Below are 56,585 nucleotides of genomic sequence, written 5' to 3'. Positions count from 1 at the left end.
TCCCAGCGGATCGTGACCGCGCCGGCCGCCGATCAGTCCGGCTACCCGGCGGCCCCGGGGACGTGGACCAGCCGCGTCCTCGACCACTCGGTGATCCCGGCCGGCATGAGCATCGGGAGCCGGCTCCGCGTCGAGGCCGGCACCCCCGTGCTGCGGGTGGCCCGGCAGCGGCTGGTCAACGACGAGCCGATGGCGCTGGAGACCATCCACGTCCTCAGCGAGCTGGTGCCCGGCGCCACCGCGGACGACGTCGAGAGCGGCTCCTTCTACTCCCTGCTGCGCGAGCGCTACGGCATCGAGCCCTCCGCGGCCGAGCAGATCCACGAGGCGCTGTCCGCCGACACCGTGCAGGCGTCGCTGCTCGGCATCAGCGCCGGAGCGGCGGTGCTGTCCTCCGAGCGCGTCACCCGCGACCAGCACGGCCGGCTCTTCGAGTACACGCACGCCATCTACCGCGGCGACCGCTACCGGCTGGTCTCCCAGCTGGCCCTCAGCGGTCCGCCGGACGCCGCGAGTCCCCAGGTCACGCCCACCGTCTGACCGCGCGCGCCACCGTGCTCCGGCCGGGGCCGTGTGGCAGCATCGGCCGCATGCTGCTGCGGTCCGCCACGCGCGCGGCCGCCGCCGCGCTCCTGATGTGCCTCGTCGTGCTCCTCACCGGCTGCTCCTCGGACACCGGGACGCGCACCGGGACGACGGGTACCGGGACCGCGACGCGCTCCCCGGCGTCCCCGGGCAGCGGCTACGGCCCCACCGCCTCCGTTCCCGGCTGGGCCTCGGGACGGGCGACGGTCGCGGCCGGCCGGCTGCCCGCCGAGGCGCGGAACACACTGGCGCTGATCGACCGGGGCGGCCCGTACCCGTACGCGAAGGACGGGGCGGTGTTCAGCAACTTCGAGAGGGAACTGCCCCGCGAGAAGTCCGGCTACTACCACGAGTACACCGTCACGACCCCGGGCTCACGCGACCGCGGGGCCCGCCGGGTCATCACCGGCGAGGGCGGGGAGTTCTACTACACCGACGACCACTACCAGACCTTCAAGGCGGTGCTGCGGTGACGGCCACCGTGCTCGACCTCGCCGGTGTCACCACCCGGCACGAGTTCATGGACCGCTGCGCCCGGTCGCTGTCCCTGCCGGAGTACTTCGGCCGCAACTGGGACGCCCTGGCGGACTGCCTCACCGACCTGTCCTGGTGCCCGGCCGCCACCCGGCGCCGGCTGCGGGTCACGGGCTGGCAGGAGTACGCCGCCGTCTCGCCCCGCGAATGGCGCATCGTCACACAGATCCTCCGGGACGCCTCCGACTTCTGGCAGCACACCGACACCCCCCTTCACGTGATCGTGGAGGAAGCCACAAACGAGGTCTGAGCCCCCTGGTGGAAGGCACAGAACGGGGGGCGCCGGTTCGCCAGAACTTGGTCGCATCGGCGATGATGGCGTAGGAGCCGCAGCCTGGACGGCGCTGGTTCGGTGCTGACTCCCCACCCGCCCCAGACGTATAACCGCAGGTGAGGCAGCCAGTATGAAATTCCTCAATGACGTGAAGCCCCCTTACGACCTGACCTACGACGATGTCTTCATGGTGCCCAGCCGCTCCGCGGTCGGGTCCCGGCAGGCGGTGGACCTCGCGTCCCCCGACGGCACCGGCACCACCATCCCGCTGGTCGTCGCGAACATGACCGCCATCGCCGGCCGCCGGATGGCCGAGACGGTCGCCCGCCGTGGTGGCCTCGTCGTGATCCCCCAGGACATCCCGATCGACGTGGTCGCGGACGTCGTGGCGTACGTCAAGAGCTGCCACCTGGTGCTCGACACCCCGATCACGCTGGCTCCGCACCAGACCGTCGCCGACGCGCTGTCGCTGCTGCCCAAGCGGGCGCACGGCGCGGGCGTCGTCGTAGAGGACGGCCGCCCGGTCGGCGTCGTCACCGACCACGACCTCACCGGCGTGGACCGCTTCACCCAGCTGTCCGAGGTGATGACGCGCGACCTGCTGCTCGTGGACGCCGGCATCGACCCGCGCGAGGCCTTCAACCGCCTCGACGCCGCCAACCGCAAGCTCGCCCCGGCCGTGGACGCGGACGGCCGGCTGGTCGGCATCCTGACCCGCAAGGCCGCGCTGCGCGCCACCCTGTACACGCCCGCCACCGACGCCAACGGCAAGCTGCGCATCGCCGCCGCCGTCGGCATCAACGGCGATGTCGCGGTCAAGGCCAAGCAGCTGCTCGACGCGGGCGTCGACACACTCGTCGTCGACACCGCGCACGGCCACCAGGAGTCGATGCTCACCGCGGTCAGGGCGGTCCGCGCCCTCGACCCGCAGGTGCCGATCGTGGCGGGCAACATCGTCGCCGCCGAGGGGGTGCGCGACCTCATCGAGGCCGGCGCGGACATCATCAAGGTCGGTGTGGGCCCCGGCGCCATGTGCACCACCCGCATGATGACCGGCGTGGGCCGCCCGCAGTTCTCCGCGGTCCTGGAGTGCGCCGCCGAGGCGAAGAAGTACGGCAAGCACGTCTGGGCCGACGGCGGCGTCCGGCACCCGCGCGATGTCGCGATGGCGCTGGCCGCGGGCGCGTCCAACGTGATGGTCGGCTCCTGGTTCGCCGGCACCTACGAGTCCCCGGGCGACCTCCAGCAGAGCGCCGAAGGGCGGCTGTACAAGGAGAGCTTCGGCATGGCCTCGGCTCGCGCGGTGCGCAACCGAACGAGCGAGGAGTCCGCGTACGACCGGGCCCGCAAGGCGCTCTTCGAGGAGGGCATCTCCACCTCGCGGATGTTCCTCGACCCGACGCGTCCGGGCGTCGAGGACCTGATCGACTCGATCATCGCGGGGGTGCGCAGCTCGTGCACCTACGCGGGCGCGGGCTCGCTCGCCGAGTTCGAGGAGAAGGCCATCGTCGGCATCCAGAGCGCCGCCGGCTACGCCGAGGGCAAGGCCCTGCACGCCAGCTGGAGCTGATGACGCAGCACGCCGAGCGCCGGACGGGCTGGGACTCCAGCCCGGTCCGGCGCTCTCGCGTTCGCCCCCACAAAGCGGACAACGCAACGACCTGCCGCAGCGATGGCAATGATTCGGCGCACTCCGGCGGTTTCGCGCAACGATCATCCGCAGATGCGCAATAGACCCGCATTACAGGCACTCGTCATACCTCGTAAGGTCATGCCCTGTACGTGGAGCGGTGGCGACCCCAAGCTCGGCGGTTCCCACCGGTAGTGCGCCGGGACGCGCACTCCCGTACGGTGCCGCCGCGACCTCGCCGCCGCCGTCCGAACCGGCACGACCAAGGAGCTCCCGCAGTGGCACGAACTGGCGCAGCGCCGTCCACCCGCGACCGGACCGGGGCGGATCCCGCCCCGGGCGGCCCCACCCCCGGCGGCGGCTTCGGAGGCAGGCTGATGCGGCGCAAGCCCGTCGACCGGCTCGTCGCCGAGGGCGGCCACGGTGACGGCGGGGAGCTGAAGCGCTCCCTCGGCATGTGGCAGCTGACGATGATCAGCATCGGGGCGACCCTCGGCACCGGCATCTTCGTGGTGCTGGGCGAGGCCGTCCCCAAGGCCGGCCCCGCGGTCGTGATCTCCTTCGTCATCGCCGGGTTCACCGCGCTCTTCTCGGCGCTCTCCTACGCCGAACTGGCGGGCAGCATCCCGGTCTCGGGGTCCTCGTACTCCTACACCTACGCCACGATGGGCGAGTTCATCGCCTGGCTCTGCGGCTGGTGCCTGATCCTGGAGTACGGGGTGTCGGTCGCCGCGGTCGCGGTCGGCTGGGGCCAGTACCTCAACGAGCTGCTGCACGGCACGATCGGGGTCACCATCCCCGACGCGTTCGCCAACCCGCCGGGCGCGGGCGGCGTCGTGAACATCCCCGCACTCCTGGTCGTGCTGCTCTCCATGGCGTTCCTGCTGCGGGGTGCCCGGGAGAGCGCCCGCGTCAACACCGTCATGGTCGTCGTGAAGATCGCCTCGCTGGTGCTGTTCTGCGCGGTCGCCTTCACCGGCATCCGGGCCGGCAACTTCCACCCGCTGATGCCGCTCGGCATGGCGGGCGTCAGCGCCGCGGGCGCCACGCTGTTCTTCTCCTACATCGGCTTCGACGCCGCCTCCACCGCAGGCGAGGAGGCCAAGAACCCCAAGCGCGACATGCCGCGCGCGATCATCCTGTCGCTGCTCATCGTCACGGTGCTGTACTGCCTGGTGGCGCTGGTCGCCGTCGGCGCCATGCCGTGGCAGCAGTTCAGCGACGCCCACGCCGCCCTCGCGCAGATCCTCCGCCAGGTCACCGGCCAGAGCTTCTGGGCGGTGCTGCTCGCCGCGGGCGCCGTCATCGCGATCGCCAGCGTGGTGCTGACCGTGCTGTACGGACAGACCCGCATCCTGTTCTCGATGTCCCGCGACGGCCTGGTGCCCAAGATCTTCTCGAAGGTCGACCCGAAGAGCGGCACCCCGCGCGCCAACACCGTGATCGTCTCGCTCTTCTGCGGCATCCTGGCGGCCCTGGTGCCGCTCGGCGAGCTCGCCAACGCCACCAGCATCGGTACGCTCTTCGCCTTCGCCCTGGTCAACGTCGCGGTGATCATCCTGCGCCGCACCCGGCCGGACCTGCCGCGCACCTTCCGCGTCGCGTTCTCCCCGGTCACCCCCGCCATCGGGTTCCTGCTGTGCCTGTGGATGATGACCAGCCTCGGCGCCCAGACCTGGAAGTGGTTCGGAATCTGGATGGCCGGCGGACTCGTGCTGTACTTCACGTACGGCATGCGCCGGTCCCAGCTCGCCCGAGAAGAAGTGTGAACCACCCGCTGTGCGCCTGAATGATCTCGACGAACGCATCGTCCATGCCCTTGCCGAGGACGCCCGCCGCTCCTACGCCGACATCGGCACCCAGGTCGGGCTCTCCGCCCCCGCCGTCAAACGCCGGGTGGACCGGCTGCTGGCCTCCGGCGCCATCACCGGCTTCACCGTACGGGTGGACCCGGCGGCGCTCGGCTGGGAGACCGAGGCGTTCGTCGAGATCTACTGCCGGCGCAACACCGGCCCCGGCGACATCCTGCGCGGCCTCGCCCGCTACTCCGAGGTCGCGACCGTCTCGACCGTCACCGGCGAGGCGGACGCCCTCGTCCAGGTCTTCGCCTCCGACGTGCGGCACTTCGAGCGGGTGCTGGAACGGATCGCCGGGGAGCCGTTCGTCGAGCGGACCAAGTCCGTCCTGGTGCTGTCGCCGCTGCTGCGCCGCTACACCTCGGGCTCGCCGGCCTAGGCCGTGCCGTCCCAGGCTGTGGCCTGAACCACATACGCAACAGATCGCCGCCGGCCGGCTCCGAGACGCAACGGATCGCTGGTAGGTGCGCAAGATTCACATCTTGTTGCGTAGGTGGCCGGAAACGTACCTTCTAAGAGACCCCGAACAGACCATCGAGCGACGAAGAGGATCCATGCCGCCGCTGCGCATCGCGCTGTACCAAGGCCCCGGCGGCGTTCCGGATTCCACCGGCGCCGCCCTGGCCGCGCTGGACGGCGCCGCCCGGCGGGCGGCGGCCTCCGGCGCCCGGCTGCTCGCCAGCTCCGAGATGTACCTGACCGGGTACGCGCTCGGCGACCGGATACCCGGGCTGGCCGAGCCCGCCGACGGTCCGGGCGCGCTGCGCGTCGCGGAGATCGCCGCCGAGCACGGCATCGCGATCGTGTACGGCTATCCCGAGCGGGCGGGCGCCGCGGTCTTCAACTCCGCGCAGCTCATCGGCCCGGACGGCACCGCGCTGGCGAACTACCGCAAGACCCATCTGTTCGGCGGCTTCGAGCGCGAGCACTTCACCCCCGGCGACACCACCGTGGTCCAGGCGGACCTCGACGGCACCCGGATCGGGCTGCTGATCTGCTACGACGTCGAATTCCCGGAGAACGTCCGGGCCCATGCCCTCGCGGGCACCGACCTGCTCGTCGTTCCCACGGCGCTGATGCGCCCGTACGAGTTCGTCGCACAGACCCTCGTCCCGGCCCGCGCGTACGAAAGCCAGCTGCATCTGGCCTACGCCAACCGCTGCGGCGCCGAGGGCGAGTTCCACTTCACCGGGCTCAGCTGTCTGGCAGGGCCCGACGGAACGGTCCGCGCCCGGGCCGGCACCGGTGAGGAGCTGGTGATCGCCGACGCCGACCCGGAGCTGCTGCGGGCCGCGCGGGACGAGACCCCGTACCTGCCCGACCGGCGGCCCGAGTTGTACGGCACGCTCGTCTGACGTTCGTCTGACCCCTTTTTCGCGAGGAGACACCCCCGATGACGTCCGTGCCCACCGCGGTCCATGACGAGCAGCATGTCCAGGCGCAGGCCGAGCCCCCGATCACGATGTTCGGGCCGGACTTCCCGTACGCCTACGACGACTACCTGGCGAGCCCGGCCGGGCTCGGTGCCGTACCGGCGACCGAGCACGGCACCGAGGTCGCGGTCATCGGCGGCGGGCTCTCCGGCATCATCGCGGCCTACGAGCTGATGAAGATGGGCCTCAAGCCCGTCGTCTACGAGGCGGACCGGATCGGCGGCCGGCTGCGCACCGTCGGCTTCGAGGGCTGCGACGCCGACCTGACCGCGGAGATGGGCGCGATGCGCTTCCCGCCGTCGTCCACCGCCTTCCAGTACTACGTGGACCTGGTGGGCCTGCAGACCCGGCCGTTCCCCAACCCGCTGTCGCCCGGCACCCCCTCGACCGTCGTCGACCTCAAGGGCGAGTCGCACTACGCCACGTCCGTCGACGACCTGCCCGAGGTCTACCACCAGGTCATGCACGCCTGGAACGCGTGCCTGGAGGACGGCGCGGACTTCTCCGCGATGCAGCGCGCCCTGCGCGAGCGTGACGTCCCCGTCATCCGCGAGATCTGGTCCGCGCTGGTCGAGAAGCTCGACAACCAGACGTTCTACGGGTTCCTCTGCGACTCCCCGGCCTTCAAGTCCTTCCGGCACCGGGAGATATTCGGCCAGGTCGGCTTCGGCACCGGCGGCTGGGACACCGACTTCCCCAACTCCATCCTGGAGATCCTGCGGGTCGTCTACACCGGCGCCGACGACGACCACCACGGCATCGTCGGCGGCAGCCAGCAACTGCCGCTGCGGCTGTGGGACCGCGAGCCGGACAAGCTCACGCACTGGGAGCGGGGCACGTCGCTGTCGTCGCTGCACGGCGGCACGCCGCGCCCGGCGGTCACCCGGCTGCACCGCACCGCGGGCAACCGCATCACGGTCACCGACGCGGCGGGCGACATCAGGACGTATCCGGCGGCGGTCTTCACCGCGCAGTCCTGGATGCTGCTCTCCAAGATCGCCTGCGACGACTCGCTCTTCCCGATCGACCACTGGACGGCGATCGAGCGCACCCACTACATGGAGTCGTCCAAGCTCTTCGTGCCGGTCGACCGGCCGTTCTGGCTGGACAAGGACGAGCAGACCGGCCGCGACGTGATGAGCATGACGCTCACCGACCGGATGACCCGCGGCACGTACCTGCTCGACGACGGCCCGGACAAGCCGGCGACCATCTGCCTGTCGTACACCTGGTGCGACGACAGCCTCAAGTGGCTGCCGCTGAGCGCCAACGAGCGCATGGAGGTCATGCTGACCTCGCTCGGTGAGATCTACCCCAAGGTCGACATCCGCTCGCACATCATCGGCAACCCGGTGACCGTGTCGTGGGAGAACGAGCCCTACTTCATGGGCGCCTTCAAGGCCAACCTGCCCGGCCACTACCGCTACCAGCGGCGGCTGTTCACCCACTTCATGCAGGACACGCTGCCCGAGGACAAGCGCGGCATCTTCCTCGCGGGCGACGACATCTCCTGGACGGCGGGCTGGGCCGAGGGCGCGGTCCAGACGGCACTCAACGCGGTGTGGGGCGTCATGCACCACTTCGGCGGCGGGACCGACGCGACCAACCCCGGTCCTGGCGACGTCTACGAGGACATCGCGCCGGTCTTCCTCGACGAGGACTGAGCGCCGCCGGGCATCCGTGCGGCCGGCCGGGTTGACGTCGTAACGTGACCGGGGCTTAAGGAGGCGTATAGCGGGACGCCAGCCGCTCGCGGTGCAATCCTCCGAGTAAGCGGCCCGCCCCACGCGGGCCGCCGGATCCCGGAGGTAGCGCATGAGCCGTCGCCTGCCCGTAGTCCTGGCCCTTCCGGCCGCCGCCCTGATCGCCGTCGCCGGCGCCGCAGTTCCGGCGTCGGCGGCACCCGCCGACAAACCCCAGGTCCTGTCCAGCTGGACCCAGACCAGCGCCTCCAGTTACAACGCCTTCATCTCGGCACGCAACAACCAGGGTGCCTGGTCCGCCTACGGCTTCGACTGGTCCACGGACTACTGCTCGTCGTCGCCCGACAACCCGCTGGGCTTCCCGTTCAACCTGGGGTGTGCCCACCACGACTTCGGCTACCGCAACTACAAGGCGGCCGGACAGTTCAGCGCCAACAAGCCCCGGCTGGACAGCATGCTGTACGAGGACCTCAAGCGGGTGTGCGGTTCGCACGGCTACAACGTCGTGACGAAGGCCGCCTGCAACAGCCTCGCCTGGACGTACTACCAGGCGGTCAAGCAGTTCGGCTGACCTCCGGTCCGCCCCGGCCCCGCGTCACCGGCCGGCCAGCGGAGTGAGCAGGAACCGGCCGACGAGCCCCACGCCCGCGTCGAGCCGGTCAACGCACTCCCGGTACATCGCACCGGTGTGCCGCAAGGACCAGAGCAGGCGGGACGCGGCCCAGGCCGCGTCCCGCGCCCGTTCCAGGCTCCAGGAACCGACCAGATGGGTCAGCGGGTCGGCGACGTCCAGCAGGTCGGGCCCCGGCATGAGGTCCTCGCGCACCCGCTCCTCGATGGCCACCAGCACATCGCCGATCCGCTCGAAGTCCCCCTCCATCGCGGCGGGTTCACGGTCCAGCGCCCGGCAGGTGTCGACCAGCGCGAGCGCCAGGTCATGGCCGATGTGCGCGTTGATCCCGGCGAGTGCGAACTGCAGCGGCCGAACCCCGCGGTGCCCGCGCAGCTGCAGCAGCGGACGCCAGCAGGCGGGGGCCCGGCGCCGGGAGGACTCCGTGCCGACCGCCGCCAGGTAGCGGCCGGCGAACCGTACGTCCAACTCGGCCGCCGCGTGCGGATCGTCGAAGACCCCCGCGGACATCAGCCGCCGCATCTCCTCGGTGACGGAGAGATAGACCCGGTTGAACACCGCGACGCCGTCGTGCGGCGGGAGCGCGGCGTCCAGCGCGCGCATCCGCGCCACCACTTCGTCCACGTCACCGGGGACCGTCCGCCACACCGTCGTCATGTGCCCAGCGTCCCAGCCGGCGGGCACGGGGCACGGCCGCGCGCCGGTGCGTCCCTGAAACGGGTGATGCCGGACCGCCGGTCACAGCGCGCCCGCGTCCCACGCGGTCCACACCGAGGGGTAACGGGGGCTGAACCCCAGCTCGTCGCGGATGCGGGCGGTCGACACCACGCCCTCCCACGGGTCGTCCAGCGGCCGGCCCGCCATGCCTGCGGGCAGCTCCACCCCGTTGAGCTGGTGCAGCTCGACCGCGGACACCGGGGCGTCATCGGCGATGTTGTAGACCCGCCCCGCCGCTCCCGGTGCGCGCAGCAGCCGCAGCAGACCCTGGGCGACATCGGCGTGGTGCACCATCGTCAGCCGCTGGTGCCCGGCCCAGCCGCCCGCCCACCGCAGGGACTGCGCCAGATGCGGGTCACCCTCCCCGTAGACGAAGGCGAGCCGGCCGATCCGCACATCGAGACCGTGCTCGCGGTGCAGCGCCAGCAGACCCTGCTCCGCCGCGGACTTCGAGGCCGGGTAGGCGCCCCACATCGGGGAGCCGGGCAGCGGCTCGTCGTCCTCCACCGCCGGGCGCCCGCGCCCCGCGCCGTACACCAGGTTCGTGCTGACCTGGACGAAGCGGCCGGCGCCCGCCTCGACGGCGCCCCGGCCCAGCTCCAGGGCGGCGTCGCGGTTGACCGCCCAGGCCTCCTCGTCCGGCACGCCGCGGAAGGCCGCCGCGATGTTCAGCACCGTGTCCACCCCGGCCAGCGCCTTGCGCACCGCCTCCGGGTCACGCAGCTCGCCGACCGTGACCTGCGCCCCGAGCGTGGCGGCGGGGGCGCCCCGCTCCTCGTCCCGCACCAGCACCCGGACGGCGTCGCCGGGCGCCGTCCGCGCCAGCAGCCGGGGGACGAACCGCCGTCCGACCTCGCCCGTCGCACCCGTCACCAAAGTCAGCATGTCCCGCTCCTCGTATCCGCCGTGTGAGCCCTGCCGGCGGATCGTGCCCGCCGTGCCCCAGCGTGCGGCGGAAGGACGGGCGGCGGGAGAGACCCGTCGATCCGGGGATCAGCAGTCCCTGGATACCGTCCGGCCGCGGCCGCATGCTGGAGGAGTGGACAGAACCGAACTCGCCGACTTCCTGCGCCGCAGCCGCGCGCGCCTCAGCCCCGCGGACGTGGGCCTCACCGGGGGAGCCCGCCGCCGCACCCCGGGGCTGCGCCGCGAGGAGGTCGCGCAGCTGGCGGGGATGTCCGCCGACTACTACGCACGCCTGGAGCAGGCCCGCGGCCCGCGGCCGTCCCGGCAGATGCTGGCCGCGCTGGCCCGGGCGCTGCGGCTGACGGAGGACGAGCGCGACCATCTGTTCCATCTGGCGGGGGAGGAGCCGTCGCCCGCCCACCGGCGGGGCGACCCGGCGTACGACCGCGAAGGCGCCGCCCATGTCAGGCCCGCGCTGCTGCTGGTCCTGGACCGGTTGCACGACACCCCGGCGCAGGTGATGAGCGACTTCGGCGACGTACTGGCACAGAACGCGCTGGCCGCCGCGCTGGTCGGCGACGTGTTCTCCGGCCCGCCGGGGCAGCGCAACATCGTCCGCCGGATGTTCACCGACCCGGCGGCGCGCGAGCTGTTCCCGGTCGAGGACCGGGACGGGCTCGCGCGCGGTCAGGTGGCGAATCTGCGGGCGGTGCTCGCGGCCCGGCCCGACGATCCCCGGCCGGCCGCCCTGGTGGCGGAACTGCGCGCCTCCAGCGCTGAGTTCGCGCGGCTGTGGGAGGCCCACGAGGTGGCCGTCCGGCGCTCCTCGTCCAAGCGGTTCCAGCATCCGGTGGTGGGGTTGCTGGAGCTGGACTGCGAGGTCCTGCTGAGCACCGAGCACGACCAGCGGCTGATCGTCTACTCGGCGCGGCCGGGCACCGACTCCTACGAGCGGCTGCGGCTGCTGCGCGTGGTGGGGCTGCAGGACCTCACGCCGAGCGGCCTCGGCTGACCGCGGCGGCGCTCCGCCTCACCGGGACAGCCGATTGCGGACCTTGCGCCTGACCATTCCGGCGAGGCCGCGCCAGTTGGTGACGATCAGTTCCGCCCGGCTCTCCGGGTCACGGGAGAGCCAGACGAGCATCGGGCGGAGGCCGGAGCGGAGCCTGCGGCGGCCGGCCGCGCCCGCCGGGAGCTTCGTTCCGGGAAAGCGCACCGGGACGTCCTCGAACTGCTCGCCGTACGACAGCCGCAGCAGCATTCTCCACGCTCCGGGCCTGCGGACCTCGGTGCCGAGATGGCGTACGTCGAAGACGGTCCTGAAGGTCAGCGCCGGCTCGACGCCGCCCGGATCCGTGGTGGGCACCACGACCTCGTGCCCGTCGCCCACCCGCTGGAGCACGAAATGGTGTTCCAGTTTCCCGGGGCGGCTGGTGGCCCGCAGCCGGGTGCGCAGGGTGGCGGTGAACCGCAGGTTGTCGGGCAGCCAGGCCATTTCGGTGATGTCCGCCCAGTCGGACTGTTCGAACCGGGCGAGAGCGATCAGTTCATCCAGCTGACCGCGGCGGAGCAATTGCCCGCGGGTCTGGTCGAGGGGGGAGAGCGGGGCGAGGACCTCCTCGGGGATGAAGTCCTCGAGGAGTTCCGCGGCCAGCCGCACATAGGCCTTCTGCTGGTCCGCCGGCCAGCGCGGGAAACTGCGGCCGAACTTGCCGAGAATCTCCACCTGACCCCAGCGCAGGAGCAGGCTGTTGCGCCGGGGGCCGGGTTCGGTGTTCTCGACCACCGTCTGCAGGACCTTGCGGATGCCCGCGTAGAAGTGCTCGGGATCGGGACCCTGTTGGGTGAGGTGGGCGAATCCCTCCCGCTTCATGAGGTAGTAGCAGTCGTAGTCCGCGACCACCGAGATCGCCCGGGCGGCGAAATAGGCGGGCACGATGAAGATCTGCTCCTCGGCCAGCCGGACACCCTCCGCGAAGCGCAGTCCGTGCTCGGCCACCAGCGAGCGGCGGAACAGCTTGTGCGCGGTCAGGCTCCATACCGCCTTGGTGCTGTAGATGTCGCCCCGCGCGACGTTCTGCCGGAACGGTCCTGCGGCCGCGGACCTGCCGACCCCGCGGATCCGTCCGAGGACCACATCGGAATCGTCGCGGCGGGCCGCCCCGACCATGCGCTCGAAAGCCTCGGTGCCCAGGTAGTCGTCGGGGTCGGCGAAGAAGAGGAACTCTCCGGTGGCCACGTCGATGGCACGGTTGCGCGGGCCCCCGGGAGCGCCGGAATTCGCCTGGTGGAGCACCCGGATCTCCGGATGCCGTACCGCCCAGCTGTCGAGCAACTCGGCGCTGCCGTCCGTCGATCCGTCGTTGACGACCACGACCTCGATACGGTCGATTCCGATCGTCTGATGAACCACGGATTCCAGGCATTCATCCAGATAATCAACGGCGTTGTAGACCGGAATGATGACGCTGACCCATTTCTCGGGCACGGTCGCGGTCGCCTCCTTGGTATAGCCGCAGCAAAGAGAGGGGAAGTCATGATCCGGTCGGCGAGGCGGGGATCCCGCTGCCGAGAATGGGCAATCTAGCGTAAAGCGGGGGTTGCGGGGTTTCCGTTCATTGATTGGTACCTGCCCGGCGGGCGGTCGCGGGAACCGGCGCCGAGCGGGGCATTTCGCCCCCCGTCGGTCACATCCATGAATCCTGTGCCAGGCGTTGTCAGGCCGAAGCGGCTGCCCTACGCTCACACGATCGTCAGTGTGAACACCATTCATGTATGTGATGGGAGTCTTTGATGAGCGGAAGACGTAGGGGCCGTGGAGCGCTGCTCGCCACCGTGGCCGGGCTCGCCGCCCTGCTCGCGCCCATGGCATCGCCCGCGTCCGCGGCGCCCGCGCACGTACCGGCACACACCAGCGCCGCGGCGAAGGTGCCGCGGACCGTCGTGCTGGACGGCGAGCAGCTGCGGCAGACGAAGGGGCGGCTGGCGAAGGGCGACCCAGCGCTGCGGCGGGCCGTCGCCGACCTGCGGACACAGGCCGACGGCTGGCTGGGCCAGGGCCCGTGGACCGTCACCGACAAGGACCGCACGCCGCCCGGCGGCGACAAGCACGACTACCTCAGCCAGGCCCCGTACTGGTGGGCGAGCCAGCCGAAGACCGCGGACAACCCGATGGGATGCCCGTACCTCCAGAAGGACGGGCAGCGGAATCCCGAAGTTGACGAACTCACCGACCACGACGAGCGCGGCGAGGTGTTCGCGTCCGCCTACACCCTCAGCCTCGCCTGGTACTACACCGGCGATCCGGCCTACTCGCGGCACGCCGCCGAGATCCTGCGTACCTGGTTCACCGATCCGGCCACCCGGATGAACCCGAACCTGGACCACGCGCAGATCATCCCCTGCAAGTACGACGGCCGGGCGATCGGCATCATCGACTTCTCCCAGGGCTTCACCAGCGTCCTCGACGCGACCGCGATCCTCGACACCGGAGCCCCCGGCTGGACCAAGGGCGACCGTGGTGGGATGCGTACCTGGTACGAGGGCTTCCGCAACTGGCTCGGCGGCGCCTTCGGCAAGGAGGAGGCGGCGGCGGCCAACAACCACGGCACCTTCTTCGACATGCAGCTGGCCGCGCTCCAGCTCGCCACCGGTCACGACGGCCTCGCCCGGCAGACGGTGCTGAAGGCCAGGGCCGGGCGGATCGATCCGCAGATCGCCGCCGACGGCAGCCAGCCGGGCGAGATCTCCCGCACCCGCAGCTGGCACTACTCCACCTTCAACCTGGTGGCGTTCACCCGGCTCGCGGCGATCGGCCGGCACGTCGGTGTGAACCTGTGGTCCTACCGGGGTCCGGCCGGGCAGCGGCTCTCCGCCGCGGTCGACTACCTGCTGCCCGCCGCGACCGGCAAGGTGCCCTGGCCGCACCCGGAACTGGACTTCCGGGCCTACGCGGCGAGCGACATCGTGCATGCCGCCGCCGACGCCGGGGACCCGAAGGCCCGCGCGGCGGTGCCCGCGCTCCAGGCCCCGCCGGGCGGCGACCTGTGGGCGCTGCGGCCCGCGGCCGAGCAGCTGGACTCGATCACCGGCTGAGCCCTCGCTCACCCGCCGGACGGGGCGGAAACAGCCCGTCCGGCGGCCGGGCGCAGCACTCCCGCGCCCACCACGAGTCCCGCCGCGAGCAGCGTCACGAGGCCGAACGACGCCGTCAGGGAACTGGCGTTGGCGATGACCCCGATGGCGGCCGGGGCCACCAGTCCCGAGGTGTACGTCACGGTCGCGACTCCGGCGATGGCCTGGCTGGGCACCGGGCCGGCGTGCCCGGCCGCGGCGAAGCAGAGCGGCACGACGACCGCGATGCCCACCCCGAGCAGCGCGAAGCCGGTGATGGCCAGCGGCTGTGCGTCGGCCGCGACCACCAACAGCCCGCCCACGACGGCGAGCAGGCCGCCGGCCCGCACCGTCCGCACCGGGCCGAGCCGCCGGACCACCGCGTCCCCGGCGAGCCGGGTCGCGGCCATGGTGCAGGCGAAGGCCGTGTAACTGGCCGCGGCGACACCGGCCGAGGCGCCGGTGACATCGCGGAGGTAGACCGCGCACCAGTCCATGCTCGCGCCCTCCGCGAAGACCGCGCAGAAGCCGATCGCCCCGATGACCAGAGCGGAGCGCGGCGGCAGGGCGAACCGCGGCGGCGCCTCCGCCTCCAGTTCCGGGTGGATGTCGGGAGCGCCCGCGCAGGCGAGGTAGCCGAGCGGCACCAGTACCGCGGCCGCGACCGCCAGATGCAGCCGGGCGTCGACGCCGCCGTGCGCGGCGGCCACGCCGATCGCCGAGCCCGCCAGAGTGCCGGCGCTCCACATGCCGTGCAGCCCCGACATGATCGACTTTCCCTTGCGCTGTTCGACGTCGACGCCCAGCGCGTTCATCGCCACGTCGGCCATGCCGGACGTGGCGCCGTACACGAAGAGCAGACCGCACAGCCAGACCAGGCCGGGCGCGGCGGCGGGCAGCGCCAGTGCCGCGCACCACAGGGCCAGCAGTCCGCGCAGCGCGGCCCGGGAGCCGAACCGGTGCATGATCCGGCCGGCCAGCGGCATCGCCAGTGACGCGCCGATCGCCGGGAAGACCAGCGCCAGGCCGAGCTGGCCGGCGCTGAGGTCCAGTTGGTCCTTGATCCAGGGGATCCGGGTGGCGAAGTTGCCGGTGACCGAGCCGTGCACGGCGAACACCGTCGCGATGGCTATGTGGGCCCGGCGGAGCCCCGGTTCGGCCTTCCGCGTCACTGCACTTGTCATGGCGCGTAAACTATCAGGGAGCCTACCTGATAGAAATGGCTTTTCGGATGCCTGTTCCACGGCCCGTGTCTGGAAGGATCCCGGCATGACCGCCACCCGCGCGCACAACGACACCGCGCTCCCCGGCCCCACCGCCTCGCCGCGCACGGCGCGTGTCATCAACGACCGGCTGGCGCTGGGGTTGCTGCAGAGCGAGGGGCCGCTGACCGCCGCCCAGCTGAAGAACCTCACCGGGCTGTCCCGGCCCAGCGTCGCGGACCTGGTCGAGCGGCTGCAGGACGCCGGGCTGATCGAGGTCGTCGGCACGTCGGGGGACGACCGCCGCGGTCCCAACGCCCGGCTCTACGCGATCGTCGCCGACCTCGCGTACATCGCCGGAGTGGACATCCGCACCTACAGCATCGGCATCACCGTCGCCGATCTGCTCGGCCGCACCGTCGCCACCGCGGCCATGCCCGTCGGCCCGTCCGACGACCCGGAAGAGGTGACGCGGCGCGGGACGGCACTGCTGGAGCGCACCGCCCGCGAGGCGGGCGCGGGAGCGCTGCACACCGTCGCCTTCGGGGCGCCGGGCCTCGTCGACCCCGCCACCGGCCAGCTCCGCGCCACCGGCGCGCTGCCCGCCTGGCACGGCGACCTGGTCACCGAGGTACGCGGCCGGCTCGGCATCCCGGTCCTGCTGGAGAACGAGTGCAACCTGGCCGCGATAGCGGAACAGCGCGTCGGCGCGGCCCTCGGCCAGCACACCTTCGTCCTGCTGTGGCTCGGCGCGGGTGTCGGGGCGGCCGTCGTCCTCGACGGCCGGCTGCGGCGCGGCGCCTCGGGCGGTACGGGCGAGATCGGCTTCCTGCCGGTGCCCGGCACCTCGCGGCTGCCGTCCGTCACCGACTGCGAGGGCGGCTTCCACTCCCTGGCCGGCTCCGCCGCGGTCTGCGCGCTCGCGCGCCGGCACGGCTTCCCTGACCCGGGCGACGGCGTCGACACGGCCGAGGCCGCCGTCCGCTGGGCCCGCGGATCCGGGCCGGGGGAGCGGAACGCAGCGTTCCTGGACGAGCTCGCCGACCGGATCTCCATCGGCACCGCGGCGGTCTGCGCGGTGCTCGACCCCGGCTGCGTGGTGCTGGCCGGAGAGATCGGCCGGGCCGGCGGCGAGGCGCTGGCCGGCAGGGTCGCGGAGCGGCTCCCGCTCATGTCGCCGCTGAGCACCGACGTACGGGCCGGCACGGTCACCGGCAGCGCGGTCCTGCGCGGCGCCGTGCTGTCCGCCATGGACGCCGCCCAGGAGGACCTGTTCGTCCCCGCGCCGTGACCCGCACCCCTGGTCGTCCCCGTGGAAGCCCTCCCGGACCGTATTCCGGCCCCTCTCGTGAGCCAGAGCACAGTCGCCTCTCTACCGGTGCTGTGATCGGACGTGGCAGACTGAGGGATGTATCAGTGACGTTTGCGCACTCCGGGGTCGGTGTAATTCCGAACCGGCGGTTACAGTCCGCGACCCGTCCGCAGCCAGCGGGCGGTTGACCAGGTGAAATTCCTGGACCGACGGTGAAAGTCCGGATGGGAGGCAGTGCGCGGCGGGCAATCACCGGTGCGCCGCTGCTGTCGGCTCGTCCTTCGGGCGAACCGTTTTCCGGCCTCGGCGTCTCTTGGTGCATCGTCCGCTTCCTGTCCTTCGTGACAGCCCCGGAGTCCGTGCCCTATGAGGCAGGAGGACCCGGTGGCCCCCGTTCCGGCCCACATCGCGGCAATGCGCCGAGCCATCGAGCTCGCCGCCCGCGGGCTCGGCTCCACCAGCCCCAACCCCGTCGTCGGCTGCGTCGTCCTGGACGCCGCGGGCCGCACCGTCGGTGAGGGCTGGCACCAGCGGGCCGGCGGCCCGCACGCCGAGGTCCACGCGCTGCGCGCGGCGGGGGAGTCGGCCCGCGGCGGCACCGCGCTGGTCACCCTCGAACCCTGCAACCACACCGGCCGGACCGGCCCCTGCTCCCAGGCCCTCATCGAGGCCGGCATCGCCCGTGTCGTCTACGCGGTCGCCGACCCGAACCCCGACGCCACCGGCGGTGCCGCGACCCTGCGCGCCGCGGGGGTCGACGTCGAGGGCGGACTGCTCGCCGCCGAGGCCGCCCGCGGCAACGAGGTGTGGCTGACGACCCTCGCCCGCCGCCGCCCGTTCGTGGTGTGGAAGTACGCGAGCACCCTCGACGGCCGGATCGCCGCCGCCGACGGCACCAGCCGCTGGATCACCTCCCCGGAGTCCCGCGCCGACGTCCACCGGCTGCGCGCCGAGGCGGACGCCGTCGTCGCCGGCTCCGGCACCCTGCGCGCCGACGACCCGCACCTCGCGGTGCGCGGCCTGGACGGCGCCACCCAGCCGCTGCGGGTCGTCGTCGACACCGCCGCCACCGTCAAACCCGGCGCCAGGGTGCTGGACGACGCCGCGCCCACCCTGATCGCGGTCGCCCAGGACACCAGGACCGCCCACCTGGACGGCCTCGCCGAGACCGTCCGGCTGCCCCGCGCGGCAGCCGGCCCAGGACTGGACATCCCCGCCCTGCTCACCGCCCTGTACGAGCGCGGGGTCCGCTCCGTGCTCCTGGAGGGCGGCCCGACCCTGGCCGGCGCCTTCGTGGCCGCGGGCGCCGTCGACAAGGTCGTCGGCTATCTCGCACCCGTTCTGCTCGGCGCCGGACCCACCGCGCTGGCCGACGCCGGAATCACCACCATCACGCAGGCGTTGCGGCTCGATGTGACCGAGACGGTACGCATCGGTCCCGACCTCCGCATCACCGCTTATCCCCACGCCGAGGAGAACTGAGTGTTCACCGGAATCGTCGAAGAACTGGGCGAGATCACCGCAGTCGAGGAGCTGGCCGACGCCAGCCGCTTCCGGGTGCGCGGCCCTGTCGTCACCGAAGGCGCCAAGCACGGCGACTCGATCGCCGTCAACGGCGTCTGTCTCACCGTCGTGGACTTCGGGGACGGCGAGTTCACCGCCGACGTGATGGCCGAGACGCTCAGCCGCTCCAGCCTCGGCGCGCTGGCCGCCGGCTCCCGCGTCAACCTGGAGCGCCCGATGGCGCTCGGCGGCCGGCTCGGCGGCCACCTCGTCCAGGGCCATGTGGACGGCACCGGCACCATCGTCGAGCGCAAGCCGGCCGAGCACTGGGAGATCGTCAAGGTCTCGCTGCCCGCCGAGCTGACCCGCTACGTCGTCGAGAAGGGCTCGATCACCGTCGACGGCATCAGCCTCACCGTGGTCGACGCGGGCCCCGACTACTTCACCATCAGCCTCATCCCGACCACCCTCGCGCTCACCACGCTCGGCTTCAAGCAGCCCGGCGACCCGGTCAACCTCGAGGTGGACGTACTCGCCAAGTACGTCGAGCGGCTGCTCGGCGCGAACCGGACGGAGACCACGCCATGAGTGCGCTGGACTGGCTCAACGGCGAGGCGTTCACCGCGTTCGACCAGCACATCCTCCGGTCGGACATGGCGGGGAACCTGCTCGGTCTGGGCGCCCTGGCGCTCGGCTGGCGGCGTTCCCTGCTGACCTGGCCGGTACAGCTGCTCTCCGGCCTCGTGCTGGTCGCCGCCTACGCCTCCGCGCACCTCAGCGGCGGTATCGGCAAGCAGATCGTGGTCGTCACCGTCGCGGTGTGGGGCTGGGCCCAGTGGCGGCGCGGCGGTGCCACGAAGGGCCGGCTGGCCATCCGCTTCGCCACCTGGACGGAGCGGGCCTGGCTGGTGGCCGGCACCGCCGCGGGCACCGTCGCCCTGGCGCTGCTCTTCACCGCCTACCCGAAGCTGTCCTGGGACCCGTGGCCCGACGCGTACATCTTCGTCGGCACGCTGACCGCCATGGTCGCCCAGGCCCGTGGCTGGGTGGAGTTCTGGTTCGCGTGGCTCGCCGTCGACGTGGTCGGTGTCCCCCTCGCCTTCAACAACGGGCTGGCCTTCTCGGGCCTGGTCTATGTCATCTACTTCGTCCTGGTCGTCCTCGGTCTGCGCGCCTGGTGGCTGCAGACCCGGACGGACAGGACGCCGAGCGGGACCGTCCCGGATGGAGCCACAGCATGACCGCGCTGCAGACTTGGTACGCCGACCACGACGGTGATCTCGCGCTCGACCCGGTCGAACGGGCCATCGCCGACATCGCCGCCGGCCGTCCCGTCGTCGTCGTCGACGACGAGGACCGTGAGAACGAGGGCGATCTCATCATCGCCGCCGAGAAGGCCACCCCTGAGCTGGTCGCCTTCATGATGAGCGAGTGCCGCGGGCTGATCTGCGTGCCGATGGAGGTCCCGGAGCTCGACCGGCTGGAACTGCCGCAGATGGTCGAGGCCAACACCGAGTCGATGAAGACCGCGTTCACCGTCTCGGTCGACGCGAGCGCCGCGCACGGCGTGACCACCGGCATCTCCGCCGCCGACCGGGCCACCACCATCCGGATGCTCGCCGACCCCGCCTCCGTAGCGGGCGACTTCGTGCGCCCCGGCCATGTCTTCCCGCTGCGCGCCCGCCCGGGCGGCGTCCTGGTCCGCAACGGCCACACCGAGGCCGGGGTCGACCTGGCGCGGCTGGCGGGACTGCGGCCGGCCGCGGCCATCGTGGAGATCGCCCGTGAGGACGGCACCATGGCCCGGCTCCCCGAGCTGGTGCCGTTCGCCCGCAAGCACGGCCTGTCGATCATCTCCATAGAGGATCTGATCGCCTACCGCCGGGCGTCCGAGCCCACCGTGCGCCGCGAGGCCGCGACCCGGCTGCCCACCGCCTTCGGCGACTTCCGGGCGTACGGCTACCGCAGCACCACCGACGGCATCGAGCACATCGCGCTCATCGCCGGTGACCTCGACGCGACCGGCGCCCTCGCCGACGGCGACGACGTCCTGGTGCGGGTGCACTCCGAATGCCTCACCGGCGACGTCTTCGGCTCGCAGCGCTGCGACTGCGGACCGCAGCTCCAGGCGTCGCTCGAAAGGGTGGCTTCCGAGGGCCGCGGTGTCGTCGTCTATCTGCGGGGCCACGAGGGCCGCGGCATCGGCCTGCTGTCGAAGCTGCGCGCGTACGAGCTCCAGGAGCGCGGCCGCGACACCCTGGACGCCAACCTGGAACTGGGCCTGCCCGCCGACGCCCGCGACTACGGCGCCGCCGCGCAGATGCTCACCGACCTCGGTGTGCGGTCGGTGCGGCTGCTGACGAACAACCCGGAGAAGGTCGACGCGCTCACCCGCCACGGCCTGAAGGTCCTCGCCCGCGAGCCGATGGCTGTCGTGGCGGGGGAGCACAATCTGCGGTACCTGCGCACCAAGCGGGACCGGATGGGCCACGACCTGCCGTGGCTCGACCCGGTCGTGACCAGCCCCTGCGGCAACCAGTAGCGGCGGCGAACCACCCGCACGACCACCCGCACCACCCCGCACGACCCCGTACGACCAGTACGACGAGCACCGGAACTGAGGAGAGACGTGAGCGGTAAGGGCGCCCCCGAGCTGACCGTGAAGAACTGCGGTGACCTGCGCGTGGCAGTGATCGCGGCCCAGTGGCACGTCCAGGTCATGGACGGCCTGGTCGAGGGCGCGCTGCGCGCCCTGGCCGAGCTGGGCATCGACGAGCCGACCGTCCTGCGGGTGCCCGGCAGCTTCGAGCTGCCGGTCGTCGCCAAGGTGCTGGCGGGCCGCGGCTACGACGCGATCGTCGCCCTCGGCGTGATCATCCGCGGTGGCACCCCGCACTTCGAGTACGTCAGCCACGGTGTCACCGCCGGCCTCACCCAGGTCAGCGTGGACACCGGGGTGCCCGTCGGCTTCGGCGTGCTGACCTGCGACACCGAGGAGCAGGCGCTGGACCGGGCCGGACTGCCCGGGTCGAACGAGGACAAGGGCCACGAAGCGGTCACCGCCGCGGTGGCCACCGCGACCATCCTGCGTTCAGTATCCGAACCCTGGCGCTGAGCGTCCGGCACTTCCGCGTAGGGTGTGAGCCACCATGGCCAAGAAGACATTCGAGGAGCTCTTCACCGAGCTCCAGCACAAGGCCGCCACCGGCGACCCCAGTACCTCCCGCACCGCCGAGCTGGTGGGCAGCGGTGTGCATGCGATCGGCAAGAAGGTGGTCGAAGAGGCCGCCGAGGTGTGGATGGCCGCCGAGTACGAAGGCGCCGACCGCACCGCCGAGGAGATCTCCCAGCTGCTCTACCACCTGCAGGTGATGATGGTCGCCCGGGGCATCTCCCTGGACGACGTCTACGCTCATCTCTGAGCCGGCACCCGCACCGCACCGCCGCTCGCGTCCCGAACACCCCGAACCGCAAAGGAAGCTGTCCTCATGCTGCGCATCGCCGTTCCCAACAAGGGTTCACTCTCCGGGCCTGCGTCGGCGATGCTCCATGAGGCCGGCTACCGGCAGCGCAAGGAGTCCAAGGAGCTCGTCCTCGTCGACAGTGACAACGACGTGGAGTTCTTCTACCTGCGGCCGCGCGACATCGCGATCTACGTCAGCTCCGGCCGGCTCGACATCGGCATCACCGGCCGTGACCTGCTGCTGGACTCGGGCGCGGACGCCGAGGAGATCCTCCAGCTCGGCTTCGCCCGCTCCACGTTCCGCTACGCCGCGGAGCCGGGAACGGCGGAGTCGGTCAAGGACCTCGGGGGCATGACGGTCGCCACCTCCTACGAGGGCGTCGTCGAGAAGCACCTGGCGGACAACGGCATCGACGCCTCCGTCGTGCACCTGGACGGCGCCGTCGAGACCGCGATCCAGCTGGGCGTCGCCCAGGTCATCGCGGACGTCGTCGAGACCGGCACCTCGCTGCGCAACGCGGGGCTGGCGGTCTTCGGCGAGCCGATCATGGAGTCCGAGGCGGTCGTCATCCGCCGTACGGGTGTGGACGGCGAGGACCCCAAGGTCGCGCAGTTCCTGCGCCGGCTGCAGGGCGTCCTGGTCGCCCGCCGCTACGTGATGATGGACTACGACATCCGCGTGGAGCAGGTCGAGCGGGCCGTGGCCCTCACCCCGGGCCTGGAGTCGCCGACCGTCTCGCCGCTGCACCACGAGGGCTGGGTCGCCGTCCGCGCCATGGTCCCCAGCCGCGACGCCCAGCGGATCATGGACGAGCTGTACGAGCTCGGCGCCCGCGCGATCCTCACCACCGGCATCCACGCCGCGCGCCTGTGATGTCCGGCAAACCCGGCCCGTCCGCCGCCGCGGTCCTGCCCGAGCTGCCCGTCACCTTCCGTCCGGTCCGCACCCGCGTGGTGCTGCTGACGGTCGGAGCGGGCCTGCTCGTCGTGCTCACCGCCGTCGCCCTGATGATGCCCAGCGACGGAGCGCAGCCCTGGGGCCCGGGGGACCGGGCCACCATGATCATCACCGGACTGCTGATCTTCGCGCTGCTCGCGGTGCTCAGCCGGCCCAAGGTGGTCGCGGACGACGACGGGATCACCGTGGTGAACCTGGTCGCCAGCCGCCGGCTGGAATGGGCCGAGGTCGTCAAGGTCAATCTGCGGACCGGCGACCCGTGGGTCTATCTCGACCTCACCGACGGCACCAGCCTGGCCGCGATGGGCATCCAGCCCGGTGGCGGCCGGGACCAGGCGGTCCGCGCCGCCCGCCAGTTGCGGGCGCTGGCCGAAGCGCGCGGCACAGGGCAGCCCGGCACCAGGTAGGGCTGCCGACCGAGCCCCGCTCTTGATTACTCTGGAGTCGGGCAGTGCTTCCGCAGACTGCCCGCGGGGCCCCACCGACCCAAGGAGTGACACCCAAACGACGATGTCCAAATCGTCTGGTAGTACCTGCGCCGCCCCTCCCTCCAGCGGAGTTCCCGTAATTCCCGGAGCGGCGGCATGAGCACCTCGTTGTTGCTGCTGTGTGCGGCATTCGTCCTGATCCTCGCCAACGGCTTCTTCGTCGCCGCCGAATTCGGTCTGGTGACCGTCGACCGGCCGGCCGCGGAACGCGCCGCCGCCGAGGGCGACCGCCGGGCCCGGAGCGTGGTGGCCGCGCTGCGGAAGCTGTCGTTCCAGCTCTCCGGCACCCAGCTGGGCATCACCATCACCTCGCTGGTGGTCGGCATGCTCGCCGAACCGGCGCTGGCCCAGCTGCTCACCGGCCCGCTCACCTCGGCCGGACTGCCCGAGCGCGCCGCCCCCGGGGTCGGTGTCGTCATCGGCATGATGCTCGCCTCGGCCGTCCAGATGGTCGTCGGCGAGCTCGTCCCCAAGAACTGGGCGGTCTCCCGCCCGCTGCAGGTGGCCCGGTTCGTGGCCGGCCCGCAGCGGGTGTTCTCCACCGCCTTCCGGCCGGTCATCGAAGTGCTCAACCGGATCGCCAACCGGCTGGTGCGGATGCTCGGCGTCGAGCCCGCCGACGAGCTGGCCTCGGCCCGCACCCCCAGCGAACTGGTCTCCCTCGCCCGGCACTCGGCGCAGGCCGGCACCCTGGAGCAGGACACCGCCGACCTGTTCGTCCGTACCCTGTCGCTCGGCGACCTGACGGCCGCCAACGTGATGACGCCCCGGGTCCGGGTCAGCGCGCTGGAGGACACCGCCACCGCCGCCGACGTCCTCAACCTCACCCGGGCCACCGGCCTGTCCCGCTTCCCGGTCTACCGGGAACGGCTGGACGACATCATCGGGATGGTCCACCTCAAGAACGCCCTCGCCGTCGCCGCCCCGCTGCGCGACCGCACCCCGGTGGGCCGGATCTCGGTCTCGCCGCTGCTGGTCCCCGAGACGCTGGCGGGCCGGCAGCTGCTGCAACTGCTGCGCAGCCAGCAGCCGATCGCCGTCGTCGTCGACGAGTACGGCGGCACGGCCGGTGTCGTGACCCTGGAGGACATCATCGAGGAACTCGTCGGCGAGGTGCGCGACGAGCACGACGCCGTGGACCTGCCGGAACTGGCACAGGCCGCGGCCGAGGACGGCCTGCCGGCCTGGGACGCCGACGGCGGCTGCCGGGTGGACACGCTCGCCCGGATCGGGCTGCAGGCCCCGGAGGGCCCGTACGAGACGGTCGCCGGGCTCGTCGCCGACCTGCTGGCGCGGATCCCCGAACCCGGTGACACCGCGGTGCTGCCCGACTGGGAGCTGCGGGTGCGGGAGGTCTCCCACCACCGGGCGGAACGGGTGCGCATCGTGCGCACCGGCACCGGTGCCGGCACCCAGGACGAACAGGGGGCCGCCCGATGAGCGTCCTCCAACTGCTCTTCGCCGTCCTGCTGGTGCTCGCCAACGGCTTCTTCGTCGGCGCGGAGTTCGCCCTGGTCTCGGTACGCCGCAGCCAGATCGAACCGCTCGCCGCGGAACACCGGCGGGCCCGTACCGTCCTGTACGGGCTGGAGAACCTGCCGCGCATGATGGCGGCGGCCCAGTTCGGCATCACCGTCTGCTCGCTCACCCTGGGCGCGGTCGCCGAGCCGACCATCTCCCATCTGCTGGAACCGCTCTTCGAGGCCGCGCAGATGCCCGAGGGGCTGGCGCACGCGCTCGGGTACGTCCTGGCGCTCGCGGTGGTGGTCTCGCTGCACCTGGTGATCGGCGAAATGGTGCCGAAGAACCTGGCGATGGCCGCCCCGGAGAAGACCGCGCTGTGGCTCAGCCCCGGACTCGTCGCCTTCGCCCGGGTGTTCCGGCCGGTGATCACCGTACTGGGCAGCTGCGCGCGGGTGATCCTGAAGCTGTTCCGGGTCGAGCCGAAGGACGAGGTCGACTCCGTCTTCACCAGCGAGGAGCTGACGGTGCTCGTCGAGGACGCCCGGCGGGCCGGGCTGCTCGACCACGACGAGCAGGAACGCCTGGAGGACGCCCTGGAGCTGGGCACCCGCCCGGTCATCGAGGTGCTGCTGCGCCCCGCCGAGCTGATCACGGTGGATCCGTCGGTGACCCCGCGCCAGGTCGAGGAACTCACCGTGCACACCGGGTACTCACGGTTCCCGGTGGCCGGCCCCGACGGCGCCTATCTGGGCTATCTGCACGTCAAGGACGTCCTGGACGTCGAGGACGGCAGCCACCCGGTGCCGCAGCGGCTCTGGCGCCCGATGGCGACGCTCCGCGCCGACCTGCCGCTGGACGACGCGCTCACCCAGATGCGGCGGGCGGCGTCGCACCTCGCGGCGGTCGCGGACGCCGACGGGCGCCCGATCGGACTGGTCGCGCTGGAGGACGTCCTGGAGATGCTGGTCGGCGAGGTCCGCGACCCGGCGCACCGCGAGCTGCCGACGATCGCCGGACGGACCTGACGCCTGGCGTTCGCCACCCGTGGCGGACCGGCCTACTCGGCCGGTTCGCCCGGCGGCACCCCCGGGCCGCGCCCCGACAGCACCTCGCCGTAGGCCTGCATCAGATCCGGGAGCCGCAGCGTCGACAGATCGTCGCGGTTGGGGGAGCCGGGGTAGTCCGACAGCCGCAGATCGCGGTAGGCGCAGCTCTTCTCGTACAGGGTGCGCAGCAGCCGGCCGTTGCCCAGCTCGTCTATCCAGCCCTGGTCGACGACATGGGCGCTGATCGCCCGCAGTTCCTCCAGCGCCTCCTCGTCCCAGTGGTCGCCGTTGTCCGCGGCGAGGACCTCGCCGATCCGGGTCAGCTCCAGCGGCCGGTAGCTGGGGAAGTCGACCCGGGTGGTGAAGCGGGAGCTGAGCCCGGGGTTCACCGCCAGCAGCCGGTCCATGCCCTCCGGATAGCCGGCGAGGATCACCACGAGGCGGTCGCGGTTGTCCTCGGCGCGCTTGAGGAGCACCTGGAGCGCCTCGTCGCCGTAGGCGTCGCCCTTGGAGTAGCCGGAGTTGGACAGGGCGTACGCCTCGTCCACGAAGAGCACCCCGCCGAGCGCGGAATCGATCAGCTCGTTGGCCTTGACCGCGGTCTGCCCCAGGAACTCGCCCACCAGGTCGGACCGCTGGGCCTCGACGAGATGATCGCCGCCGAGCAACCCCAGCGCGTAGAAGACCCGGCCGAGTATCCGCGCCACGGTGGTCTTGCCGGTGCCGGAGGGGCCGGAGAAGACGAAGTGACGCTTGGGGGGCTGCACCGGCAGGCCCTGGCCGGCCCGCAGCCGGGCCATCCGCAGTTGCGCCGACAGCGCCCGCACCTGCCGCTTCACCGGCTCCAGCCCGACCATGCGGTCCAGTTCGGCGAGTGCCTGGCCGAGCAGCATCGGGTCCGGCGCCGTCATCGACAGCGGGGGCGGCAGCGCCATGGACGCCACCCCGGCCTTCTCCCGTACGTCGTCGTCCGGCGGGCCGAGCGTCAGCGCGGGCTCCTCCAGTTCGGTGCCGGGGCCGCGGCCGTCCATCGGTTCGCCGGTCAGCAGGGCGGAGTCCGGGCCGTCCAGCACATCGGGGGAGGCCTGGCCGAGGCCGGACAGCGAGACGGCCGCCAGACCGGCGCCCGCGCCCTCGTCGAGCCCGTCGGACTCGTTGATCGCGGCCAGCCGGGCGGCGGTGTCCATGAACGCCGGGTCCACCCGGTGCACCGCCCGGTACAGCGGCAGCGCCGCGGCGGTGCGGCCGGTGCCCTCGTAGGCGCGGGCCAGCCAGTAGCGCAGCTCCTTGCGCTGCGGCTGCTCGCTGCGGCAGCGCATCAGCGCGGCGGCCAGCAGCGGTTCGGCCTGCCCGCACAGCTCCAGCCGGACGCGGGCCATCCCGCCGAACAGGCCCGCCTCGATGCCGAGCACCGGATCGCCCAGCAGCGGCTCGGTGTTGCGGACCAGCTGCTCCCAGTCCTTGACCAGATAGGCCCGGCAGGCGTGCAGAAAGCGCACCTGCCGGTCGGTGTCGACGGGCGGGCACTCGGCCAGCGCGCGGTCCAGCTCGGCGACATGCCGGCCGTCCAGCCAGTGCGAGGCGTGCGCGAGCAGCAGATCGCGGTCCGACTCCAGCACCGGCTGCACCCACCAGCCGAGCCAGTACCAGGAGTTGATCGACCGCCGGTGGGCCCGGCGCTCCTCGCCGAAGCGGTCCCGGTGGCGGTACATCTGGAGCAGCGCCGTCGAGGTGTCCGCGCGCAGCGCGTGCAGGCCAAGCCAGGCGTCCGCCATGCCCGGATCGAGCCGGACGGCGGCCCGGAACTCCTCCTCGGCCTGCGCGTACGCCCCGACGGTGTAGGCGTCCACGGCGCGCAGCCAGGCGAGGCCGGCGGGGGCGCCCGAGCGCTCTGTCCCGAAGTCCATCAGGTCCCCACCAACCGTTCCCCCGCGGCTTGCTGCTGTACCCCGTCCCAACCCTGAGGACCGGGACGGGAGTTGGCGCAGGGGAGTCGTGCCCCCACCTGCCACCGCACCCCGTTCGCATCGTACCTGCGATGACGTCGGTGCCGTAGAGCGGCGCAGCGGTCCCCTCGGCCCCGCGCCGTTCGACGCACGGACTCCGGGTGGTGACAGTGGGTGAGGAAAAGGCGGCCCGAGGGGCCCGGTGGACCGGGCCGGGACGCAGCGAAGCCCCCGGTCACGGGGGAACAACCGGGGGCTTCGGATCATGGGAGCGGCCCGCACTGACCGCTTATTGAGAACGTAATTCCTGTACACCCCCCCGGTCAAGCCGCTCCGGAGGGCTCCGTGAGGGCCTTCTGGAAGTGGCAGCGCACCGGCGGTAATCTGTCACCGTCCGTGAGGGATCATGGTGTTCGGGAGTGCCTCCCGGGCCCCGGAAGCATCTCGTATCCCTCTGGTCTCAGCAGTACCAGATGGTCCGCGAACGGCTGTGAGGGATCGGACACGAAGTGCGCGTCCTGCGCGCGCATCCAGGAGGACCAGAACGCGTCCATCTCCGGGCCGTCCCGCAACTGTCCGCGCTCCCTGGCCGTGTCACGGGGGACCTCGAGCCACAGCAGGTGCGACAGCAGCGGTCGGAGGGCGGCCCGTCCGCTTCCGACGCCCTCCAGGAGGACGACGGGTGCGGGGGGCACCTCGCGGACGCCGTCGAAGCGCCGCCGCGTCCAGTCGTAGACGCCGTGCCGTGCCGTCCGGCCGGCGGCCAGCGGCTCCAGGACCTGCTCCCGCAGCCGGCCGGTCCACGCGAACAGCTCGTCATGGGTGGCCAGATCGTCCAGATGGACGACGGGCGCCCCGCCGAGCGCGCCGGCGAGCCGGGCGGCGTACGTGGTCTTGCCGGAACCGGCGTGCCCGTCCACGGCGACGATCCGGACCGGGCCGCACGACGGCGGCAGCTCCCGCAGATGCGCGGCGAACTCCGCGAGCGGGTCGCTCGGGGCGGGGGCGGCTTGATCGTTCATCGGGCCCAGCGTAGCGAGCCCTGAGCACGGCGCGGCCGGGGCCGCGACGCGTCCTGCCGGCCGGCCTCCGCCGGACGCCAGGGGCGTCTACCGTGTGACGCGTGACCGACTCCGCAGCTTCCGCCGCCGACTCCGCCGGGCTGTATCCGGCCGAGCGCCTCGAACTCGCCCGCAAGGCCGCCGCCGGCGCGGGTCTGGACGCCCTGCTCATCTCGCCGGGCGCCGATCTGCGCTACCTCACCGGCTATCAGGCGCTGCCGCTGGAGCGCCTCACCTGTCTGGTGGTGCCCACCGAGGGCGACGCGTTCCTCGTCGTCCCCGCCCTGGAGCGGCCGGCCGCGCTGGCCTCGCCCGTCGGCGGCCTCGGTATCGACATCACCGGCTTCGCCGAGACCGACAACGCCTACGAGCTGATCGCCGGCCGGCTGCCGGCCGGCGCCCGCCGGGTCGCCGTCGACAACCACATGTGGGCCGAGAAGCTGCTCGCCTTCACCGCCGCGCTGCCGCGGGCCGAGGCGGTGCTGGCCGGCGAGGTGCTGCAGGAGCTGCGGATGCGCAAGAGCCCGGCCGAGGTGGCGGCGCTGCGGCGGGCCGGGGCCGCGATCGACCGGGTGCACCGCAGGATGGGCGAGTGGCTGCGGCCCGGCCGCACCGAGCGCGAGATCGCCCGCGACATCGCGGACGCGATCCTCGCGACCGACCATGTCACCGTCGACTTCGTCATCGTCGCCTCGGGACCCAACGGCGCGAGCCCGCACCACGAGGTCTCCGACCGGGTCGTCCGGGCCGGCGATCCCGTCGTGGTCGACATCGGCGGCACCACCGAGGACGGCTACTGCTCCGACTCGACGCGCACCTACGCCGTCGGCGAGCCTCACCCCGACTTCCGGGAGCTGTACGACGTGCTGCAGCGCGCCCAGCACGCGCAGGTCGAGGCGGTGCGCCCGGGGATCACCGCCGAGGCGCTGGACGCCGTCGGCCGCGACATCATCGCCGGCGCCGGTTACGGCGAGCACTTCATCCACCGCACGGGGCACGGCATCGGCCTGGAGACGCACGAGGAGCCGTACATCGTGGCGGGCAGCAAGCGCCCGCTGGAGCCGGGGATGGCGTTCTCCATCGAACCCGGCATCTACCTCCCCGGCCGGTTCGGTGCCCGGATCGAGGACATCGCGGTCTGCACCGAGAACTCCGGCGAGCGGCTGAACCTGACGGGCCGTGACCTCGTGGTCCTGCCGGGATAGCGTCAGTGGTCTGTTCCAATGTTGGTCGGTGGCACGCGCCGGAAACCCTGGCAGAAAGGCCGGAGGAGCCGCGATAGTAAGGCGCATCCGCCGCGGGCCCGCCGACGCGGCCGGACCGACTCCGTCGTTCACAGCGAGGGGAACACCGCCATGACCAGACCCGCTCCGCGGCGCACCGTCCTGGCCGCCGCGCTCGCCGCGGTGGCCGCCACCGCGGCCGCTCCCGCGACCCGGGCAGCCGCCGCCCCGCGAGCCGCCGGGCGGCCGGGAGACGCGGGGGCCGCGGACCGGGGCGCCCCCGCCCACGGCGCGCCGGCCGACAGCGCGCCGGTGGACTACACCGGCTGGACCTCGTACACCGACTGGCGGTGCGGCGAGCGCGGCGGCACCCGTCCGGTGCCCGGGGTACGGCCCGGTCTGGTCATCGACCGCCCCAGCGGTTCGCTGGACTACACCGACCCGCACACCGGCACCACCTCCACCTGGGACTCCGCCACCTGGACCTCCCCGGTGCACACCCTGCGGCACCCCGCGAGCGAACTGATCTCCTCGTGGAACGCCCGTACCCCGGCGGGCACCTGGCTCCAGGTCGAGCTGCTCGGGACCTACACCGACGGCACCGCCACTCCCGCCTACGTGATGGGCCGCTGGGCCTCCGGGGACGGCGACATCAAGCGCACCTCGGTCGACGACCAGACCGACGGCAAGAGCAGCATCTGGACCGACACCTTCTCCATCGACGACGCGGCGGCCGGACCGCTGCTCGCTTCGTACCGGCTGCGGGTGACCCTCTACCGCAAGCCCGGCAGCCGGCTCACCCCGACGCTCTGGCGGCTGGGCGCGATGGCCTCCACCATCCCCGACCGCTTCACCGTCCCGGCCTCGGTCCCCGGCGCGGGCGCCGGGATCGAACTCCCGGTGCCGCGCTACTCGCAGAACATCCACAAGGGCCAGTACCCGGAGTACGACAACGGCGGCGAGGCCTGGTGCAGCCCGACCTCGTCGGAGATGGTCATCGAGTACTGGGGCCGCAAGCCCTCGGCGGCCGACCTCGCGTGGGTGAACCCGGCCTTCGCCGATCCGCAGGTCGACCACGCGGCCCGCTTCACGTACGACAACCAGTACCAGGGCTGCGGCAACTGGCCGTTCAACGCCGCCTACGCCGCCACCTACCGTGACCTGCAGGGTGTCATCACACGGCTGCACTCGCTGAACGACGTCGAACGGCTGATCCGCGCCGGCATCCCGGTGATAACGTCCCAGTCCTTCCTCGCCACCGAGCTGGACGGCGCCGGCTACGGCACCTCCGGCCACCTGATGTGCATCGCCGGCTTCACCGCGGAGGGCGATGTGGTGGCCAACGACCCGGCCAGCTCCAGCGACGACGCGGTGCGCAACGTCTACAAGCGGGCCCAGTTCGAGACCATCTGGCTGCGGACCAAGCGCTACAACGCCTCCGGGAACGTCAGCAGTGGGACCGGCGGCGTCTGTTACCTCTACTGGCCGGCCCACCCGAGCCCGGGGCAGCGCCGCGCGCTGGCCGCCGTCGGCATCCGCTGATCAGGGACGGGTTCCTTCCGGCAGCGCCGGAGGGGACCCGTACCGGTGGGTCCCCTCCGCTGCGGCCGGCCACGGCCAGCCCTCGCCGCGCAGGTCATGGAGGCGGATCCGCAGGATGCGCTCGGTGACACCGAGCCCGGCGGCCGCGGTGCGGACGTCCGGGGCCCATCCCGCCGCTTCGGCGAGGTCGGATATGGCGACGAGTTTGCGGGCGGCCTCGATGTCGGCCCGCCGCTCCTGATGGATGCTCAGGACGCCGAACCCACAGGCCGCGTCATCGCTGAGGACGTGTTCGAGCTCGTGTGCGAGGACGCACCGTTCCTGGACAGGGCTGAGACCCGCAGCGATGACGATCTTCCGGTGGACCGGTGACCAGGCGCCCCAGGTGTCGCGGAGCCACTCACGAATTACGGGGATGTGCATCTCATCCAGCAGCGCGGCCGGCGAATAGGGCATAGGTCCCCCTACGTCTATCAGACGTGTGGGAGGCACCCTGGCAGATCAACAGATGTACCTCAAGTGCGCGATTAATGGAAGGAAACGTTCCGAAATCGTTCGAAGGCGCGCTACTCCGGAGTGCGCTCCATCGCCCGCAGAATCCGCTCCTCGTCGTCCCTCGCGGGCCCTTCGCCCTCCGCGTGGGGGCGGTAGGCCGCCAGGCGGTGGCTGTCCTGCGTCGCCACGACCTCGCGGGGGATCGACTCGACGAGCCGCTGGAGCGCGGTCTCGAAGGCGTCGCGCAGCGCGGGGTCCCCGCCGAGCGCCGAGCACAGCCGCCCGAACTCGTAGACCCTGGGCATCAGTTCGATCAGCCCGGGGCCCCTGGGGTGCGCCGCCTCGCCGGGCGCCGGCCGCAGCGGTGGCTCTTCCGGCTGCCCGGCCCGGTGGACCAGCGCCGGATCGCCCCCGTCGAGCACGACATGGATGCTCTCGGGGGTCCAGCCATGGGCGGCGGCGATCTTGACGACGGTGCGCGGCAGTTGCTTCATGGGCGTCGCGCCGGCCTCGGCGCTGTACACGGCCTTGGTGGAGACCCCGGCCTCCTCGGCGAACTTCGCCTGGGTGAGCCCGCGCCGGTCCCGCGCGTCACGGAGCAGCCTGCCGAGCCTCTTCCATGCTTCGGGGTCCCGATTCACGCCGTCAGCTCTCCTGGGAAACGCCGGGCAACAACAGACAACAAGCTAGCAAGATCCGGCAGCGCGACCCTAGCGATTCCCGATCCACGGCCTTTAGTTACCTAATCTTACGGAATATAACGGGTCATTATCTTGACCCTCCGTCTGATACTTACGTAATCTTACTGGTGCGCAAGCCGCGCTGATCGACTCTCCGATCGGAACAGGAGGCGTCGTGTCCCGTACCCGGGCCCTGCTCGCCGCTCTTGTCCTAGCCGCTTCCGTCCTCCTGGGTGCCGGCGCGCCCGCCTCCCAGGCCGACGACCCGCCGCCGCCCTCCTTCACCCTGCCGCTCTCGCTGGACCTGCACGACGGGGTCATCCAGAAGTTCGGCGGCACCTACTACGCCTACGGAACCCAGTACCGCTGCGGGTTCCAGTGGCAGGTCCCCAGCACCTGGTGCGGATTCGGGGCGTCCAGCGCGCCGTCCCTGACCGGGCCCTGGTCCACGCCGGTCCGCTTATTCTCGCCCGCGGACACCGACCCCTGGACGAGCACGACATGGCAGACCGAGTGCGGCGGGGGATCGGCCTACGGGTGCTTCAACCCGCGGATGCTCCAGCGCACCGGCTGGGGCAGCGACGACGGCACCTTCATCCTGTGGTTCAACTCGCCGGCCGACTACGCCCGGAACCACGCCAACGCGTACAACGCCATGGGGTGCAACGGGCCCCTCGGCCCGTGCGGCCCCTCCGCCGGCCCGCCGCACGGTTCCTACGTCAAACCGTCGCTGACCATCTGCGCGGCCAACGGCGACTTCGGCTTCATCGCCAGTGCGACCCCCGGCGCCCGCCCGGCCCTGGTGTGCACGATGCCGGGCAGCGCCGCCCTCAACATCGAGGAACTCAACACCTGGGGCGTGGGCGGTGACGGCACGGGTGTCCAGGGTGTCGCCGGCCTGGCCCACATCGAGAGTCCTGGCGGCTGGTACGACGCGGCCGCGGGCCGGTACGTCCTGACCTACTCCGACGCCAACTGCGGTTACTGCACCGGGACCGGGACCGGGTACGCCACCGCTCCGAGTCTGTACGGCACCTGGACCGCGCCGGTGAACCTGGGCTTCGGCCAGCCCGCCAACGGCCGCCGGGTCTTCTCCGCCAACTCCTGCGGCGGACAGCCCCGCACCGTCAGCCTCATGGACGGGCAGGCCTTCCAGGGCATCGACCTGTGGACCGGCAGCAGGAACGAGACCGCCGCCGGAGCCATCTTCGTGCCGCTGACCTTCGGCACCGCGACGGGGACTCCCGGGGACGGCGGTGTATGGCGGCCGCCGCTCACCCTCGACTGCTGACGGAGCGCCCCACGTCATATGCGGATCGAGTATTCACTCGATCGAGTGACGTGCCCATGGGGCTCGAGTGACCGTTGGTCAGAGTGGGACCGCATCGCATGCGCCTGGGTGCCGCGCTGCTCCGGACGCCTGATCGGCAGGGCTTCGGCCGCCGCTCCGGGCGACCCACGGAAGCGCACCGGTTGTCGGGAGGCACTGTTCGCCAAGTGGGTCCGGCCGCCCCGATCCTGCGTCCAGGGACCGGGGCGGCTGCCATTCCGCGCGCGGCTCGACGCCCGTTCGGTGCGGTTCCGTGCGGCTGGGTGTCGTGCGGTTCCGACTACCTCTCGTGCTCCGATCCGAACGGCACGGGCCCGTTCCCGGTGACCTCGGCACGTCCCGTCTCCGGGAATACCTTGGTGATGACGCACTCGCCCTGCCGCCCGTTGGGCAGCCGCAGGTCCAGCGTCTTGCCGCGCACCGCCCACCGGCTCGCCCCCGCGCCGGTGTGGAGGCTGCCGTGCCAGGCCGAGAGGCGGCCCTTTTCCTGAATCGCGTACAGATCGGCCTCGACCGCGGTTCCGGTCCCGTCGGCGATCACTGTTGCCCAGCCCCGATAGGTGTTTCCCATGGGGCCAGGATCCGCCGCCGGACCCACAATTGCGACCTGGCCTAGACGGCGGGCAGGCCGAAGGCGTCGGCCAGGGCGTCCAGCGAGGCCGTGAGCAGCGTCGACGGGCTGTGGCCCATGCCGCTGAACTGGGACGATACTTCGAGACTGACCGATCCGTGCAGCTGGGACCAGGTGAGGACGGCGCCGGCGAGAGCCGTGCCCCGGCCGGCCGCCGAGGCCGCCGACTCGGGCGGGTCCCAGGGCCCGGTGTGCTCCGCGAACCATCCGGCCACCGCGGGATCCCGCTCGGCCCAGGCCTCCATCTGGCCCACCAGCGTTTCCATGGCCGGCTTCGGCCGCCCCTGGACGAAGACCTTCATGAAGGGTCCGAGCGCCGCGCGGGCGCGCAGCAGGGTGTCGGGCGGGGCCGTGTAGCCGGGCACCGGGGCGCCCGCGATCAGCAGATAGCGGTGCGGGTCGGCCACGGCCCAGGCCCGGAACGAGCCGGCCAGCGCGTGCAGCCGGGCGCGCGGTGACGCGGCCTCGGAGCCGGCCGCGACGGCCTGCTCGATCGCCGTCGCCAGATCGTCGTAGGCATCACGGATCAGGGCGCTGAGCAGATCGTCCCGGCTCGCGAAGTAGCGGTAGAGGGCCGGCCCCGACATGCCCAGTTCCTTGGCGATGCGGGTGAGCGCGACACCGTCCGTACCGCCCTCGGCCAACTGCCGCAGGGCGATCACCTTGATCTCGTTGCGCGTCTGCTCCCGGAACCGGGCCCGTGGGCCCTCGGCTGCCGCCATCACGAAATGTGTCCTCCCCTGGGTTGCGTGACCCATCTTAGCAACTGTTATAGTGTGTAACGAAAGCGATTGACCATAACGCCTGGAGGTCCTGGTAAGGACTTCCGGCCGCTGTCACCTGCCCACGAGAAGAAGTGAAGGACATCATGGACATCGATCACGCGGCTCCGGCCATCGCCGACCTCAGCGTCACCATCGACGCCCCGCTGGAGACGATCTGGCGGCTGCACACCGACATCGGCTCCTGGCCGCGCTGGAACCCCGGTATCACCAGCGCCCGCCTGACCACCGAACTGGAGGTGGGAGGGATCTTCGAGTGGCAGACCGCCGGTCTCACGATCACCTCCACCATCGGTGAGATCACCCCGATGGGCCGCATCGCCTGGGGCGGCCCGGCCCACGGCATCATCGGCATCCACGTCTGGACGTTCGAGCCGGGCGCCGGCGGCGTCGTGGTGCGGACCCGGGAGTCCTGGGACGGCGAACCCGTCCGGGCCGATCCCGACGGGATGCGGGCCGGGCTCACGGCCTCGCTCGTCGACTGGCTCGACGCCCTGAAGTCGGCGGCCGAAGGCGGAACGCCCGCCTGACACCCGCCTGAACGAGGTGGCGCGGCGGGCCGGTGGCGTCCCCGGGCGGGCCGCCACCCCCTCGGGGCCCTCTGCGATCATGTCCCCGACGGACCCTGGGACCGGACGGACCAGGACCGTACGGAACGGGCGGAGGGCCCCCGCATGATGGAGACAGGCGCGGACGACGCACGGGTGACCGCGTTCTGGCGCGGACTGGGGCTGCCGGGGCTGATCGATGTGCACACGCACTTCATGCCGGAACGCGTGCTGGACAAGGTGTGGGCGTACTTCGACGCCGCCGGGCCGCTCGTCGGCCGCCGCTGGCCCATCACCTACCGCCACCAGGAGGACGAACGGCTCGCGGTACTGCGCGGGTTCGGCGTCCGGGCGTTCACGTCCATGGTCTACCCGCACAAGCCGGGGATGGCCGGCTGGCTGAACAGCTGGGCGGCGGACTTCGCCGCCCGGACGCCGGACTGCCTGAGCACCGCCACCTTCTTCCCGGAGGAGGGCGCCGCGGACTATGTGCGCGCGGCCGTCGAGGGCGGCGCCCGGGTCTTCAAGTCGCATGTCCAGGTGGGGGCCTACGACCCCAACGACGCCTGGCTGGAGCCGGTCTGGGGGCTGCTGGCCGAGGCGGGGATCCCGGTGGTGACGCACTGCGGGTCCGGCCCTGTGCCCGGCAAGTTCACCGGACCCGGGCCGATGGCCCGGGTGCTGGAGCGGCATCCCCGGCTGCGGCTGGTCGTCGCGCACATGGGGATGCCCGACTACACCGCCTTCCTGGACCTGGCGGAACGCCACCCCGGGGTCCTGCTGGACACGACGATGGCGTTCACCGACTTCTCCGAGGAGTCCGCCCCGCTGCCCAGGGCGGAGTACCGGCGGCTCGCGGACCTCGGCGACCGGATCCTGTGGGGGAGCGACTTCCCGAACATCCCGTACTCCTACGCCCATGGCCTGGAGTCGCTCGAACGACTCGGCCTCGGAGACGCCTGGCTGCGCGCCGTGTGCCACGACAACGCCTCGATCCTCTTCGGAATCTGATGGCACGCCAGGTCGCAGGCCTTTAGTGGTTTAGTCCTAGGTCTAGTCCAAAGCCTTGACGAGTTCGCGTCACAGCTGGATTCTGGCTGCGTTTCCCCCCACAGGAGGTACGACGTGAAGCGCCTCAAAGCACTCTGTTCCGGGGTGGCGGCAGCCACCCTCGCGGCGGCCGGCCTAGCCGCCGCCGCCACGCTCGGCACGGGCCAGGCGTCCGGCGCCGAGACCGCGGCGGCCGCCCTGGGCAACAACTGGTACGCGGCGGCGCCGTATCTGATGCCCCGGGACAACAATCCCCCCGACGCGGGCGCGATCATGGACGCCACCGGACTCAAGGCGTTCCAGCTCGCGTTCATCCTCGCCCCCAACGGCGGCGGCTGCAGCCCGACCTGGGACGGAACCGCGGCTGTCTCCTCCGACACCGCGGTGGCCTCGGTGATCAGCGGGATCCGTGCCAAGGGCGGTGACGTCTCCGTCTCCATCGGCGGCTACGGCGGCACCAAGCTCGGCCAGGCCTGCTCCACCTCGGCGGCGACCGCCGCCGCGTACCAGCAGGTCATCACCAAGTACCAGCTGAAGGCGATCGACTTCGACCTCGAGGAACCGGAGTACGAGAATGCCACCGCGATCTCCCACGAGATCGGCGCCGCGAAGATCCTCCAGCAGAACAACCCCGGCCTCTACGTCTCGGTGACCACGGCCGGAACCGCCGACGGCACCGGCTGGTTCGGCAAGCAGATGCTGAACGAGGCCAAGGCCCAGGGCTTCACGCCCAACAATTTCTCGATCATGCCGTTCGACGGCGGCTTCAACGGGGCGGCGGCGCAGACCAGCGCACTCACCAACTTCAACTCGATCCTGCAGACGACGTTCGGCTGGAACGCCGCCACCGCCTACGCCCACGAGGGCTTCTCCGGAATGAACGGCCGCAGCGACACCGGCGAGTACTTCCGCCAGGCCGATTTCCAGACGGTGCTGGACTACGCCACCAGCCACGGAATGGGGCGGTTCACCTTCTGGTCACTCAACCGTGACCGTCAGTGCACCCCGCCGGAAAACGGCACCACTTCCGGAGTCTGCAGCAGCGTTGCGCAGACGCCCTGGGAATTCGCCAAGTTCTCGGTGAAGTTCGCCGGCGCGACCCCGCCCACGAACCCTCCGACGACGCCCCCCACCACGCCTCCGACGAACCCGCCGGGCCAGTGCACGGTAGCGGCGTGGAGCAGTACCGCGATATACGTGAACACCAATGAGGTCTCCCACAACGGCCACAAGTGGAAGGCCAAGTGGTGGACCCAGAACGAGGAGCCCGGCACCACCGGCGAATGGGGTGTCTGGGTGGACGAAGGCGCCTGCTGACATTCCACTGAAGCCCGGTCACGGCATACGCTGCCGGGACGGCGTGATGTGCGCGAATCCGCAGCGGCGCGTTTTGGCAGGTGCATATGCCGGGAGTTCTCGCCGAAAACGGACGGACCATTTCCGGATGATATTCCGCTTCGCCCGGGTGATCGATAGCCTCGGGTCGAGTGCAGGCCGGTATCTTGGTCAGTCCAAGATCATCTGATGAGCTGGAGACCGTGATGGAGCGTCCCGCCTGGGCACCCCAGGGTATTGACCTCTCGGTGCCGAGTGTGTCGCGTATCTACGACTACTACCTCGGCGGTTCGCACAACTTCGAGGTGGACCGCGAGGCCGCCCGCCAGGCCATGGAGATCTTCCCCGGGCTCCCCAAGATCATGCAGGCGAACCGCGCGTTCATGCGCCGCGCGGTCCGCTACGCCGTCGACCAGGGCATCACCCAGTTCCTGGACATCGGCTCCGGCATACCGACCTTCGGCAATGTGCACGAGGTCGCCCAGGCCGCCAGCCCCGGCGCCCGGGTGCTCTACGTCGACAGCGACCCGGTGGCCGTGGCGCACAGCCGGGCGGTGCTCGAGGGCAATCCGACCGCCCGGATCGCCGCCGCCGACCTGCGCACGCCCAAGGACATCCTGACCAGCCCCGAGGCCACCGAGCTCCTCGACTTCGACCGGCCGGTGGCGCTGCTGCTCGTCGCCGTCCTCCACTTCCTGGCCGACGAGGACGACCCGGCCGCCGCGGTGGCCGAGCTGCGCGACGCGCTCGCCCCCGGCAGCCTGCTGGTCCTGACCCACGCCTCGACCGAGGGCGGCCCCATCTCGCCCGAGCAGGGCGGCGGCGTCCAGGGCGTCTACCGCAAGGCCAGCTCCCCGCTGATCATGCGCACGCGGGCCGAAGTGGCCGCGTTCTTCGAGGGCTTCGAGCTCATCGAACCCGGTCTGGTCCCGATGCCCGACTGGCATCCGGACACCCCGGCCGGTCACGAAGAGGACCCCGCGGCCTTCGTCGGCTTCGCCGGCGTGGGGCTCAAGGCGTGACCTCACAGCCGGCGGGGACCGGGGACTCCGGCCTGCACCTGGCCGGAGGCACCGGGCAGGACGCCACCGGGGACACCGCGCTGGACGCACGGGCCGACGGCCTGCGGCGGTTCGCCACCATCTGGAGCCGTGCGATCTACCCGGCCACCGCGACCTCGATGACGCGCGCCGAGTTCGAGGAGTACCTGCTCCCGCTGGCCCGCGGTCTCGACGAGGCGCTGCGGGCCACTCCGTTCGACCCGCGCCCGGCCTTCGAGGTCGGATCCGCGCTGGTCGCCGCGCACTGCACCGACCCCGAGGTGCTGCCCAGCATCCTGCGGGTGGTCGACGCGTACCTGGTGCTCTACTGCCCGCCGGAGGACCTGCCGGCCGACGAGAGCCGGTCCCGCTGCGCCCGGCTGCAGCACGCCATCGCGGCCGGGTTCGCCCGCGCGCTGGTCGAACGCACCCGCTACGAGCAGGAGGCCATCTCCCGGGCGGCGATCTCCGCCCGGGCGGAGGCGGAGACCGCGCTCCAGGCCAGCGAGGCCCGCTTCCGCGCGGTCTTCGAGGGCGCCGCGGTCGGCATCGGGATCGCCGACCTCGACGGCCGGATCCTGGAGCTCAACGGCGCGCTGACCCAGATGTTCGGCGGCGAGCACCACGTCCGCAACCGGAACGTCAGCGACTTCGTGCACCCGGACGACGGCGCCGACGTCTGGGGGCTGTACGGGGAGCTGGTCCGCGGCGAGCGCGACGACTACCGCATCACCAAGCCGTACTACCGCCCCGACGGCACCGCGCTGTGGACCAACCTGTCCGTGTCGCTGCTCAGGGACTCCTCGGGCGTCCCGCAGTACCAGTTGGCGCTCATGGAGGACATCACCGAGGCCCGGCTGCTGACCGAGCGGCTGCGCCACGAGGCGACCCACGACACCCTCACCGGGCTGCCGAACCGGGCGCTGTTCTTCGAACGGCTGGAACAGGCCCTGTCGCCCGGGACCGGCACCGAACGCCTCGGCCTGTGCTACCTCGACCTCGACGGCTTCAAGGCGGTCAACGACAGCCTCGGCCACGCGGTGGGGGACCGGCTGCTGGTCGCGGTCGCCGAGCGGCTGCAGGCGTGCGTGACCGCCCCGGACCAGCTGGTCGCCCGCATCGGCGGCGACGAGTTCGCCGCCCTGATCGTCGATCCCGCCACCCAGGGTGAGGTCACCGATCTGGCCGACCGGATCCTGGCCGCGCTGTCCACCACGGTCCGTCTCGACGGCCGTGAACTGCCCGTCCACGGCAGCATCGGCATCGTCGAGGGCCCCACCGGCACCCGCGGCGCGGCGGACGTGCTGCGCAGCGCCGACATCACGATGTACCGGGCCAAGGCCGCCGGCGGCAACCGCTACGAGGTCGCCGACCCGGACTCCGACGCCCGCGCGATCACCCGGCACGGTCTGACGAACCGGCTGCCGACCGCCCTGGAGCGCGGCGAGTTCTTCATCGAGTACCAGCCCCTCATCCGGCTGGCCGACGGCAGCGTCCAGGGTGCGGAGGCGCTGGTCAGATGGTGCCACCCGCTGCACGGCGTGCTCGGGCCCGACCAGTTCATACCGCTGGCGGAGAGCACCGGGCAGATCGTCCCGCTCGGCCGCTGGGTGCTGCAGGAGTCCGCCCGGCAGGCGCGCGAATGGCAGCGCCGGAGCGCCGACGGCCTCCCGGTCCGCGTCAACGTGAACCTGTCCCCGTGCCAGCTGTACCATCCGGGGCTCGTCGACGAGGTCGCCGCCGTCCTGGAGGAGACCGGGCTGGACCCCACCGCCCTCTGCCTGGAGGTCACCGAGAGCGCCCTGATCGGCGCCGACGAGGACGCCCTCAAGCCGCTGCGCCGGCTGGTCGACCTGGGTGTCGACATAGCGCTCGACGACTTCGGCACCGGCTACTCCAACCTGTCGTCCCTGCGCTGGCTGCCGATCAGCAACCTCAAGCTCGACCGGGCCTTCACCCGGGGCATCCGGCAGCACCCCGCCGACCCCGTCGACCTCAAGATCGTTGAGGGGATCGTCTCCCTCGCGCACACCCTCGGCCTCACCGTGACCGTCGAAGGAGTGGAGACCCGCACCCAGGCGGAGCATCTGGGACTGCTCGGCTGCGACACCGCCCAGGGCTGGTACTACGCCCGGCCGGGGCCGCCGGACCATCTCCACACCCTGACGCTGTGCGACGCGATGAGCGCCTGACGGCGGCCCGCGAGAACGTCACGGAGGACTCACCGGTCCTGGCATCAGGACCTGTCGGCGGCGTGGTGCATGCTGGCTCCTGACCCCGCCATGTGTGCGCCCGCTGCCTGCGGCTTCGCCATATGACCGCCGTAAGCACCGTGGAGACCGACCCTGAGCAGCACCGCCGCCGAGATCCTGTCCGTCCTCCTGCTCCTGCTGGTCCTCGGGTTCGCGGTGGCGCGCCCGCGCGGCTGGCCGGAGGCGGCCGCGGCGGTGCCGGCCGCGGTGCTGGTGACCGCGACCGGCGCGGTGCCGTGGCAGGACGCCTGGGACCAGACCAGGGAACTGCTGCCGGTCGTCGGTTTCCTCGCCGCCGTGCTGGTGCTCGCGGAACTCTGCGCCGACGCGGGGCTGTTCACCGCGGCCGGGGACGCGATGGCCCGCGCCTGCCGGGGCGAGCCGGGCCGGCTGCTGGCCGGGGTGTTCGTGGTGGCCTCGCTGATCACCGCCGTGCTCAGCCTGGACGCGACGGTGGTGCTGCTGACCCCGGTGGTCATCGTGACCGCCGCCCGCGCGGGCACCCGGTCCCGGCCCCATGTCTACGCGTGCGCCCATCTGGCGAACTCGGCGTCGCTGCTGCTGCCGGTCTCCAACCTGACCAATCTGCTGGCCTTCGCCGCGGCCGGGCTCTCCTTCACCCGCTTCGCGGCGGTGATGGCGCTGCCGTGGCTGGTGGCGATCGGCCTGGAGTACCTGGTCTTCCGCCGGTTCTTCGCCGCCGACCTGGCCGCCCCGGCAAGCGCCGGTGAACCGGTGCCACGGCCCGCGCTCCCGGTGTTCACCCTCGTTGTCGTCGCCCTGACCCTCGCGGGCTTCGTCGTCACCTCCCTGGCCGGGGTGAACCCCGCCTGGGCGGCGCTGGCCGGCGCGCTGGTGCTGGGGGTGCGGGCGCTGCGCCGCGGGCGGACGACCGTACGCGGCCTGGCGAGCGCGGCGAACCCGCTGTTCTGCCTGTTCGTGCTGGCACTGGGCGTCGTCGTCAAGGCCGTGGTCGACAACGGCCTGGCCGATGCGGCGGACCGGGTGCTGCCGGACGGCGCGGGACTGCCAGAACTGCTGGCGGTGGCGGCGCTCGCCGCCGTGCTGGCCAACCTGATCAACAACCTGCCGGCGGTGCTGGCCCTGCTGCCGCTCGTCGCGACAGCCGGACCCGGCCCGGTGCTCGCCGTCCTGATCGGTGTGAACCTCGGCCCGAACCTCACCTACGCCGGCTCGCTGGCCACCCTGCTGTGGCGCCGGATCCTCAGCGACCACGGCAAGGACCCCGAGCTGGGCGTCTTCACCCGCCTCGGCCTGCTGACGGTGCCCCTGACGCTGGTGGGCGCCACGACGGCCCTGTGGGCCATGCTGCGGCTGACGGGCACCTGACGGGGCCTCACAGCCGCCCGGCGGGGCTCCTGGGACGGCTCCCGGGGCGGCCCCTGGGACCGCTCAGTCCCGGCCGCCGCCGGAGACAGCCCGTACGGATGACGGACGCATACGCCGCCGCGCCCGTCGTCCACCGCGGCGCGGCGTACGCCCGGGTGCGCCCGCCGTCGGGCCGCCGCCCCCGGAAGCCCCCTGATCTGTACCGGTACCGGGCCTCGCCCCGTGACGCGGAGCGCCCGATCGGGCATACTCCATCGCGCCACAGCCGCTGATCAAGCCGCGCCGAGACCCGGCGGGAGACGATCGGCATTTGGGCATCGCAAGACGTACGGCACCGCCACACCCTGGGCGGTCGCCGCCGCGCCTGACAGGGAGGAGCGTGCCGCCATGCCTCACAACGGCCCGCAGCCGGTAGACCGCCACTTGCCCACCGAGGAGGCCCGAGACCTGCTCGCCCTCACCCGCGAGCTGGCCCAGCGGGAGATCCTGCCCCGGGCCGCCGAGGAGGAGGACACCGGGCACTTCCCGCGGGACACGTTCGCCCTCATCGGCGAGGCGGGGCTGCTCGGCCTCCCGTATCCGGAGGAGTACGGCGGCGGGGGACAGCCCTACGAGGTGTACCTGCAGGTCCTGGAGGAGCTGGCCGCCGCCCGGCTCACCGTCGGCCTCGGAGTGAGTGTCCACACCCTCGCCTGCCACGCGGTGGCGCACTTCGGCACCAAGGAGCAGCGGGCCGAGCACCTGCCCGCCATGCTCGGCGGCGCGCTCCTCGGCGCGTACTGCCTCTCCGAGCCCGCAGCGGGCTCCGACGCCGCGTCCCTGAACACCCGCGCGGTCCTCAAGGACGGCGACTGGACCATCGACGGCACCAAGGCGTGGATCACCCACGGCGGTGTCGCCGACTTCTACACCGTGCTCGCCCGCAGCGGCGCCGAGGGCCCGCGCGGCATCACCGCGTTCCTGGTGCCCGCGGACTCACCGGGCCTGACCGCCGCCCAGCCCGAGCGGAAGATGGGCATGAAGGGCTCGCCCACCGCCCAGGTCCACTTCGACGGCGTGACCGTCCCGGACAGCCGGCGGGTCGGCGAGGAGGGCCAGGGCTTCTCCATCGCGCTGTCCGCGCTCGACTCGGGCCGGCTCGGCATCGCGGCCTGTGCCGTCGGGGTCGCCCAGGGCGCCCTCGACGAGGCGCTGGCCTACACGCTGGCCCGCAAGCAGTTCGGCCGTCCGCTCGTGGACTTCCAGGGGCTGCGCTTCATGCTCGCCGACATGGCCACCAAGATCGAGGCCGGCCGGGCGCTCTACCTCGCCGCGGCGCGGCTGCGCGACGCCGGCCGGGACTTCTCGCGGCAGGCGGCGATGGCCAAGCTCTTCTGCACGGACGCCGCGATGCAGGTGACCACCGACGCCGTCCAACTCCTCGGCGGCTTCGGCTACACGGTGGACTTCCCCGTCGAGCGCTACATGCGCGAGGCCAAGGTGCTGCAGATCGTCGAGGGCACCAACCAGAGCCAGCGCATGGTCATCGCCCGGCACCTCGCAGGACCGGAGAGCAAGCCGTAGTCCGCAGAGCGAGCCCTGGTCCGGAGGGCGAGCCGTAACGCCGCGCCGGTGCCGCGCCCCCCGGGGACGCGGCACCGTATCGCAGGCGGTCGCCGCCGGGTTCAGGCCGCGCGCTGGCGCGGCACCCGTACCGGACGGGACTCGGGGCCGTACGCGTGAGAGAACGGCTGGGTGCGCCAGTCGAGTCCGGCCGGCAGCGTCAGCAGGGTGGCGAGCTCCTCACCGGTGTACTCCATGCCGTCCACCTGCTGCGCGTCCCGCAACGCGCGCCCGGAACCGGCACAGACGGTGAGGCCGAACGGATTCCACGGCGTGGGGCACAGCGCGTGCTCCGGCAGCACCTCCTCGCCCTCGAACAGCGCGATCGGCCGCGCGCAGTCCGGGCAGTGCACCCGCAGGATGTCGTAGACCTCGTCGTCGAACGCCTCCTCGGCGTCCAGGGCGGCGGCTTCGAGCGCCTGGGCGGCGCGTTCGTCGTCCTCCTCGAGTACGGGCTGCGTACGTTCGCTGCGGCTGGGCCGCACATGGGTGCGCATAGTGGGATCCCCCTTGGATGAACGCCCGTTCGACGGGCCCGCCGGGCACGACGGCCACGGCCATAGCGAGCACTTCCCGCCCGGCGCGCCCGATAACCGTGGCGGCCGCCACCATGGGGTGCATCCGGTGTGGCCTTCGTCACATCCGGCGCCGTTCCGGGCGTGCGCGCGCCGGGAGAACGCCCTCCCGCCCCGGCGTGCCCCCTGCCCGCTGTGCCGGAGGCCCTCCGGGGCAGTAAGTTGACCGCCGTGGAGGAGCTGGATCAACAGATCGTGGAACTTCTCGTCGCCGATGGGCGGATGAGCTACACCGACCTGGGCAAGGCCACCGGCCTGTCCACCTCGGCGGTGCACCAGCGGGTGCGCCGTCTGGAGCAGCGCGGGGTGATCCGCGGCTACGCCGCGATCGTCGACGCCGAAGCGGTCGGACTCTCCCTGACGGCGTTCATCTCGATCAAACCGTTCGACCCGAGCGCGCCGGACGACATCGCGGAGCGCCTCGCCGAGGTACCGGAGATCGAGGCCTGCCACAGCGTCGCGGGGGAGGAGAACTACATCCTCAAGGTCCGCGTCGCGACCCCCGGCGAGCTGGAGCACCTGCTCGCCCGGATCCGCACCCTGGCCGGGGTCTCCACCCGCACCACCGTCGTGCTGTCCACTCCGTACGAGGCCAGGCCCCCGCGCATCTGAGCGCTCCGGGCAGGGGAGAGACTGTCCCTCATGAACGAGCGCACCCCTTCCACCACCGTGCTGCTGCGCGGCGGAACCGTCTACAGCCCCGCCGACCCCTTCGCCACGGCCATGGTCGTGGAGGGCGGCACCGTCGCCTGGGTGGGATCCGAGGGCGCCGCCGACTCCTTCGTGGACGGCGTCGACGAAGTGGTCCACCTCGACGGCGCGCTCGTCACCCCCGCGTTCACCGACGCGCACGTCCACACCACCGCGACCGGGCTGGCGCTCACCGGCCTCGACCTCACCGCCGCCGGCTCCCTCGCCGACGCGCTCGCCCGCACCGCCGCGTTCTCCCGCGACCGCCCCGGCGACCGGGTGCTGCTCGGCCACGGCTGGGACGAGTCGCGCTGGCCCGAGCGGCGGACGCCGTCCCGCCAGGAGCTGGACGAGGCGGTCGGCGGCCGGCCGCTCTACCTGACCCGGGTCGATGTGCACTCCGCCGTTGTCACCACCGCGCTGCTCGACCTGGTCCCCGGCGTGCGCGACCTGCCGGGGTACCACCCGGAGGGCCCGCTCACCAGCGACGCGCACCACGCGGTGCGCCGTGCCGCGCACGCCGCCGTCACCCCCGCCCAGCGGCTCGCGGCGCAGCGCGCGGCACTGCGCCACGCCGCCTCGCTGGGCATCAGCGCGGTGCACGAGTGCGCCGGCCCCGACATCTCCTCCGAGGACGACCTCACCGGCCTGCTGGCGCTCGCCGCGGCGGAATCCGGGCCCCGGGTCTTCGGGTACTGGGCGGAGGCCGTGAAGGACGCCTCGGGGCTCGACCGGATCCGGGACCTGGGCGCCGTCGGCGCGGGCGGCGACCTGTTCGTCGACGGCTCCCTCGGCTCCCGCACGGCCTGTCTGCACGCGCCCTACGCCGACGCCCCGCACAGCGGTACCCCCTTCATCGACACCGACACCATCGCCGCCCATGTCGCCGCCTGCACCGAGGCCGGTGTCCAGGCGGGTTTCCACGCCATCGGGGACGCCGCCGTCTCCTCCGTCGTGGCCGGGGTACGGGCCGCCGCCGAACGCGTCGGCACCGACCGGATCCGGGCGCTGCGGCACCGGGTCGAGCACGCCGAGATGATGACGCCGGACACCATCGCCGGCTTCGCCGAACTCGGTCTGATCGCCTCGGTGCAGCCGGCCTTCGACGCGGCCTGGGGCGGCGAGGAGGGCATGTACGCGGAGCGGCTCGGCGCCGAACGGGCCGGGACGCTCAACTCCTACGCCGCGATGGTGCGGGCCGGTGTGCCGCTGGTCCTCGGCTCCGACAGCCCCGTCACCCCGCTCGACCCGTGGGGCGCCGTACGCGCCGCCGCGTTCCACCGCACCCCCGGGCACCGTATCTCGGCCCGCGCCGCCTTCAACGCCCACACCCGGGGCGGCTGGCGCGCGGTCGGCCGGGACGACACCGGTGTCCTGATGCCGGGCGCGCCCGCCGACTACGTGCTCTGGCGCGGCGGCGAACTGGTGGTGCAGGCCCCGGACGAACGGGTCGCCAACTGGTCCACCGACCCGCGTTCCGGCACTCCGGGCCTGCCGGACGTGGCGCCGGACCGTGCCCTTCCGGTCGCGCTGCGTACCGTCGTGTCCGGCCGCACGGTCCACACACGGCCGAACGAGTGACCCACGGCGGCCACATGCGGCCGAACGGTGTGCCCTCGGCCTGTCGCGCCGACTCACCGGGCCCCGCACTGACCTGCTGATTTGAAGGATCATCGCAGGTCAAGTGGCTGTTGACAGCCAACGGTCGAGGGCGAGTAGGTTCGGCCGAGTCCACCACAGGACGTCGGACCGGGGACCCTCCGCGAATCCGTCGACCGCCGCTGGGCCATGGGGTGTCGCGCCGCACGTGCACGCCGCCACTGGCAGCCAGGTCCAGCGTCAGCGGCACGGAAAGCGGCTCGCTTCACGGCGAGTGCCGCCGGACGGCAGGTGTGACCCGGGAAGGGCCCGGACGCCCAGTAGACAACGGCCTTGGCGCCGACTCGCAGCCAGCGGGTCCCAGGTCGGCCCGAAGGGCGTTCCGGGCCCGTTCCGTAGCGGGCGCTCCCGCACGGCCCCGCCTCGAGCCCGGCCCCCGCGGCGGCCTGCGCGCCCGCCGGCGGATCGCCGCCCAGATGACCGGGTAAGCTTCCGGTCGTGCGTCGCGAGAATCAAGCGCGCACACCGTGCTGATCGAGAACCAAGACAGCACAAGCACCTCCAAGCTTTGCCGTACCAAACCGGGCTGGTCTCAACCCGGCTGGTGTTGATCGTGGAAGACCTGTCGGATCGCTGACCCGCAGGCATCGTGAGCCAGGAATCCCCCTGCTTGAGCTGGGGGAGGATTCAATGCACCAGCTCACCACCTGCTGCAGGAAGGCCGCGACGTGCGCCCGCGACCCGACACCGCCCCGGCCGTGGATCCAGCCGCAGAACCGGCCGCGGATCCAGCCAAGGACGCGGTCGTGGACCCGGCCGCCGATCCGGACGCGGCCCAGCCCGTGCCCGTACGTCCCGGCCGGCGCCGCCGTGCCGCGCTGGCCGCCCGCCGCGCGGCCCCCCGCAGCGCCGCCGCCGCGCTCTGCGGACTGGCGCTCGCCGCCGCGTTCCCGCCCTACGACCTGTGGCCGCTGTCGATCGCCGCGGTCGCCGGGCTGTCCGTCCTCACCCGTGGCAGGACCGCCCGGCAGGGCGCCTGGCTCGGCTTCGCCTTCGCGCTGCCCTTCTTCCTGTGGCTGCTGCTGTGGCTGCGGGTCGTCGGCTACGACGCGGTCTTCGGGCTGTCCGTGCTGGAGGCGCTCTTCATCGCCGCGCTCGGAGCCGGCCTGGCGATCACCTCCCGGCTGCCGGGCTGGCCGCTGTGGGGCGGCTGCCTGTGGGTGGCCGAGGAACTGGCCCGGGACCGGCTGCCCTTCGGCGGCTTCCCCTGGGGACGCCTGGCCTTCGCCAACACCGGCTCGCCCTACACCCCGCTGGCCGCCCTCGGCGGGGCCCCGCTGATCACCTTCGCCGTCGCGCTGACCGGCACGCTGCTGGCCGCGGCCGTGCTCGCCGCCCTGCGGCTGCGCACCGCCGGGACCGCGCGCACCGCCCGGACGCTGCTGCCCGCCGCCGGGACCGCCGTGCTCGCGGCCGCCCTCCTCGCCGCCGGCTACGCGGTACCGGTGCCCACGGACGCCACCGACTTCGTCAAGGTGGCCATCGTGCAGGGCAACGTCCAGCAGCCCGGGATGCACTTCCTCGGCCGGCCGATGCAGATCCTGGACAACCATGTCGCGGCCACCCTCAAGCTGGCCAGGGACATCAAGGAGAAGCGCACGCCCAAGCCGGATCTGGTGATCTGGCCGGAGAACTCCTCCGACCTCGACCCGTTCAGCAACCCGCAGGCGTACGACAGGATCACCGGCGCGGTGCGGGCCGTGGGCGTCCCGGTCCTGGTCGGCGCGCTGGTCGACGGCCCGGACGCCCGGCATGTGCAGAACGAGGGCATCGTCTGGGACCCGGTCTCCGGGCCCGGCGCCTCGTACACCAAGCAGCACCCGGTGCCGTTCGGCGAGTACGTGCCCTTCCGCACCGAGCTCACCAAGGTCATCCACCGGCTCGACCAGATCCCGCGGGACTTCTACCCGGGCAGGAACACCGGCGTCCTCAAGATCGGCCCCGCCACGCTCGGCGACGTCATCTGCTTCGAGGTCGCCTACGACGAGATCGTGCACGACACCGTGAAGGCCGGGGCGCGCGCGATCATCGTCCAGACCAACAACGCGACGTACGGCCGCACCGGACAGCCCGAGCAGCAGCTCGCCATGTCGCGGCTGCGGGCCGTCGAACACGGCCGCGCCATCGTCACCGCCGCGACCAGCGGCATCAGCGCCGTGGTGGCCCCCGACGGCACCATTGAGCAGCGCACGAAGGAATTCACCCAGGATGTCCTGAGTGCCCGGATCCCGCTGCGCGACGAGCTCACGGTGGCCGACCGCGTCAGTACGGTTCCCGAGTGGACTCTCGCTATGGTGGGGATTCTGTCCTGCGCTGTCGCCATCGCGCTCGGCAGGCGCGAAGCCACAAAAGCGAAGGGGCAGCAGTGAACGAGGGCGGTGGGGTTCCCCATGGCGGAGCCCAGGGGAGGGACTTCGGTCCGCTCGGCACGGTTCTGGTCATCATCCCGACCTACAACGAAGCCGAGAACATCAAGCCGATCGTGGCCCGGGTCCGGTCCTCGGTACCCGAGGCGCACATCCTGGTCGCCGACGACAACAGCCCCGACGGCACCGGCAAGCTCGCCGACGAACTGGCTTCCGGTGACGATCACGTCCACGTGCTGCACCGGCAGGGCAAGGAAGGCCTCGGTGCCGCCTACCTGGCCGGCTTCCGCTGGGGCATCGACCAGGGATACGGCGTCCTGGTCGAGATGGACGCCGACGGCTCGCACCAGCCCGAGGAGCTGCCCCGGCTGCTCACCGCCCTCAAGGGCGCGGACCTGGTCCTCGGCTCCCGGTGGATCCCCGGCGGCCGGGTCGTCAACTGGCCCAAGTCCCGTGAGTTCCTCTCCCGCGGCGGCAGCACGTACTCGCGGATCCTGCTGGACGTGCCGATCCGTGACGTCACCGGCGGCTACCGGGCCTTCCGCAAGGAGACCCTGACCGGCCTGGGCATGGACGAGGTGGCCTCGGCCGGCTACTGCTTCCAGGTCGACCTGGCCTGGCGCACGGTCAAGGCCGGCTTCCACGTCGTCGAGGTCCCCATCACCTTCGTGGAGCGCGAGCGCGGCGACAGCAAGATGAGCCGCAACATCGTGGTCGAGGCGCTGTGGCGGGTCACCGCCTGGGGCGTGGGCTCACGGGCGAGCCGGGTCTTCGGCCGTACGTCCCGCTGAGGGCGGTCCGGCGGGGTGCGATCCGGGCGGGCGTGATCGGCGATGTCCGCCGATGATCGTGGCTTTATCCGGGCCCAGGCACAATTGACCGTATGACTACCAGCACCCCGCCCCCCGTCCGTCCCCGGCGCTCGCGCGTCCGCACCTTCGCGCCGCTCGTGGTGGCGGCCTGGGCGGTCCTGGAGATCTGGCTGCTGACGGTGGTGGCCTCGGCCACCAGCGGCCTCACCGTTCTGCTGCTGCTCGTGGCGGGGTTCGTGCTCGGCGCGCTCGTGGTGAAGCGGGCCGGGCGCAGCGCCTGGCGCAGCCTGACCGTCTCCATGCAGCCCGGTGCCCCGGGAGCCCCCGGCGCTCCGGGCATCGCCCCGTCCGGGAGCGAGGCGACCGGTGCGGCGCTCGGCATGCTCGGTGGTCTGCTGCTGATGATCCCGGGCTTCGTGTCCGACGCGGCCGGGCTGCTGTGCCTCTTCCCGCCGACCCGGGCACTGCTGCGCAAGGCGGCGGACCGCGCCCTCGGGCGCCGCAAGAGCTACGACTCCGGTTCGATCGGTGATCTGTTCCAGCAGGCGCGGGTGGCCAACGAGCAGATCCGGATCCACCGTCCCGACGGCAAGGTCATCCCCGGCGAGGTCATCCAGGGCGAGGTCGTGGACCCGGACCGCAAAAACCCCGGGACAGAGCGCTGATCGGCGCTCCGCCACGGGGCAGAAGTGTTGGGCGGGCCCGTGTGTCACCACGGGCCCGATGCCTGTTGGTCAGGCGCTCTTGCGGTTGTCGCGCGGATGCACCGCGATGTTCATCGCTCCGGACCTCAGGACGGCCAGCCTCTCGGCCAGCACCTCCTCGAGTTCCTCGAGCGTGCGCCGCTCCATGAGCATGTCCCAGTGCGTGCGCGCGGGCTTGGTTTCCTTCTTCTCCGGGCCCTCTCCGTCCACCAGAAGTGCGATGGTGCCGCATGCACGGCACTCCCACTCCGACGGAATCTCGGCCTCAACCGAGAACGGCATCTCAAAGCGATGTCCGTTCCGGCATGCGTACTCAACGGTCTGGCGAGGTGCCAGATCGATACCACGGTCGGTCTCGTAGCTAGTGGCCCCGAGTCGCGTACCGCGGAGAGCTCGCTCACTCATGAATCGTGCCTCCCGGGCTTTGTCGCCCACAGGACAGGTGTCGCTGTCGTCGTCATCCGGTCAACGTCCGGTCGGCGGTGAAGATTCCCGTTGAGGGACATGCGCCCGCCCGTCGCCCACCGCCACCCTTTCTAGGAGGGCGCTGCGCGCCGCGCTTTTTCCTACCGTCGTGCCGCCCCTGTTTGTACCCACCATTGACCGTTTTGTCACATCTGTTACCAGATGTCACCCGGCGCTTAGCTATCTTTGGCGCGCAGTAACGGTCAACCCGGCGGGACAACCGCGTACACTACCGGCCCGCGACCCCCAATACCTAAATTGTGTCCGGGACGCGATTTCCCGCGGCCTCCACCGCCGCGCGCACCGGCACCCGGGCCAGCAGCACGAACCCCACCGCGAAGAAGACCACCAGCGAGATGATCGCGTCGCGATAGCTGCCGGTCAGCTGGTACGTCAGCCCGAAAAGCAGAGGTCCGAGCCAGCTCGTTCCCCGGTCGCTGACCTCGTACACGGAGAAGTACTCGGCCTCCTTGCCCCGCGGCACCAGGTGGGAAAAGAGCGATCGGGACAGCGCCTGGCTGCCGCCGAGGACCATCCCGATGGCCGCAGCGAGCGCGAAGAACCACACAGGTTCACCCGCCGGGAGGAAATATCCGGCGCCGATGGTGACGGTCCAGGCGGCCAGTGAGCCGAGCACGGTGCGCTGGGCCCCGTAGCGGGCGGCCAGCCGGCCCAGTACCAGCGCGCCGACCACGGCCAGCACCTGGACCAGCAGGATGGCGGTGATCAGCGTCCCCTGTTCCAGGCCCAGCTCCTCCGAGCCGTACACCGACGCCTGCGAGATCACCGTCTGGATGCCGTCGTTGTAGACGAGGTACGCCAGCAGGAAGGCGAGCGTCAGCGGATAGCGGCGCATGTCCCGGGCGGTGGCCGCCAGCTGCCGCCAGCCCTGGCCGAGCGCGCCCGGCCCGGCGTCGCCGGCGGACGGGCCGGCGGCGGAGCGTGGCGACGGGCGGTCCCGCAGCCGGCGCAGCGGCACCACCGTGAACACCGCCCACCACAGCCCCGCTGAGGCGAGGCAGATGCGCACCGCCGTGCCCTTGGAGACGCCGAAGGCGTCATGGCCCAGGAACAGCCCCAGGTTCGCCACCAGCATCAGCGCGCCCGCCGCGTACCCGAAGGCCCAACCCCTCGACGACACGGCGTCCCGCTCGTGCGGCTCCGCGATCTGCGACAGGAAGGCGTTGTAGAGCACCACGGACGCCGCGTACGAGACGTTCGCCACGATCAGCAGCGCGCCGCCGAGCAGATAGCGGTCGCCGGACAGGAAGAACATCCCGGCGGTCGCCGCCGCCCCCAGATAGGCGAACGCGCCCATCAGCGGCTTCTTGCGGCCGGTACGGTCCGCGACCGCGCCCGCCAGCGGCATCACCAGCACCGACAGCAGCACCGAGGCGGAGATCGTGTACGCGAAGTACGCGCCCGCCCGCACCGGGATGCCCAGCGGGTGCACATACCCGTCGGCGTCGGCGGCGGCCTTCGCGACCTCCGTGAGATAGGGGCCGAGGAAGACCGTGATCACACTCGTGGAGAAGACCGAGTTGGCCCAGTCGTAGAAATACCAGCCGTGCTGCTCGCGGCGCCGCTCCAGTGCGCGCTCCGCGACCGCCGTCTCCGTTACCGCCGTGTCCACCAGGTCCCCCGCTCGGACAACACCGTGCGCAGTGCCTCGATGTGATCGGTCATGATGCCATCCACTCCGAGGTCGAGGAGCGCGGTCATCCGGCGGGGGTCGTTGACCGTCCAGACATGGACCTGCAGACCCCGCCGGTGGGCGGCGTCGATGAACCTGCGGTCCGCCACCGGAACGCCCGCGACGCGCTCCGGCACCTGGACGCAGACCGCGCCCTGCCGTACCGCCGCGTCCAGCAGCCGCGCGGGCAGCCGCTCCAGCGGCCGGCCGCCGTACGAGCGCAGCCGCAGGCCCGCCACCCCCCGGGTGCCCAGCGAAGTGGCCAGCCGGGGTCCGGCGAGCGCCCGCAGCCGGGCCACCCGGGCCTCGGAGAACGATCCGGCGCACACCCGGTCCCACGCGTCCGCCGTACGGATCGCGTCGAGCAGCGGTCCGGCGGCGGCCTCCGCCTTCACGTCCACGTTCCACCGGGCCTCGGGAAAGGCCGCCAGCAGCTCCGCGAACGTGGAGACCGGCTCACGGCCCGCGACCCGGGCCCGGGAGACCTCGCTCCACGGTAGGGCGGCGATGGCGCCGCGCGCGTCGGTGACACGGTCCAGGGTCGCGTCGTGGAAGGCGACGAGAACGCCGTCCGACGTCAGGTGGACGTCGGTCTCCAGATAGCGGTAGCCGAGGTCGACGGCACGGCGGAAGGCGGTCAGGGTGTTCTCCAGGCCGTCCGCCGCACCTCCGCGATGGGCGAAGGCGAGGGGTGCCGGATGGTCCAGATACGGGTGGGCCGGGGGAGGGGGAGGTGCGCTCACCTACGGCAGTATGGCCGGGTCCGCGGCGGCCCCGGCCACCGGGCGGTCCCCGCAGGCCGCGACGGCCGGCGAGCGTTCCGGCCGCAGGTCCGGTTCCCGGTCCGGTTCCAGGTCCGGATCCGGCGGGGTGACCGGCTGAGCGGTCGGCTGAGCGGCCGGCTGCGGGATCTCGAAGAACCGCAGGAAGTACTGGGCGAGCGGTCCGATCGCCACCGCGTACAGCACGGTGCCCACCCCGACGCTGCCGCCCAGCAGGAAGCCGACGGCGAGCACCGTCAGTTCGATCCCGGTGCGGACCAGCCGGATCGACCGGCCCGTCCTGCGGTGCAGTCCCGTCATCAGCCCGTCGCGCGGGCCGGGTCCGAAGCGTGCCGTTATGTAGAGGCCGGTCGCCACTCCGTTGAGCACGATCGCCGCCACCAGCAGCGGGATCCGGACGCCCAGCGCGTGGACCTCCGGCAGCAGCCGCAGCGTGCCGTCCATGGCCAGACCTACGATGAAGACGTTGGACACGGTGCCGAGGCCGGGCCGCTGCCGCAGCGGCCACCACAGCAGCAGCACCGCCGCGCCCACGACGATCGACACCATGCCGATGCTCAGCCCGGAATGACCGGAGATCCCCTGGTGGAAGACGTCCCACGGGTCCAGACCGAGACCGGCGCCGACCAGGAGGCCGTCACTGGCGCCGTACAGCACCAGACCGGCATAGAGATGGACGATGCGGCGACCGGTGTGCACGGTGACCCCCTGGTGAAGGTGGCAAGATACGTGGCACTCTGTGGCATGGATGTGGGTGACCGCCACAGCCAATCCGCGAAAGGTGGACTGAATTCCATGTCGCAGTGGACTGCATCGGTAGGAGCGGCTCCGCTCGCCCGGCTGCTCGAACCCCGGCCGGCTCCCGGTGGCGGCGGCCGTCGCGTACCGGCCTACCGCGGACTCGCCGACGGCGTACGGCTGCTGGTGCTCGAAGGCCGGGTACCGGTCGCCGCCCGGCTGCCCGCCGAGCGGGAGCTCGCCCTCGCGCTGGGCGTCAGCCGCACCACCGTCGCCGCCGCGTACGAGGCGCTGCGCGCCGAGGGGTTCGCCCGCTCCCGGCGGGGCGCCGGCAGCTGGACCGCCATACCGGAGGGGCACGCGCTGCCGAGCCGGATCCTCGACCCGCTCCCGCCGGACTCCGCGGGCACCGTCATCGACCTCGGCTGCGCGGCGCTGCCCGCCCCCGAGCCGTGGCTGACCCGTGCGATGGAGGGCGCCCTGGCCGAACTCCCGGCCTACGCGGCCACCCACGGCGACTTCCCGGCCGGACTTCCGGTGCTGCGCGAGGCGATCGCCGACCGCTACACCGCCCGCGGGGTGCCCACCATGCCCGAACAGATCATGGTCACCACCGGCGCCATGGGCGCCATCGCGGCGGCGGCCCGGCGGCTCGTCGGGCTCGGTGAACGGGTCGCGGTGGAGTCCCCGAGCTACGCCAACGTGCTGGAGCTGTTCCGCGAGACCGGCGCCCGGCTGGTGCCGGTGGCCATGCGCGACAACCTCGGCGGCTGGGACATCGACGCCTGGCAGCGGGTGCTGCGCGACGCGGCGCCGCGGATGGCCTACGTCATGCCCGACTTCCACAACCCGACCGGCACCCTGGTCGGTGACGAGCAGCGCCGCGCCCTGGTCGAGACGGCCCGTGCCTCCGGGACCGTGGTGGTCGCGGACGAGACGATGGCGGAGCTGGTGCTGGACGCGGACACGACCGTGCCGCGGCCGATGGCCGCCTTCGACCGCGGTGGCACGGTGATCACCGTCGGCTCCGCGAGCAAGGCGATCTGGGCTGGGCTGCGGATCGGCTGGGTCCGGGCGGCGCCCGACGTCGTCCGCCGGCTGGTCTCCGCCCGCGCCTATCTGGACCTCGGATCCCCCGTCGTCGACCAGCTCGCCGTGGCCTGGCTGCTGCGCGGCGGCGGCTGGGACCAGGCCGTCGCCACCCGCCGCGCCCGGGCCGCCGGACACCGTGACGACCTGGTGGCGGCGCTGCGCGAGCAGACCCCGGACTGGGAGTTCACCGTGCCGGCCGGCGGTATGACGATGTGGGTGCGGACCGGTGACGTGTCGGGTTCCCGGCTCGCGGTGGCCGGCGAACGCCTCGGCGTCCGCGTCCCGTCCGGGCCCCGGTTCGGGGTCGACGGGGCCTTCGAGTCC

General features: G+C 72.1%; 53 protein-coding genes, 1 pseudogene and 1 riboswitch (1 of these 55 running past the window's edge). Of the genes and pseudogenes, 39 read left to right on the top strand and 15 right to left on the bottom strand.

Going from position 1 to position 56,585, the window contains the following annotated elements; all coding sequences use genetic code 11:
* The 9 genes from O3W51_RS30655 to O3W51_RS30615 all read left to right on the top strand — a co-directional run.
* A protein-coding gene (locus tag O3W51_RS30655) for a GntR family transcriptional regulator (protein WP_138353007.1) crosses the window boundary here: on the top strand, positions 1-540 show its 3' portion. It extends 219 nt beyond the left edge of the window; the window shows 540 of its 759 coding nt (coding positions 220-759); its start codon lies beyond the left edge, outside the window; it ends in the stop codon at positions 538-540.
* Positions 541-590: 50 nt separating this feature from the next.
* Complete coding sequence (locus tag O3W51_RS30650) at positions 591-1,058, top strand: ribonuclease domain-containing protein (protein ID WP_138353008.1); 468 nt, start codon at positions 591-593, stop codon at positions 1,056-1,058.
* Positions 1,055-1,369 carry a barstar family protein gene (locus O3W51_RS30645; RefSeq protein WP_244809089.1) on the top strand — a complete coding sequence of 105 codons (315 nt, stop codon included), beginning with the start codon at positions 1,055-1,057 and terminating at the stop codon, positions 1,367-1,369. The genes O3W51_RS30650 and O3W51_RS30645 overlap by 4 nt, the downstream gene beginning before the upstream one ends.
* 154 nt (positions 1,370-1,523) lie before the next feature.
* Positions 1,524-2,963, top strand: coding sequence for a GuaB1 family IMP dehydrogenase-related protein (locus O3W51_RS30640; protein ID WP_138353009.1), 1,440 nt, complete (start codon positions 1,524-1,526; stop codon positions 2,961-2,963).
* A gap of 338 nt (positions 2,964-3,301) precedes the next feature.
* Positions 3,302-4,792, top strand: a complete 1,491-nt coding sequence (locus O3W51_RS30635) for an amino acid permease (RefSeq protein ID WP_244809088.1) — start codon at positions 3,302-3,304, stop codon at positions 4,790-4,792.
* Positions 4,793-4,802: 10 nt separating this feature from the next.
* Complete coding sequence (locus O3W51_RS30630; protein ID WP_138353010.1) at positions 4,803-5,258, top strand: Lrp/AsnC family transcriptional regulator; 456 nt, start codon at positions 4,803-4,805, stop codon at positions 5,256-5,258.
* A gap of 175 nt (positions 5,259-5,433) precedes the next feature.
* Complete coding sequence (locus O3W51_RS30625; protein ID WP_138353011.1) at positions 5,434-6,234, top strand: carbon-nitrogen hydrolase family protein; 801 nt, start codon at positions 5,434-5,436, stop codon at positions 6,232-6,234.
* 38 nt (positions 6,235-6,272) lie between these two features.
* Positions 6,273-7,976, top strand: a complete 1,704-nt coding sequence (locus tag O3W51_RS30620) for a flavin monoamine oxidase family protein (protein ID WP_138353012.1) — start codon at positions 6,273-6,275, stop codon at positions 7,974-7,976.
* Between the two features lie 151 nt (positions 7,977-8,127).
* Positions 8,128-8,586 (top strand): phospholipase, encoded by a 459-nt coding sequence (locus tag O3W51_RS30615; protein WP_138353013.1) that lies wholly within the window; start codon positions 8,128-8,130, stop codon positions 8,584-8,586.
* A gap of 24 nt (positions 8,587-8,610) precedes the next feature.
* Here O3W51_RS30615 and O3W51_RS30610 read toward each other — a convergent pair whose 3' ends face one another.
* Together O3W51_RS30610 and O3W51_RS30605 are read right to left on the bottom strand one after the other, a co-directional pair.
* On the bottom strand, positions 8,611-9,303 hold the full coding sequence (locus O3W51_RS30610; RefSeq protein WP_269287802.1) for a DUF5995 family protein: 693 nt from the start codon (positions 9,301-9,303) through the stop codon (positions 8,611-8,613).
* Positions 9,304-9,384: 81 nt separating this feature from the next.
* A complete protein-coding gene (locus O3W51_RS30605) occupies positions 9,385-10,248 on the bottom strand; it encodes an NAD-dependent epimerase/dehydratase family protein (RefSeq protein ID WP_138353015.1) in 864 nt (287 codons plus the stop codon).
* 154 nt (positions 10,249-10,402) lie between these two features.
* On the opposite strand from O3W51_RS30605, the gene O3W51_RS30600 reads away from it, so the two are divergent.
* Positions 10,403-11,281: a helix-turn-helix transcriptional regulator gene (locus O3W51_RS30600; protein ID WP_138353016.1), complete on the top strand. Its 879-nt coding sequence runs from the start codon at positions 10,403-10,405 to the stop codon at positions 11,279-11,281.
* Between the two features lie 18 nt (positions 11,282-11,299).
* On the opposite strand, the gene O3W51_RS30595 is transcribed toward O3W51_RS30600, so the two are convergent.
* Positions 11,300-12,757 carry a glycosyltransferase family 2 protein gene (locus O3W51_RS30595; RefSeq protein WP_269287801.1) on the bottom strand — a complete coding sequence of 486 codons (1,458 nt, stop codon included), beginning with the start codon at positions 12,755-12,757 and terminating at the stop codon, positions 11,300-11,302.
* A gap of 305 nt (positions 12,758-13,062) precedes the next feature.
* Here O3W51_RS30595 and O3W51_RS30590 point away from each other — a divergent pair, with 305 nt between their 5' ends.
* Positions 13,063-14,364 carry an alginate lyase family protein gene (locus tag O3W51_RS30590; protein ID WP_198357467.1) on the top strand — a complete coding sequence of 434 codons (1,302 nt, stop codon included), beginning with the start codon at positions 13,063-13,065 and terminating at the stop codon, positions 14,362-14,364.
* Positions 14,365-14,372: 8 nt separating this feature from the next.
* Here O3W51_RS30590 and O3W51_RS30585 read toward each other — a convergent pair whose 3' ends face one another.
* Entirely contained in the window at positions 14,373-15,566 is a 1,194-nt protein-coding gene (locus O3W51_RS30585) for an MFS transporter (RefSeq protein WP_138353019.1), read from the bottom strand.
* 85 nt (positions 15,567-15,651) lie between these two features.
* Between O3W51_RS30585 and O3W51_RS30580 the strand changes: the two genes are divergently transcribed.
* The 11 genes from O3W51_RS30580 to O3W51_RS30530 all read left to right on the top strand — a co-directional run bounded on the left by O3W51_RS30580 (position 15,652) and on the right by O3W51_RS30530 (position 25,797).
* Complete coding sequence (locus tag O3W51_RS30580; protein WP_138353020.1) at positions 15,652-16,875, top strand: ROK family transcriptional regulator; 1,224 nt, start codon at positions 15,652-15,654, stop codon at positions 16,873-16,875.
* Positions 16,876-17,007: 132 nt separating this feature from the next.
* Positions 17,008-17,138: riboswitch (FMN riboswitch) on the top strand.
* A gap of 124 nt (positions 17,139-17,262) precedes the next feature.
* On the top strand, positions 17,263-18,378 hold the full coding sequence (gene ribD / locus O3W51_RS30575; RefSeq protein ID WP_138353021.1) for a bifunctional diaminohydroxyphosphoribosylaminopyrimidine deaminase/5-amino-6-(5-phosphoribosylamino)uracil reductase RibD: 1,116 nt from the start codon (positions 17,263-17,265) through the stop codon (positions 18,376-18,378).
* The gene (locus O3W51_RS30570; protein ID WP_138353022.1) at positions 18,379-18,987 is read left to right on the top strand and encodes a riboflavin synthase; all 609 of its coding nucleotides are present in this window, start codon (positions 18,379-18,381) and stop codon (positions 18,985-18,987) included.
* Entirely contained in the window at positions 18,984-19,640 is a 657-nt protein-coding gene (locus tag O3W51_RS30565) for a nicotinamide mononucleotide transporter family protein (protein ID WP_138353023.1), read from the top strand. The genes O3W51_RS30570 and O3W51_RS30565 overlap by 4 nt, the downstream gene beginning before the upstream one ends.
* On the top strand, positions 19,637-20,941 hold the full coding sequence (locus O3W51_RS30560; protein ID WP_138353024.1) for a bifunctional 3,4-dihydroxy-2-butanone-4-phosphate synthase/GTP cyclohydrolase II: 1,305 nt from the start codon (positions 19,637-19,639) through the stop codon (positions 20,939-20,941). The genes O3W51_RS30565 and O3W51_RS30560 overlap by 4 nt, the downstream gene beginning before the upstream one ends.
* Before the next feature lie 87 nt (positions 20,942-21,028).
* Positions 21,029-21,514, top strand: a complete 486-nt coding sequence (gene ribH / locus O3W51_RS30555; protein ID WP_138353025.1) for a 6,7-dimethyl-8-ribityllumazine synthase — start codon at positions 21,029-21,031, stop codon at positions 21,512-21,514.
* Positions 21,515-21,548: 34 nt separating this feature from the next.
* Positions 21,549-21,821, top strand: a complete 273-nt coding sequence (locus O3W51_RS30550; protein WP_138353026.1) for a phosphoribosyl-ATP diphosphatase — start codon at positions 21,549-21,551, stop codon at positions 21,819-21,821.
* 66 nt (positions 21,822-21,887) lie between these two features.
* On the top strand, positions 21,888-22,736 hold the full coding sequence (gene hisG / locus O3W51_RS30545) for an ATP phosphoribosyltransferase (protein ID WP_138353027.1): 849 nt from the start codon (positions 21,888-21,890) through the stop codon (positions 22,734-22,736).
* Positions 22,736-23,227: a PH domain-containing protein gene (locus O3W51_RS30540; RefSeq protein WP_138353028.1), complete on the top strand. Its 492-nt coding sequence runs from the start codon at positions 22,736-22,738 to the stop codon at positions 23,225-23,227. Before hisG ends, O3W51_RS30540 begins: the two co-directional genes overlap by 1 nt.
* Before the next feature lie 177 nt (positions 23,228-23,404).
* Positions 23,405-24,748 (top strand): hemolysin family protein, encoded by a 1,344-nt coding sequence (locus O3W51_RS30535; protein ID WP_138353029.1) that lies wholly within the window; start codon positions 23,405-23,407, stop codon positions 24,746-24,748.
* Positions 24,745-25,797 (top strand): hemolysin family protein, encoded by a 1,053-nt coding sequence (locus tag O3W51_RS30530; RefSeq protein ID WP_164298280.1) that lies wholly within the window; start codon positions 24,745-24,747, stop codon positions 25,795-25,797. Before O3W51_RS30535 ends, O3W51_RS30530 begins: the two co-directional genes overlap by 4 nt.
* A gap of 32 nt (positions 25,798-25,829) precedes the next feature.
* Here O3W51_RS30530 and O3W51_RS30525 read toward each other — a convergent pair whose 3' ends face one another.
* Both O3W51_RS30525 and O3W51_RS30520 read right to left on the bottom strand, forming a co-directional pair.
* The gene (locus O3W51_RS30525; RefSeq protein ID WP_138353031.1) at positions 25,830-27,725 is read right to left on the bottom strand and encodes an AAA family ATPase; all 1,896 of its coding nucleotides are present in this window, start codon (positions 27,723-27,725) and stop codon (positions 25,830-25,832) included.
* Between the two features lie 443 nt (positions 27,726-28,168).
* Entirely contained in the window at positions 28,169-28,786 is a 618-nt protein-coding gene (locus O3W51_RS30520) for a uridine kinase family protein (protein WP_269287800.1), read from the bottom strand.
* Positions 28,787-28,887: 101 nt separating this feature from the next.
* Here O3W51_RS30520 and O3W51_RS30515 point away from each other — a divergent pair, with 101 nt between their 5' ends.
* On the top strand, positions 28,888-30,030 hold the full coding sequence (locus tag O3W51_RS30515) for a M24 family metallopeptidase (protein ID WP_269287799.1): 1,143 nt from the start codon (positions 28,888-28,890) through the stop codon (positions 30,028-30,030).
* A 150-nt stretch (positions 30,031-30,180) separates the two neighbouring features.
* Complete coding sequence (locus O3W51_RS30510; RefSeq protein ID WP_138353034.1) at positions 30,181-31,590, top strand: peptidase C39 family protein; 1,410 nt, start codon at positions 30,181-30,183, stop codon at positions 31,588-31,590.
* On the opposite strand, the gene O3W51_RS30505 is transcribed toward O3W51_RS30510, so the two are convergent.
* Both O3W51_RS30505 and O3W51_RS30500 read right to left on the bottom strand, forming a co-directional pair.
* The gene (locus O3W51_RS30505; protein WP_138353035.1) at positions 31,591-32,046 is read right to left on the bottom strand and encodes an ImmA/IrrE family metallo-endopeptidase; all 456 of its coding nucleotides are present in this window, start codon (positions 32,044-32,046) and stop codon (positions 31,591-31,593) included.
* A gap of 110 nt (positions 32,047-32,156) precedes the next feature.
* Complete coding sequence (locus O3W51_RS30500) at positions 32,157-32,726, bottom strand: helix-turn-helix domain-containing protein (RefSeq protein ID WP_164299368.1); 570 nt, start codon at positions 32,724-32,726, stop codon at positions 32,157-32,159.
* A 214-nt stretch (positions 32,727-32,940) separates the two neighbouring features.
* Here O3W51_RS30500 and O3W51_RS30495 point away from each other — a divergent pair, with 214 nt between their 5' ends.
* On the top strand, positions 32,941-34,056 hold the full coding sequence (locus tag O3W51_RS30495; RefSeq protein WP_138353037.1) for a hypothetical protein: 1,116 nt from the start codon (positions 32,941-32,943) through the stop codon (positions 34,054-34,056).
* Between the two features lie 319 nt (positions 34,057-34,375).
* On the opposite strand, the gene O3W51_RS30490 is transcribed toward O3W51_RS30495, so the two are convergent.
* The gene (locus O3W51_RS30490; protein WP_138353038.1) at positions 34,376-34,666 is read right to left on the bottom strand and encodes a hypothetical protein; all 291 of its coding nucleotides are present in this window, start codon (positions 34,664-34,666) and stop codon (positions 34,376-34,378) included.
* 41 nt (positions 34,667-34,707) lie between these two features.
* On the bottom strand, positions 34,708-35,451 hold the full coding sequence (locus tag O3W51_RS30485; RefSeq protein WP_443048354.1) for a TetR/AcrR family transcriptional regulator: 744 nt from the start codon (positions 35,449-35,451) through the stop codon (positions 34,708-34,710).
* 143 nt (positions 35,452-35,594) lie between these two features.
* On the opposite strand from O3W51_RS30485, the gene O3W51_RS30480 reads away from it, so the two are divergent.
* The 8 genes from O3W51_RS30480 (at position 35,595) to O3W51_RS30445 (ending at position 44,646) form a co-directional block, all read left to right on the top strand.
* Positions 35,595-36,038 carry an SRPBCC family protein gene (locus O3W51_RS30480; protein WP_138353040.1) on the top strand — a complete coding sequence of 148 codons (444 nt, stop codon included), beginning with the start codon at positions 35,595-35,597 and terminating at the stop codon, positions 36,036-36,038.
* A gap of 144 nt (positions 36,039-36,182) precedes the next feature.
* Positions 36,183-37,067, top strand: coding sequence for an amidohydrolase family protein (locus O3W51_RS30475; protein WP_138353041.1), 885 nt, complete (start codon positions 36,183-36,185; stop codon positions 37,065-37,067).
* A 114-nt stretch (positions 37,068-37,181) separates the two neighbouring features.
* The gene (locus O3W51_RS30470; RefSeq protein WP_244809084.1) at positions 37,182-38,423 is read left to right on the top strand and encodes a carbohydrate-binding protein; all 1,242 of its coding nucleotides are present in this window, start codon (positions 37,182-37,184) and stop codon (positions 38,421-38,423) included.
* A gap of 224 nt (positions 38,424-38,647) precedes the next feature.
* Positions 38,648-39,463, top strand: coding sequence for an SAM-dependent methyltransferase (locus O3W51_RS30465; protein ID WP_138353042.1), 816 nt, complete (start codon positions 38,648-38,650; stop codon positions 39,461-39,463).
* Positions 39,464-39,501: 38 nt separating this feature from the next.
* Positions 39,502-41,673, top strand: a complete 2,172-nt coding sequence (locus tag O3W51_RS30460) for a putative bifunctional diguanylate cyclase/phosphodiesterase (protein WP_269287806.1) — start codon at positions 39,502-39,504, stop codon at positions 41,671-41,673.
* Positions 41,674-41,826: 153 nt separating this feature from the next.
* Positions 41,827-43,083 (top strand): SLC13 family permease, encoded by a 1,257-nt coding sequence (locus tag O3W51_RS30455; protein ID WP_269287805.1) that lies wholly within the window; start codon positions 41,827-41,829, stop codon positions 43,081-43,083.
* A 98-nt stretch (positions 43,084-43,181) separates the two neighbouring features.
* On the top strand, positions 43,182-43,355 hold the full coding sequence (locus O3W51_RS30450) for a hypothetical protein (RefSeq protein WP_269287797.1): 174 nt from the start codon (positions 43,182-43,184) through the stop codon (positions 43,353-43,355).
* 115 nt (positions 43,356-43,470) lie between these two features.
* Positions 43,471-44,646: an acyl-CoA dehydrogenase family protein gene (locus O3W51_RS30445; RefSeq protein WP_269287796.1), complete on the top strand. Its 1,176-nt coding sequence runs from the start codon at positions 43,471-43,473 to the stop codon at positions 44,644-44,646.
* Between the two features lie 101 nt (positions 44,647-44,747).
* On the opposite strand, the gene O3W51_RS30440 is transcribed toward O3W51_RS30445, so the two are convergent.
* Positions 44,748-45,182, bottom strand: coding sequence for a hypothetical protein (locus O3W51_RS30440; RefSeq protein ID WP_138353045.1), 435 nt, complete (start codon positions 45,180-45,182; stop codon positions 44,748-44,750).
* Positions 45,183-45,431: 249 nt separating this feature from the next.
* On the opposite strand from O3W51_RS30440, the gene O3W51_RS30435 reads away from it, so the two are divergent.
* The 5 genes from O3W51_RS30435 to fxsA all read left to right on the top strand — a co-directional run bounded on the left by O3W51_RS30435 (position 45,432) and on the right by fxsA (position 51,452).
* Positions 45,432-45,872, top strand: coding sequence for an Lrp/AsnC family transcriptional regulator (locus tag O3W51_RS30435; protein ID WP_138353046.1), 441 nt, complete (start codon positions 45,432-45,434; stop codon positions 45,870-45,872).
* Positions 45,873-45,902: 30 nt separating this feature from the next.
* On the top strand, positions 45,903-47,531 hold the full coding sequence (locus tag O3W51_RS30430) for an amidohydrolase (protein ID WP_138353047.1): 1,629 nt from the start codon (positions 45,903-45,905) through the stop codon (positions 47,529-47,531).
* Between the two features lie 746 nt (positions 47,532-48,277).
* Complete coding sequence (gene lnt / locus O3W51_RS30425; RefSeq protein WP_443048353.1) at positions 48,278-49,978, top strand: apolipoprotein N-acyltransferase; 1,701 nt, start codon at positions 48,278-48,280, stop codon at positions 49,976-49,978.
* Positions 49,975-50,766: a polyprenol monophosphomannose synthase gene (locus O3W51_RS30420; protein WP_138353049.1), complete on the top strand. Its 792-nt coding sequence runs from the start codon at positions 49,975-49,977 to the stop codon at positions 50,764-50,766. The genes lnt and O3W51_RS30420 overlap by 4 nt, the downstream gene beginning before the upstream one ends.
* A gap of 92 nt (positions 50,767-50,858) precedes the next feature.
* Positions 50,859-51,452 carry an FxsA family membrane protein gene (gene fxsA / locus O3W51_RS30415; RefSeq protein WP_138353050.1) on the top strand — a complete coding sequence of 198 codons (594 nt, stop codon included), beginning with the start codon at positions 50,859-50,861 and terminating at the stop codon, positions 51,450-51,452.
* Between the two features lie 69 nt (positions 51,453-51,521).
* On the opposite strand, the gene O3W51_RS30410 is transcribed toward fxsA, so the two are convergent.
* From O3W51_RS30410 to yczE, 4 genes and pseudogenes are all read right to left on the bottom strand, one after another.
* On the bottom strand, positions 51,522-51,896 hold the full coding sequence (locus O3W51_RS30410; protein ID WP_138353051.1) for an RNA polymerase-binding protein RbpA: 375 nt from the start codon (positions 51,894-51,896) through the stop codon (positions 51,522-51,524).
* A 313-nt stretch (positions 51,897-52,209) separates the two neighbouring features.
* Positions 52,210-53,703, bottom strand: coding sequence for an MFS transporter (locus O3W51_RS30405; RefSeq protein WP_331284102.1), 1,494 nt, complete (start codon positions 53,701-53,703; stop codon positions 52,210-52,212).
* Positions 53,589-54,392: pseudogene (locus O3W51_RS30400) on the bottom strand (glycerophosphodiester phosphodiesterase); the annotation flags it as partial. The pseudogene O3W51_RS30400 and the gene O3W51_RS30405, both read right to left, overlap by 115 nt.
* Positions 54,393-55,130, bottom strand: coding sequence for a membrane protein YczE (yczE, locus tag O3W51_RS30395; RefSeq protein ID WP_244809083.1), 738 nt, complete (start codon positions 55,128-55,130; stop codon positions 54,393-54,395).
* A gap of 96 nt (positions 55,131-55,226) precedes the next feature.
* Here yczE and yczR point away from each other — a divergent pair.
* Positions 55,227-56,585 (top strand): MocR-like transcription factor YczR (gene yczR, locus O3W51_RS30390; protein WP_269287794.1); only part of this gene is annotated, 1,359 nt, incomplete at its 3' end.

It is taken from the genome of Streptomyces sp. H39-C1, assembly GCF_027158125.1.
GTDB classification, from domain to species: domain Bacteria; phylum Actinomycetota; class Actinomycetes; order Streptomycetales; family Streptomycetaceae; genus Actinacidiphila; species Actinacidiphila fildesensis.
Note: the sequence above shows the minus strand (reverse complement) of the source record. Positions and strands in the feature narration are given on the sequence as shown.

What these genes read in the sequence shown, in the direction of transcription:
- O3W51_RS30650 (WP_138353008.1), top strand. Translation starts at nt 591, where the DNA reads ATGCTGCTGCGGTCCGCCACGCGCGCGGCCGCCGCCGCGCTCCTGATG.
- O3W51_RS30640 (WP_138353009.1), top strand. Translation starts at nt 1,524, where the DNA reads ATGAAATTCCTCAATGACGTGAAGCCCCCTTACGACCTGACCTACGAC.
- O3W51_RS30625 (WP_138353011.1), top strand. Translation starts at nt 5,434, where the DNA reads ATGCCGCCGCTGCGCATCGCGCTGTACCAAGGCCCCGGCGGCGTTCCG.
- O3W51_RS30620 (WP_138353012.1), top strand. Translation starts at nt 6,273, where the DNA reads ATGACGTCCGTGCCCACCGCGGTCCATGACGAGCAGCATGTCCAGGCG.
- O3W51_RS30615 (WP_138353013.1), top strand. Translation starts at nt 8,128, where the DNA reads ATGAGCCGTCGCCTGCCCGTAGTCCTGGCCCTTCCGGCCGCCGCCCTG.
- O3W51_RS30610 (WP_269287802.1), bottom strand. Translation starts at nt 9,303, where the DNA reads ATGACGACGGTGTGGCGGACGGTCCCCGGTGACGTGGACGAAGTGGTG.
- O3W51_RS30605 (WP_138353015.1), bottom strand. Translation starts at nt 10,248, where the DNA reads ATGCTGACTTTGGTGACGGGTGCGACGGGCGAGGTCGGACGGCGGTTC.
- O3W51_RS30590 (WP_198357467.1), top strand. Translation starts at nt 13,063, where the DNA reads ATGAGCGGAAGACGTAGGGGCCGTGGAGCGCTGCTCGCCACCGTGGCC.
- O3W51_RS30585 (WP_138353019.1), bottom strand. Translation starts at nt 15,566, where the DNA reads ATGACAAGTGCAGTGACGCGGAAGGCCGAACCGGGGCTCCGCCGGGCC.
- O3W51_RS30580 (WP_138353020.1), top strand. Translation starts at nt 15,652, where the DNA reads ATGACCGCCACCCGCGCGCACAACGACACCGCGCTCCCCGGCCCCACC.
- ribD (WP_138353021.1), top strand. Translation starts at nt 17,263, where the DNA reads ATGAGGCAGGAGGACCCGGTGGCCCCCGTTCCGGCCCACATCGCGGCA.
- O3W51_RS30565 (WP_138353023.1), top strand. Translation starts at nt 18,984, where the DNA reads ATGAGTGCGCTGGACTGGCTCAACGGCGAGGCGTTCACCGCGTTCGAC.
- O3W51_RS30560 (WP_138353024.1), top strand. Translation starts at nt 19,637, where the DNA reads ATGACCGCGCTGCAGACTTGGTACGCCGACCACGACGGTGATCTCGCG.
- O3W51_RS30550 (WP_138353026.1), top strand. Translation starts at nt 21,549, where the DNA reads ATGGCCAAGAAGACATTCGAGGAGCTCTTCACCGAGCTCCAGCACAAG.
- hisG (WP_138353027.1), top strand. Translation starts at nt 21,888, where the DNA reads ATGCTGCGCATCGCCGTTCCCAACAAGGGTTCACTCTCCGGGCCTGCG.
- O3W51_RS30540 (WP_138353028.1), top strand. Translation starts at nt 22,736, where the DNA reads ATGTCCGGCAAACCCGGCCCGTCCGCCGCCGCGGTCCTGCCCGAGCTG.
- O3W51_RS30535 (WP_138353029.1), top strand. Translation starts at nt 23,405, where the DNA reads ATGAGCACCTCGTTGTTGCTGCTGTGTGCGGCATTCGTCCTGATCCTC.
- O3W51_RS30530 (WP_164298280.1), top strand. Translation starts at nt 24,745, where the DNA reads ATGAGCGTCCTCCAACTGCTCTTCGCCGTCCTGCTGGTGCTCGCCAAC.
- O3W51_RS30525 (WP_138353031.1), bottom strand. Translation starts at nt 27,725, where the DNA reads ATGGACTTCGGGACAGAGCGCTCGGGCGCCCCCGCCGGCCTCGCCTGG.
- O3W51_RS30520 (WP_269287800.1), bottom strand. Translation starts at nt 28,786, where the DNA reads ATGAACGATCAAGCCGCCCCCGCCCCGAGCGACCCGCTCGCGGAGTTC.
- O3W51_RS30510 (WP_138353034.1), top strand. Translation starts at nt 30,181, where the DNA reads ATGACCAGACCCGCTCCGCGGCGCACCGTCCTGGCCGCCGCGCTCGCC.
- O3W51_RS30505 (WP_138353035.1), bottom strand. Translation starts at nt 32,046, where the DNA reads ATGCCCTATTCGCCGGCCGCGCTGCTGGATGAGATGCACATCCCCGTA.
- O3W51_RS30490 (WP_138353038.1), bottom strand. Translation starts at nt 34,666, where the DNA reads ATGGGAAACACCTATCGGGGCTGGGCAACAGTGATCGCCGACGGGACC.
- O3W51_RS30480 (WP_138353040.1), top strand. Translation starts at nt 35,595, where the DNA reads ATGGACATCGATCACGCGGCTCCGGCCATCGCCGACCTCAGCGTCACC.
- O3W51_RS30475 (WP_138353041.1), top strand. Translation starts at nt 36,183, where the DNA reads ATGATGGAGACAGGCGCGGACGACGCACGGGTGACCGCGTTCTGGCGC.
- O3W51_RS30465 (WP_138353042.1), top strand. Translation starts at nt 38,648, where the DNA reads ATGGAGCGTCCCGCCTGGGCACCCCAGGGTATTGACCTCTCGGTGCCG.
- O3W51_RS30450 (WP_269287797.1), top strand. Translation starts at nt 43,182, where the DNA reads ATGACGGACGCATACGCCGCCGCGCCCGTCGTCCACCGCGGCGCGGCG.
- O3W51_RS30445 (WP_269287796.1), top strand. Translation starts at nt 43,471, where the DNA reads ATGCCTCACAACGGCCCGCAGCCGGTAGACCGCCACTTGCCCACCGAG.
- O3W51_RS30440 (WP_138353045.1), bottom strand. Translation starts at nt 45,182, where the DNA reads ATGCGCACCCATGTGCGGCCCAGCCGCAGCGAACGTACGCAGCCCGTA.
- O3W51_RS30430 (WP_138353047.1), top strand. Translation starts at nt 45,903, where the DNA reads ATGAACGAGCGCACCCCTTCCACCACCGTGCTGCTGCGCGGCGGAACC.
- fxsA (WP_138353050.1), top strand. Translation starts at nt 50,859, where the DNA reads ATGACTACCAGCACCCCGCCCCCCGTCCGTCCCCGGCGCTCGCGCGTC.
- O3W51_RS30410 (WP_138353051.1), bottom strand. Translation starts at nt 51,896, where the DNA reads ATGAGTGAGCGAGCTCTCCGCGGTACGCGACTCGGGGCCACTAGCTAC.